Source organism: Roseburia sp. 499 (assembly GCF_001940225.2).
GTDB lineage: Bacteria > Bacillota > Clostridia > Lachnospirales > Lachnospiraceae > Petralouisia.
The window spans coordinates 1,845,487-1,903,157 of the sequence record NZ_CP135164.1; the positions used below are offsets into that span (position 1 = coordinate 1,845,487).

Annotated in this window: 59 protein-coding genes and 1 pseudogene (2 of these 60 only partly in view); 7 read left to right on the forward strand and 53 right to left on the reverse strand. The window is 38.1% G+C overall.

What is annotated here, in order from left to right; all coding sequences use genetic code 11:
- The 26 genes from BIV20_RS09160 to BIV20_RS09285 form a co-directional block, all read right to left on the reverse strand.
- Positions 1-161, reverse strand: the 5' portion of a protein-coding gene (locus tag BIV20_RS09160) for an RNA polymerase sigma factor (protein WP_075720287.1). The gene continues 1,495 nt to the left of window position 1, outside the view; 161 of the gene's 1,656 nt are visible here — the first part of the coding sequence; it begins with the start codon at positions 159-161; its stop codon lies off the left edge, out of view.
- Between the two features lie 122 nt (positions 162-283).
- Entirely contained in the window at positions 284-1,273 is a 990-nt protein-coding gene (locus BIV20_RS09165) for a peptidylprolyl isomerase (RefSeq protein ID WP_075720289.1), read from the reverse strand.
- Positions 1,274-1,291: 18 nt separating this feature from the next.
- On the reverse strand, positions 1,292-2,692 hold the full coding sequence (locus BIV20_RS09170) for an NAD(P)/FAD-dependent oxidoreductase (protein WP_075720291.1): 1,401 nt from the start codon (positions 2,690-2,692) through the stop codon (positions 1,292-1,294).
- 10 nt (positions 2,693-2,702) lie between these two features.
- Positions 2,703-2,966 carry a glyoxalase gene (locus BIV20_RS09175; protein WP_075720293.1) on the reverse strand — a complete coding sequence of 88 codons (264 nt, stop codon included), beginning with the start codon at positions 2,964-2,966 and terminating at the stop codon, positions 2,703-2,705.
- A gap of 63 nt (positions 2,967-3,029) precedes the next feature.
- Positions 3,030-3,620 (reverse strand): Maf family protein, encoded by a 591-nt coding sequence (locus BIV20_RS09180; protein WP_075720295.1) that lies wholly within the window; start codon positions 3,618-3,620, stop codon positions 3,030-3,032.
- Positions 3,621-3,646: 26 nt separating this feature from the next.
- Positions 3,647-7,231 carry a helicase-exonuclease AddAB subunit AddA gene (addA, locus tag BIV20_RS09185; protein WP_075720297.1) on the reverse strand — a complete coding sequence of 1,195 codons (3,585 nt, stop codon included), beginning with the start codon at positions 7,229-7,231 and terminating at the stop codon, positions 3,647-3,649.
- 1 nt (position 7,232) lies between these two features.
- Positions 7,233-10,592 (reverse strand): helicase-exonuclease AddAB subunit AddB, encoded by a 3,360-nt coding sequence (gene addB, locus BIV20_RS09190; protein ID WP_242939810.1) that lies wholly within the window; start codon positions 10,590-10,592, stop codon positions 7,233-7,235.
- A gap of 117 nt (positions 10,593-10,709) precedes the next feature.
- The gene (locus BIV20_RS09195; protein ID WP_075720301.1) at positions 10,710-11,000 is read right to left on the reverse strand and encodes a hypothetical protein; all 291 of its coding nucleotides are present in this window, start codon (positions 10,998-11,000) and stop codon (positions 10,710-10,712) included.
- 96 nt (positions 11,001-11,096) lie between these two features.
- The gene (locus BIV20_RS09200) at positions 11,097-12,059 is read right to left on the reverse strand and encodes a tRNA dihydrouridine synthase (protein WP_075720303.1); all 963 of its coding nucleotides are present in this window, start codon (positions 12,057-12,059) and stop codon (positions 11,097-11,099) included.
- 16 nt (positions 12,060-12,075) lie between these two features.
- A complete protein-coding gene (gene coaBC / locus BIV20_RS09205) occupies positions 12,076-13,263 on the reverse strand; it encodes a bifunctional phosphopantothenoylcysteine decarboxylase/phosphopantothenate--cysteine ligase CoaBC (protein WP_075720305.1) in 1,188 nt (395 codons plus the stop codon).
- A gap of 3 nt (positions 13,264-13,266) precedes the next feature.
- The gene (locus BIV20_RS09210) at positions 13,267-14,091 is read right to left on the reverse strand and encodes an ECF transporter S component (protein ID WP_075720307.1); all 825 of its coding nucleotides are present in this window, start codon (positions 14,089-14,091) and stop codon (positions 13,267-13,269) included.
- Positions 14,092-14,123: 32 nt separating this feature from the next.
- A complete protein-coding gene (locus BIV20_RS09215; RefSeq protein WP_083655158.1) occupies positions 14,124-14,897 on the reverse strand; it encodes a hypothetical protein in 774 nt (257 codons plus the stop codon).
- Positions 14,897-15,511: a class I SAM-dependent methyltransferase gene (locus tag BIV20_RS09220; protein ID WP_075720309.1), complete on the reverse strand. Its 615-nt coding sequence runs from the start codon at positions 15,509-15,511 to the stop codon at positions 14,897-14,899. Before BIV20_RS09220 ends, BIV20_RS09215 begins: the two co-directional genes overlap by 1 nt.
- A 25-nt stretch (positions 15,512-15,536) precedes the next feature.
- Positions 15,537-16,439: an NAD-dependent epimerase/dehydratase family protein gene (locus BIV20_RS09225; protein WP_075720311.1), complete on the reverse strand. Its 903-nt coding sequence runs from the start codon at positions 16,437-16,439 to the stop codon at positions 15,537-15,539.
- The gene (locus tag BIV20_RS09230) at positions 16,436-16,927 is read right to left on the reverse strand and encodes a pyridoxamine 5'-phosphate oxidase family protein (protein WP_075720313.1); all 492 of its coding nucleotides are present in this window, start codon (positions 16,925-16,927) and stop codon (positions 16,436-16,438) included. Before BIV20_RS09230 ends, BIV20_RS09225 begins: the two co-directional genes overlap by 4 nt.
- A 28-nt stretch (positions 16,928-16,955) precedes the next feature.
- Positions 16,956-17,669 (reverse strand): gamma-glutamyl-gamma-aminobutyrate hydrolase family protein, encoded by a 714-nt coding sequence (locus BIV20_RS09235; RefSeq protein WP_075720315.1) that lies wholly within the window; start codon positions 17,667-17,669, stop codon positions 16,956-16,958.
- Positions 17,670-17,799: 130 nt separating this feature from the next.
- The gene (locus tag BIV20_RS09240; RefSeq protein WP_075720317.1) at positions 17,800-18,201 is read right to left on the reverse strand and encodes a DUF1284 domain-containing protein; all 402 of its coding nucleotides are present in this window, start codon (positions 18,199-18,201) and stop codon (positions 17,800-17,802) included.
- Positions 18,186-18,740 carry a biotin transporter BioY gene (locus BIV20_RS09245; RefSeq protein WP_075720319.1) on the reverse strand — a complete coding sequence of 185 codons (555 nt, stop codon included), beginning with the start codon at positions 18,738-18,740 and terminating at the stop codon, positions 18,186-18,188. Before BIV20_RS09245 ends, BIV20_RS09240 begins: the two co-directional genes overlap by 16 nt.
- Before the next feature lie 90 nt (positions 18,741-18,830).
- A complete protein-coding gene (locus BIV20_RS09250; protein WP_075720321.1) occupies positions 18,831-19,691 on the reverse strand; it encodes a DegV family protein in 861 nt (286 codons plus the stop codon).
- A gap of 20 nt (positions 19,692-19,711) precedes the next feature.
- A complete protein-coding gene (locus tag BIV20_RS09255; RefSeq protein ID WP_075720323.1) occupies positions 19,712-20,215 on the reverse strand; it encodes a helix-turn-helix transcriptional regulator in 504 nt (167 codons plus the stop codon).
- 92 nt (positions 20,216-20,307) lie between these two features.
- On the reverse strand, positions 20,308-20,808 hold the full coding sequence (locus BIV20_RS09260) for an NUDIX hydrolase (protein WP_075720325.1): 501 nt from the start codon (positions 20,806-20,808) through the stop codon (positions 20,308-20,310).
- A gap of 96 nt (positions 20,809-20,904) precedes the next feature.
- Positions 20,905-21,570, reverse strand: coding sequence for a lysoplasmalogenase (locus BIV20_RS09265; RefSeq protein WP_075720327.1), 666 nt, complete (start codon positions 21,568-21,570; stop codon positions 20,905-20,907).
- A 187-nt stretch (positions 21,571-21,757) separates the two neighbouring features.
- A complete protein-coding gene (locus BIV20_RS09270; protein ID WP_075720329.1) occupies positions 21,758-23,068 on the reverse strand; it encodes an MATE family efflux transporter in 1,311 nt (436 codons plus the stop codon).
- Positions 23,069-23,154: 86 nt separating this feature from the next.
- Entirely contained in the window at positions 23,155-23,988 is an 834-nt protein-coding gene (locus tag BIV20_RS09275; RefSeq protein WP_075720331.1) for an AraC family transcriptional regulator, read from the reverse strand.
- A gap of 20 nt (positions 23,989-24,008) precedes the next feature.
- Positions 24,009-24,659 carry a hypothetical protein gene (locus tag BIV20_RS09280; protein ID WP_075720333.1) on the reverse strand — a complete coding sequence of 217 codons (651 nt, stop codon included), beginning with the start codon at positions 24,657-24,659 and terminating at the stop codon, positions 24,009-24,011.
- A gap of 501 nt (positions 24,660-25,160) precedes the next feature.
- Positions 25,161-25,826 carry an HAD family hydrolase gene (locus BIV20_RS09285; RefSeq protein ID WP_075720335.1) on the reverse strand — a complete coding sequence of 222 codons (666 nt, stop codon included), beginning with the start codon at positions 25,824-25,826 and terminating at the stop codon, positions 25,161-25,163.
- A gap of 255 nt (positions 25,827-26,081) precedes the next feature.
- Here BIV20_RS09285 and BIV20_RS09290 point away from each other — a divergent pair.
- Positions 26,082-27,477 (forward strand): annotated as a pseudogene (locus BIV20_RS09290) (transposase).
- Positions 27,478-27,650: 173 nt separating this feature from the next.
- On the opposite strand, the gene BIV20_RS09295 reads toward BIV20_RS09290, so the two are convergent.
- The 4 genes from BIV20_RS09295 to BIV20_RS09310 all read right to left on the reverse strand — a co-directional run bounded on the left by BIV20_RS09295 (position 27,651) and on the right by BIV20_RS09310 (position 31,136).
- On the reverse strand, positions 27,651-28,154 hold the full coding sequence (locus BIV20_RS09295) for a GNAT family N-acetyltransferase (protein ID WP_075720337.1): 504 nt from the start codon (positions 28,152-28,154) through the stop codon (positions 27,651-27,653).
- Positions 28,155-28,324: 170 nt separating this feature from the next.
- A complete protein-coding gene (locus BIV20_RS09300; protein WP_242939811.1) occupies positions 28,325-29,698 on the reverse strand; it encodes an IS1380 family transposase in 1,374 nt (457 codons plus the stop codon).
- 262 nt (positions 29,699-29,960) lie between these two features.
- Positions 29,961-30,899: a ketopantoate reductase family protein gene (locus tag BIV20_RS09305; RefSeq protein WP_075720341.1), complete on the reverse strand. Its 939-nt coding sequence runs from the start codon at positions 30,897-30,899 to the stop codon at positions 29,961-29,963.
- Positions 30,900-30,926: 27 nt separating this feature from the next.
- Complete coding sequence (locus BIV20_RS09310; RefSeq protein ID WP_075720343.1) at positions 30,927-31,136, reverse strand: hypothetical protein; 210 nt, start codon at positions 31,134-31,136, stop codon at positions 30,927-30,929.
- Positions 31,137-31,312: 176 nt separating this feature from the next.
- On the opposite strand from BIV20_RS09310, the gene BIV20_RS09315 reads away from it, so the two are divergent.
- A complete protein-coding gene (locus BIV20_RS09315) occupies positions 31,313-32,140 on the forward strand; it encodes a TrmH family RNA methyltransferase (protein ID WP_075720345.1) in 828 nt (275 codons plus the stop codon).
- Positions 32,141-32,150: 10 nt separating this feature from the next.
- On the opposite strand, the gene BIV20_RS09320 is transcribed toward BIV20_RS09315, so the two are convergent.
- Together BIV20_RS09320 and BIV20_RS09325 are read right to left on the reverse strand one after the other, a co-directional pair.
- Positions 32,151-32,603 (reverse strand): GNAT family N-acetyltransferase, encoded by a 453-nt coding sequence (locus tag BIV20_RS09320; protein WP_075720347.1) that lies wholly within the window; start codon positions 32,601-32,603, stop codon positions 32,151-32,153.
- 87 nt (positions 32,604-32,690) lie between these two features.
- On the reverse strand, positions 32,691-33,554 hold the full coding sequence (locus BIV20_RS09325) for a fumarylacetoacetate hydrolase family protein (protein ID WP_075720349.1): 864 nt from the start codon (positions 33,552-33,554) through the stop codon (positions 32,691-32,693).
- A 139-nt stretch (positions 33,555-33,693) separates the two neighbouring features.
- Here BIV20_RS09325 and BIV20_RS09330 point away from each other — a divergent pair, with 139 nt between their 5' ends.
- Complete coding sequence (locus BIV20_RS09330) at positions 33,694-34,389, forward strand: GntR family transcriptional regulator (protein ID WP_075720351.1); 696 nt, start codon at positions 33,694-33,696, stop codon at positions 34,387-34,389.
- A gap of 61 nt (positions 34,390-34,450) precedes the next feature.
- Here the strand turns inward: BIV20_RS09330 and BIV20_RS09335 are convergent, their stop codons facing one another.
- Positions 34,451-35,641 (reverse strand): aminotransferase-like domain-containing protein, encoded by a 1,191-nt coding sequence (locus tag BIV20_RS09335; RefSeq protein WP_242939812.1) that lies wholly within the window; start codon positions 35,639-35,641, stop codon positions 34,451-34,453.
- A gap of 147 nt (positions 35,642-35,788) precedes the next feature.
- Between BIV20_RS09335 and BIV20_RS09340 the strand changes: the two genes are divergently transcribed.
- A complete protein-coding gene (locus BIV20_RS09340) occupies positions 35,789-37,177 on the forward strand; it encodes an aminotransferase-like domain-containing protein (protein WP_075720355.1) in 1,389 nt (462 codons plus the stop codon).
- 15 nt (positions 37,178-37,192) lie between these two features.
- Here BIV20_RS09340 and BIV20_RS09345 read toward each other — a convergent pair whose 3' ends face one another.
- The 14 genes from BIV20_RS09345 to rho all read right to left on the reverse strand — a co-directional run bounded on the left by BIV20_RS09345 (position 37,193) and on the right by rho (position 49,516).
- Positions 37,193-37,531, reverse strand: a complete 339-nt coding sequence (locus BIV20_RS09345; RefSeq protein WP_075720357.1) for a hypothetical protein — start codon at positions 37,529-37,531, stop codon at positions 37,193-37,195.
- A 232-nt stretch (positions 37,532-37,763) separates the two neighbouring features.
- Positions 37,764-39,368, reverse strand: a complete 1,605-nt coding sequence (gene tnpC, locus BIV20_RS09350; RefSeq protein WP_075720359.1) for an IS66 family transposase — start codon at positions 39,366-39,368, stop codon at positions 37,764-37,766.
- Positions 39,369-39,648: 280 nt separating this feature from the next.
- Positions 39,649-40,011 carry an IS66 family insertion sequence element accessory protein TnpB gene (gene tnpB / locus BIV20_RS09355; protein ID WP_075720361.1) on the reverse strand — a complete coding sequence of 121 codons (363 nt, stop codon included), beginning with the start codon at positions 40,009-40,011 and terminating at the stop codon, positions 39,649-39,651.
- The gene (locus BIV20_RS09360; RefSeq protein WP_075718093.1) at positions 40,001-40,387 is read right to left on the reverse strand and encodes a hypothetical protein; all 387 of its coding nucleotides are present in this window, start codon (positions 40,385-40,387) and stop codon (positions 40,001-40,003) included. Before BIV20_RS09360 ends, tnpB begins: the two co-directional genes overlap by 11 nt.
- A gap of 147 nt (positions 40,388-40,534) precedes the next feature.
- The gene (locus BIV20_RS09365; protein ID WP_075720363.1) at positions 40,535-41,479 is read right to left on the reverse strand and encodes a phosphotransferase family protein; all 945 of its coding nucleotides are present in this window, start codon (positions 41,477-41,479) and stop codon (positions 40,535-40,537) included.
- 71 nt (positions 41,480-41,550) lie between these two features.
- Complete coding sequence (locus BIV20_RS09370; protein ID WP_075720365.1) at positions 41,551-42,366, reverse strand: GNAT family N-acetyltransferase; 816 nt, start codon at positions 42,364-42,366, stop codon at positions 41,551-41,553.
- A gap of 15 nt (positions 42,367-42,381) precedes the next feature.
- Positions 42,382-42,903: an NUDIX hydrolase gene (locus BIV20_RS09375; protein ID WP_075720367.1), complete on the reverse strand. Its 522-nt coding sequence runs from the start codon at positions 42,901-42,903 to the stop codon at positions 42,382-42,384.
- Between the two features lie 224 nt (positions 42,904-43,127).
- Positions 43,128-43,562: a VOC family protein gene (locus BIV20_RS09380; protein ID WP_075720369.1), complete on the reverse strand. Its 435-nt coding sequence runs from the start codon at positions 43,560-43,562 to the stop codon at positions 43,128-43,130.
- A gap of 188 nt (positions 43,563-43,750) precedes the next feature.
- Positions 43,751-44,380 carry a CatA-like O-acetyltransferase gene (locus BIV20_RS09385; RefSeq protein ID WP_075720371.1) on the reverse strand — a complete coding sequence of 210 codons (630 nt, stop codon included), beginning with the start codon at positions 44,378-44,380 and terminating at the stop codon, positions 43,751-43,753.
- A 406-nt stretch (positions 44,381-44,786) separates the two neighbouring features.
- On the reverse strand, positions 44,787-45,857 hold the full coding sequence (gene prfA / locus BIV20_RS09390; RefSeq protein ID WP_075720375.1) for a peptide chain release factor 1: 1,071 nt from the start codon (positions 45,855-45,857) through the stop codon (positions 44,787-44,789).
- A 15-nt stretch (positions 45,858-45,872) separates the two neighbouring features.
- On the reverse strand, positions 45,873-46,712 hold the full coding sequence (prmC, locus tag BIV20_RS09395; protein WP_075720377.1) for a peptide chain release factor N(5)-glutamine methyltransferase: 840 nt from the start codon (positions 46,710-46,712) through the stop codon (positions 45,873-45,875).
- A 35-nt stretch (positions 46,713-46,747) separates the two neighbouring features.
- A complete protein-coding gene (locus BIV20_RS09400; RefSeq protein ID WP_075720379.1) occupies positions 46,748-47,656 on the reverse strand; it encodes a DUF1385 domain-containing protein in 909 nt (302 codons plus the stop codon).
- A 71-nt stretch (positions 47,657-47,727) separates the two neighbouring features.
- Positions 47,728-47,934, reverse strand: a complete 207-nt coding sequence (gene rpmE / locus BIV20_RS09405; RefSeq protein ID WP_075720381.1) for a 50S ribosomal protein L31 — start codon at positions 47,932-47,934, stop codon at positions 47,728-47,730.
- Between the two features lie 130 nt (positions 47,935-48,064).
- Complete coding sequence (gene rho / locus BIV20_RS09410) at positions 48,065-49,516, reverse strand: transcription termination factor Rho (protein ID WP_075720383.1); 1,452 nt, start codon at positions 49,514-49,516, stop codon at positions 48,065-48,067.
- Positions 49,517-49,714: 198 nt separating this feature from the next.
- Between rho and BIV20_RS09415 the strand changes: the two genes are divergently transcribed.
- From BIV20_RS09415 to BIV20_RS09425, 3 genes are read left to right on the forward strand one after another with little or no spacing between them, the layout of a single operon-like run.
- Positions 49,715-50,869, forward strand: a complete 1,155-nt coding sequence (locus tag BIV20_RS09415) for an NAD(P)-dependent malic enzyme (protein ID WP_075720385.1) — start codon at positions 49,715-49,717, stop codon at positions 50,867-50,869.
- A 1-nt stretch (position 50,870) separates the two neighbouring features.
- The gene (locus BIV20_RS09420; RefSeq protein WP_075720387.1) at positions 50,871-51,794 is read left to right on the forward strand and encodes a TIGR01212 family radical SAM protein; all 924 of its coding nucleotides are present in this window, start codon (positions 50,871-50,873) and stop codon (positions 51,792-51,794) included.
- Positions 51,795-51,820: 26 nt separating this feature from the next.
- Positions 51,821-52,336: a DUF4364 family protein gene (locus tag BIV20_RS09425; protein ID WP_075720389.1), complete on the forward strand. Its 516-nt coding sequence runs from the start codon at positions 51,821-51,823 to the stop codon at positions 52,334-52,336.
- A gap of 92 nt (positions 52,337-52,428) precedes the next feature.
- Here BIV20_RS09425 and BIV20_RS09430 read toward each other — a convergent pair whose 3' ends face one another.
- From BIV20_RS09430 to ung, 6 genes are all read right to left on the reverse strand, one after another.
- Positions 52,429-52,836, reverse strand: coding sequence for a hypothetical protein (locus BIV20_RS09430; protein WP_075720391.1), 408 nt, complete (start codon positions 52,834-52,836; stop codon positions 52,429-52,431).
- A gap of 79 nt (positions 52,837-52,915) precedes the next feature.
- The gene (locus BIV20_RS09435; RefSeq protein WP_075720578.1) at positions 52,916-53,452 is read right to left on the reverse strand and encodes a flavin reductase family protein; all 537 of its coding nucleotides are present in this window, start codon (positions 53,450-53,452) and stop codon (positions 52,916-52,918) included.
- 119 nt (positions 53,453-53,571) lie between these two features.
- Positions 53,572-55,218: a putative manganese-dependent inorganic diphosphatase gene (locus BIV20_RS09440; RefSeq protein WP_075720393.1), complete on the reverse strand. Its 1,647-nt coding sequence runs from the start codon at positions 55,216-55,218 to the stop codon at positions 53,572-53,574.
- Positions 55,219-55,275: 57 nt separating this feature from the next.
- Complete coding sequence (locus tag BIV20_RS09445; protein WP_075720395.1) at positions 55,276-56,106, reverse strand: hypothetical protein; 831 nt, start codon at positions 56,104-56,106, stop codon at positions 55,276-55,278.
- 150 nt (positions 56,107-56,256) lie between these two features.
- Positions 56,257-57,036 (reverse strand): hypothetical protein, encoded by a 780-nt coding sequence (locus BIV20_RS09450; RefSeq protein ID WP_083655162.1) that lies wholly within the window; start codon positions 57,034-57,036, stop codon positions 56,257-56,259.
- Between the two features lie 354 nt (positions 57,037-57,390).
- On the reverse strand, positions 57,391-57,671 hold the 3' end of the coding sequence (ung, locus tag BIV20_RS09455) for a uracil-DNA glycosylase (protein WP_075720397.1). Its footprint extends 394 nt past the window's final position; only the last 281 of its 675 coding nucleotides appear in the window; its start codon lies beyond the right edge, outside the window; its stop codon occupies positions 57,391-57,393.

A 57,671-nucleotide genomic window follows, 5' to 3' on the forward strand; every position in this document is an offset into this window, starting at 1 on the left:
TCAATTTTGCTACCTCGTTGGATAGACTTCACCAGTTGTACCATAATCTCTGAGCACAAATCCTCTGCCTCATGATGATTCTGACATCTGGCATAGGAAAATCCATAGAGTTTTTCCAGTAATTCCTGATTTAACCTCTCTAATAATTCTTTCGTATGCATACTTTTTCTTCCTAAAAATATTTTTCACACTTATATAGTCGGTATTTTTTCCAATTGGTTAGGTGAAATATAAAAAAAGATGAAAAAATGTTTGCATCCTCGCATTTTTCCACCTTTTTTTACTACCAGTTGCAATATTTTTCGTAAGTTTTAAAGAAACTATCTGTGGTAATCTCTTTATCCGTTTCTATCTCTACTTCTTCCCAGACTTCTTCATTGAACTCAGCAGGAAGTTCCTCTAAAAACTCACTATAGACATCATCAAATGCTTCTTTTCTCCGCTGTTCCAAAATCACAGATTTATTAGCATCTGTCAATTCCTGATTATAGTTATTGATACATTTAATGAAATACCAACCATTATCTGCTGCAATTTTTCCGCTTATCTGTTCGTTTTCCAAGGAAAATACTACTTCTTCCACTTCCTTTGGCACATCATTTCTTCCGAAAGCGACTTCTATCTCAGAAGCCTCATTGTAAGTCCCCGCCAGAGACATAAAATCGACTCCACTATTAATCTGATTTTGAATTTCATTTGCCTTATTCTCATCTGTAACATAAATCCGGGCGGCTTCCATCACTCTCGCATCATCATCACTAACCTCTGCATTAACGTCTCCTGTCAGAAAAGTATACAGCTTATTTGCCAGACCATATCGACTATACAATTTTTCAATATCGCTTTCTGACACATGCATGTATTCCTTTTCGGTATCATTCAAAGAATCATAGTAAGCCTTCGCTGCTTCTTTTACTTTTGACTGCTCCTCTTCCGTTAAAGAAATCTCCTTTTCTGCTGCCAGAAAATCCATTGCCATAATCTGCGCAAGCTGGGATACTGTAATATCCTTTACATAGCTCTCTAACTCATTATTTTTAAACTTATGCTTCCAAAGGTTCACGCCATACATATTTGCATAAATATTCTGATAGTTTGCAAGAAATACTCTTGCCTCAGACAGCGTACACACTTCATCCTTTATCTTAAATACTTCATTTCCACTAAAACCGGAATTTACCACAACCTCAGTATTTCCCAGCTTACAACCGCTGACTGTCATACTCATAAGAAGTACTACCGCCAATGCTCTTGCTTTGTTCTTTCTTCTCATTCGCCTCTCCCGTTTCTTTTACTTTTCCATTTTTGCCAAAATACTTCTTGCCACACTGATTCCATTAGCAGATGCCTGCTGCAGACCTCTCGTAACAGAAGCTCCATCTCCAATGGCACGCAGTCCTTTTACATTTGTTTCAAAGTCTTTGTTTACCACTACTTTGTTTGAATAAAATTTCACTTCCACTCCATACAGCAAGGTCTCATCACTGGCAATTCCCGGTGTCACCTTATCCAGTGCCATAATCATCTCTTCAATATCTACCATAATACGATGTGGAAATACCAAAGATAAGTCTCCCGGTACTGCATCTTTCAATGTAGGAATTAAATTATTCCGGCAAAGACGTTCTTCTGTGGTTCTTCTTCCTCTTCGAAAATCTCCAAAAGTTTGCACCAGTATTTTTCCATCACAAAGCATGTTAGACAACTGTGCAATCTGTTTTCCATACTCAATCGGCGTCTTAAATGGTTTTGTAAAATTCTTGGATACCAATAATGCAAAATTGGTATTATTGGTCTTTAAATCCTGTGACTTGTACGCGTGACCATTTACCACTGCAAGACCGTTGTCATAATATTCAGTCGCCACCTCACCGGACGGATTCGTACAAAAGGTTCTAACTTTATCATCAAAAGTAGGCGTATGATAAACCAACTTGGCTTCATACAAATTCTTATTTAGAAATTCCATAATTTCATCACGGACTTCTACTCTTACTCCAATGTCCACCGTTCCTACCTTTGTTTCAATCTCATTTTCTTTACATACATGGCTGAACCAGTCAGCACCTTCTCGGCCTACCGCACAAATAACCTCGTTTGCAAAATAAGTTTCACCCTGTTCTGTAATAACGCCTTTTGCTTCTCCATTTTCAACTATTAGCCGCTGCACCATAGTACGAAACTTCATCTCTACTCCATGCTCTAACAAATATTCCTGTAAACGGCTGTATATTTTATAGCCCTCTTCTGTACCAAGATGACGAATAGGACATTCTATCAGTTTTAAATTCGCATTGATGGCTTTTCTACGGATTTCACGAATTTCCGTTTCCTTATCCACACCATAGACCTTAGCATCTGCACCAAACTTCAGATAAATATCGTCCGACTCATGAATCAAATCCACCGTTTCTTCATATCCTAAAATCTCAGGCAGATTTCCTCCCACATCCGGGGAAAGGGAAAGTTTTCCATCCGAAAATGCTCCTGCCCCAGCAAATCCTGTTGTAATAGAACACGGTTGACATCCCACGCATACCTTAGTCTTACGCTTCGGACATTGACGTTCTTCTATTCTTCTCCCCTTTTCTATCATCAAAACCTTTAAATCCGGTTTTTTATTCATGAGCTCATAAGCGCAGAAAATTCCGGACGGACCTGCACCTACAATAATAATGTCATATTCTCTCATAGCGATTCTCCTATCCTTCGACTACCAGAAATCTGCCATCCGGCAGAGCAAATACCTCCGCAGCTTCTTTCAGCTCCTCATTGCTCAGCTCTCCAATATCGGCTCCTTCATCTTCAAAAAAAGCTCTGACTTCCTTTATATTTTTACATACTACTGCCATGCAGTCTTCTAAAAACTCTTCTGCCTCTTCTATATCTTCCAAAATATTCTTTCCAAAAAGCTGTGATTGATGCTCAAAAAAATACGTTACACATTCTTTATCGTATTGGTTCATGAGAAAACCTCCTCTTAACATTCATTCTCAATTGCATTCGCTCATTCTATGATAGTATGAATTCTATAAAATTTCAATGCCTGATTTTACCAGATTCTGGTACACCAATGCTACCGGGAGTCCTACTACATTATTATAGTCTCCCGTAATCTTTTCTATATAAATGGCACACTTGCCCTGAATCCCATAGGCTCCTGCCTTATCCATAGGCTCTCCGGTTGCCACATATGCCTGAATCTGCTGTTCTGTCATTTGATACATCGTTACCTTTGTTTCTGCGAAAAAAGACTGTTTTTCACTTTTCCCGTTCCTTTTTATGATAAGTGTCACTCCGGTGAATACACTATGGGTATTACCGGAAAGCATCTGAAGCATTCTGACCGCATCTGCTTCATCCTTCGGCTTTCCAAGAATCTTATTTTCATATGCCACTACTGTATCTGCACCTAAAATCACAATCTCCGATTCTTCCTCATAATGCCCAGCCACTTCTTCCGCCTTTTGAGCAGAAAGCTCCATCACTACCTGCTCCGGTATAGTGCTTGTAATAACCTCTTCTCCCTTTGCCGGAAGTATTTCAAATTCTGCTCCAATCTGTTCTAATAATTCTTTTCTCCGGGGCGAACCGGAGGCTAAAATCAATCTGCTCTTCATCTGTTCAATCCTCTATACTTTATTTTTTATAACTCCACTACCTGATTGAGACAAAAAGAATATAACAACTGTTCCTTCACTCGTTTTCCGGTAGCTCTTTCTATAGCACACTTATATAACTCAATTTGTGCCCGATATCGTTCTGCCAGTTCTTGCCCTGTTTTGACTCTGTCTGTCTTATAATCCAGTAACACCATTTCACCATCTTCTTCAAAAAATACGTCGATGATTCCCTGAATCAGTACCATTTCTTCACTTTCAGAATGCTCTAGCACATCCTTTGCTGTTTCTCCCATAACAAAAGGCTTCTCCCGGTAAAGTTTCCCATTCTTTGCTGCCTGCTGCATCCGTTTTGCCAAAGTACTTTCCAAAAAGGTACGCAAGGTCTTTTTATTTACCAACTCTATCATTTCCGCCTCTACCAGTTTTTCCGCCTGCATCTGTTCCAACTGGTTCTCTAATTCTACGGATTCTTTCGTAAAATCATAGCACTCCAGAATTCTATGCATAGCGGTTCCTCGTTTTGCACCTTGATTTTCCTCTTGAATCCCTTCCATAAAAGCAGGTATATAATGCTCCATTTCTTGCTCTGTTATGTTTTTATGCTCAGTGTCCATGGTCTCTTCTGCCATAATTCTATCCAGTGCCCGGTGCTTAATCTCAGACACGGAAACCTTTGTCTTCATATCCTCCTCTTCTTCAAAGGGATACTGATAAGAAAGTCGTTTTTCTATCTGCTCTGCCTGAATCTCATCCCGCTGCTGCAACTTTGTCAATACTTCCAACTGACTTAAGGTTTCTTTTACTGTCTGCTGCTGTTCCTGCTGCTCTAATTCCTGTTGTTTTAAAATAGTGATGGGATATTTCTCCCCATAACACAGAAATGCCGGCAATAAAAAACCGAAAAAGGTATTTGTCCCAAGTCTGGTCAAAAAGCTTAAGAATCCATCCTCCATAACCGCTGGTATCATACCCGAAATCTTTTCTTCCGCCTTCTTCATGGTTCCGGTCAGTATCAGTTTTTCCTTGGCACGAGTCATTGCTACATAAAGAACACGCAGTTCTTCTCCGGTATTCTCCATTCCCGTCTTTCTTGCCAAGAACTGTCTTGTAATACCGGGTGTCTTCACTCTCCGCTCTACATCCAGATAATCCATGCCAATTCCAAGCTGCGGATGAAGCACTACCTTTTCCCTAATATCTTGTGTGTTGAACATTTTTCCCAAACCGGACACAAATACCACCGGGAATTCCAATCCTTTACTCTTATGAATACTCATAATCTGTACCATGTTTTCCTGCTCACTGGTATCTGCCAAAGCAAAATCCACATCATACTTCTGTAACTGTTCCATGTATCGAATAAAATGAAACAATCCCCGATAGCTGGTATTTTCATAAGCAATGGCTTTTTCAATTAACATCTCCAGATTCGCCTTTTTCACTTCTCCCCCTGGTAAAGCATAGACATATGCCATATATCCTGTTTCTTCTAATATCTGATAAAGAAGTTCATGGATAGGGGTATAACTGATTTTCCACCGATACTTTTCCATGATTTCCAGAAAATACGCCAATTTCTCCTGCTTTTCAATCGGAAACGCCGTCTGTTGTATCGCTTCCGTCTCATGATACTGTAACACTGCTTCATAGAACTTTTTGTCCGGAAATTCTGTTCGTATTATAGCCAACTCTTCTCCGGTAAGCCCTACAATCGGGGAGGTCAATACTGCTGCCATAGGAATATCCTGTCTTGGATTATCCAATACCCGCAATAAATTCAACGCTGTCTGTACTTCCATCGCGGAAAAATATCCTGTTCCGGTAGTTGCTTTTGCAGGAATTCCCATTTCTCCCAGTATTTTCACAAAAGTATCAGACCATCCCGTAAGACTACGCAGTAAAATTACCATATCGGAATACTTCGCCTTGCGTAAGTTTCCTGTTTCTTTATCTGTAACCAATTGATGCTCCAAAAACTGTTTTATTTTATTTCCAACTGCTTTTGCTTCCAGCTCCCGCTCTTTGATGTCCTGATTCTCTCCATCCGGTTCTACAACCAGAAGTTCGGTATCAAACATTCCATCTTCCGCCTCCGGAAACTCTGCTCCGGTATACAATGCCGCCTGCTTATCATATGTGATATTTCCAATATCTGTCTTCATAATTTTGTAGAATACGTCATTAACTGTTTCTAAGACCTGAGGACGGCTTCGGAAATTCATATGCAAGTCAATTTTCTGATTTTCACTATCTGTTGTCGTATATGTATTATACTTTTCCATGAAAAGCTCCGGTCTTGCCATACGAAATCGATAAATGCTCTGCTTTACGTCTCCTACCATAAACATGTTACTGCGGTTCTGTGCCTCTCCCGACACTGCCTTTAATATGGTCTCCTGCACATAATTGGAATCCTGATATTCGTCTATCATGATTTCCTCATAATTTTTTTGCAATTCTACTGCAGTTTTGCTGGGTTCCTTTGTCTCCTTATCTACCAGAATCTCCAATGCAAAATGCTCTAAATCATTAAAGTCCAGCATATTCTTTTCCCGCTTTTTTTCGGAAAAAGCCTTCTGAAAGGCAAGCGTCACTTCCACTAACATCGCTACAATAGGCGCATTTTTTTCAAGTTCTTCTATCATAATCTCCGGTGCCTGAAAGAAAAACTGTTCTGTAATTTTCTTTATAGACGCTTTTACTTCGTTTCGCAGTTTTTGCACCTGATCCTTTTTCATTGGATCACCGTCAAATTTTCTGGCCCCCGGAAGACGTCCAAAGGAAAATCCACGAATTGCTTCGTAATACTGCTCATAGGTACTGCATGATGCAATCTGCCCCATTGCCGCCGCTTCCTGCTCCAACAAAGAAGTATACATCTGTGGACCATCTATTTCCATACTGATATTTCTGCACTTCTCCATCTGATATTTCCACTGGTTAGACAGTTCACTTAAGTAAGCTTCCAACTCCTTTGCCATCGGAAGCTCTTCAAATTCTGTAAAATTTTTCACCTGATAAGGCGCCTTACAATCCTCTAACCACTGCTCTACCCATGGATAACTCATGGCAAATTCATAGAGTTTTAAAATAGCTTCTTTTAAGGGTTCGTCTGTTTTTCCTGTGGCAATGGTTTCGGAAAGTGCCAAAAATTCCGGCTGTGCCTTTTCATAATATTCTTCTAATACACCATCTAATACATCACTTTTTAAAAGTTTGAGTTCTCCTTCCTCTGCCACCCGAAAGTCCGGGTCCAACTCAATCCGATGAAAATAGTTGCGGATAACATAAAGACAAAAGCTGTGAATCGTAGTAATCTGGGCATTGTGAAGCAATGTCTGCTGCTTTTGCAGATGTACATTTTCCGGTTCCTGCTCTAATGCTTTTTCAATGGCTGCTCCAATACGTTCCCGCATTTCTGCTGCGGCTGCATTGGTAAAGGTCACAATTAAAAGACGATCAATATCAACCGGATGATTTTTATCCATAATTTTCTGAATAATTCGTTCCACCAATACAGCGGTCTTACCGGAACCTGCTGCCGCAGATACAAGAAGATTTCTGTCTCTTAAGTCAATGACCTGTTGCTGTTCTGTTGTCCACTTCATCTTATATCTCCTCTCGCATTCGTTCTAAAATCTCATCCTGATCCTTGATATTCTCAAGCTTTCGGTATTCCCTTCCCGGCATGCCTGCTTCAAATCCACATACACCGGAATAAGGACAGTAATCACATCCTGTCTTATCTCCTAACTGATATGGATTCGTCTCAATATTACCGTCAAAAATCTTCTGTCCAATATCGCGTATTTTGTGATTCACAAAGTTAGAAAGCACCTGAAATTCTTCCTTTTCCGCCTTCTGTGACTTCTTGCTGACACTATCGTCTGCCTCTTCTGTAGTAACCCCTTTTAGCTTCAACTCTTCTAAAATCTTTTCCTTAATTTCTTCCTCGGTCTGGTTGTGGTTTCCCTCTACCACCGGATCATCCACATGATAATAATACATACCTCCCGGAACTACTTCCTTATCGGGATATTTCTTTTTCAGCAACTCTAACGCTGAATTCATATATACTACCAACTGTAACTGCAAACCATGATATAGGGATAACAACTGAAAATCCCGGTTTCCTGACTTATAATCCACTACCTTTACATAGACCTGATTGTCTGTCTTTTTCGTATCGATACGGTCAATTCTTCCCCGAAGCCGCATCTTTTCCTCTTCATTTAGAGAAAAGTTCACTGCCTGTAAATCCTCTGCAAAGGAAAAGGAAATCTCATATCCTTCCGGTGAGAAATGACTGGTCTCAATCTGATTTGCAATGGTCTCTATGGTTCGTTTTAGTATTCTTCGAATCCGTTCCACCAAATACGCAGTTCTGGCATCATTTAATAACACAGTATCAGCTACCACACTAAGTGTTTCCTCTACTGCCTGTTGTATGAGTGTTTCCTGCTCTTTCTTTGGCACATCAAACCAATGGTAACCTGCCTTTTCCATGGCAACCGAATACCGCTGTAATGCTTCGTGGAACATACTTCCCATGTCCACTGCCGCAAATTCACCCAAGTTTCGTTCCTCTAGTTTCAAACCATATTGCAAAAAATGACTATACGCACAAGTACTAAATTGCTCCAGTCTTGTGACACTGTTTTCTAAGACCTTGCCATACAAAGCGCGTGTAATGTCCTTTCCCATGAAAACCGGTCGATACTGATAAAATGCTGCAGTCAAAAAATCTGCAGTCTTATGATTCCATCCTTCTCTGGCAGCGTACCACTGATACAGTTCCTTCCACTCCGGCAAAACGTCACCATTCTTTGCCAAGCGAAGTCCCTCTACAAAAAAGTCAATGCTACTCTCTGGTGTTACAATCTGCTCCATTCCGGTGGTCTCTTCCACCTTTACCGGTGCTACCTTTGGAAACATCTTTCTTAAAATTCCTACCAGATAGGACTTTCTGGTCTCTTTTCCCTCTTGGCTCACCCGAAACCACGTAATATACAACTTCTTTGAAGGCTTCGTCAGATTCAGATACAAATAAAACTTCTGAATAAAGCTGCGTTCCCGGTCTGTAGGTGCCAATTCCATTTCATTCTGTGCAAACCATTCCCGGTCGGACTGTGAGATAATTCCACCATGCTCAGATGCCTTAGGTATCATTCCGTCATTTACTCCTGCCAAAAACAGTACCTTCACATCAGACAAACGGCTTCTTTCGATATCACCAAATATCACCCTGTCATAGCCCGGTGGTATGATTCCTACTGCTGCTGCTTCCAGTCCTGCTTCCAGAATCTCACGATACTCCCGCAAGGATAACTGTTCTTCTCCCAACAGTTCTACCATCTTATCCAACAAATCCATGACAATACGATAAATCTGTACATATTCCTTTGCCAGCGCTGTTTCGCCTTCTTCTTCAAAACGTTTGCTGTAATCCTGTAATTGTTCCTCTATCTGAAGATTTACCATAAACTGATAAAATGCTTTTGACTTCTCTGTTACATCTGATTTTTTTAAAAATACTTCTCGCATAGGCGCAAACTGCCCTACCAGACGTTCCCGCAAAGCATTTACCTGCTCCAATTCCTCCTCATTATTGGTACCTGCCCGACGTACCCATTTTCGCTGCCACTTGCTGAATCCGCGAATACCGCCTGCCAACAGATAGTTTTCCGATAAATCGGTCTCTTCCAATGTAAAACCGGACAATCCACTCCTTAAATATCCAATGACAGCTTCATAGGAAAAGTCTTGTTCCATAACCAGCAATGCTCGCTTTAAGAACTCTGTCATAGGATGAAATACAATATTTTTCTTGGTATCTAAGAATACAGGAATATCATATTTATCAAAAATCTCCCGTACATAGTTCCCATACATCTCCACATCACCGCAGACTACAGCAATATCCTTATAGCGGTATCCATCTTCTCGCACCAACCGCTTGATTTCTCTTGCAATAAATTGAAGCTCCTGTCTTGGATTCAACAATGAAAACATGGAAATATCAGTTGTCTCTTTGACATAGGACACAGGCTTCTGCCGGAACAGATTCTGCTCTAACCACAGCAATGCCTCAGAATCCCCAAATCTGGTCTTTTTCCCATGATGTGTCCAATAGGGCTCCAAAACCTCTGTATGCGTCCGTTCTGCAATCTTCATCAACGTCTCTACTGTCTTTTTTGTCATATAAAATAAATCCTGAATTCCATCACACTGATAAGGATTCTCCCGTTCATCCAAGGATGCTGTCACCAGAATCTCATCGGTTATTTTCATCAATTCTTCCAGCAAATAATACTGCACCGGAGTGAATCCGGTAAATCCATCTAGCACCATAACAGAGTTTTTCAGAATCTTGGATCTATGTGCCTCTTCTGCCAATACTTCCAACAATTCTTCTGCTGTAATAAATCTATCCTTCAAAAAATCCTGAAATCCCTGATACATGGTCTGAATATCTGCAATTTTGTACCGAAATAACGGAGATTGCCGCTCGTCATCCACAAAAACATCCAAACGCTCCGGCAAAACCCGATATTGCGTCAGTTCGGAAATAACAGACTTCACCTCTGTGATATACCCGGTCTTTTTCATACTTGCCTTAATCAGCTTCAAATGTTCTTGCTGTTCCTCTGCCACACGGCGCAATACCAGATTCTTTCCGGTCTCTTCTAACACCTTCATGCTGCCCAGACCAAGTTCATCAAAAATTCGATACGCCAGACGATTAAAACTTACCACATCCACGTTCATAATACTGTGATTCTCTTGACGTTTTACTAATTCACGTTGCGTTTGCATAGTAAACTGCTCCGGAACAACTACAAAAAACATCCTATCCGGCTCATTTTTCGCCTGCGCCAATACTCTCTCATATACATAACTGGACTTTCCACTACCGGAACCTCCAAAAATCATCTGCAATGCCATTGAGTTCAACCTCTTTCTGCTCATATACTAGCTCTTAGTATAACATAATCTTGCTTTTCTTGCATAGAGCATCCACGCAAACAAAAAAGTAGAAAATACGATTCTATCGCATTTTCTACTTTTTTTCCTAATCACACTCTTCTACAATTTCTGAAATCGTTCTGCGAACTTATCTGAACCACACACATGGCGTTCGTCATCTCTCTCTGTGATAACGTAGTCCCCTTCTCTAATAAAAATAAGACCCCGGCGATTCTGAACAAACGGGCATACCACCACACCATCTTCCCGTTCTACTTTCACTAGTTTATCCGTTACAATCCAGCCGTTGGTAACAATAGATGACCATGGCATAAACCCATCCTCAATTCCTTTGCCGAGTTCATATTGCACAGCCTCTACTTCGAAGGAACTTCTCTGATATTTTCCCATAAAAAACACCTGCCTTCCTGTATGCATAATATTCTAGTACTATATACTATAATATACCGCAAAATACAAAAAAACACAATGTATTTTTAAACAATTTCAAAAGTATTTGTATCCTTTTCCGTCTATTATCTCTTTTTCCGCAAAAAATTCATCTACAATGATATGATACTGGGATACACTCTGACATTTCTTTATCTCTTTCCTGTATTTTTCATCCTCTTCGAATATCTGTCCTATATAAAACCATAGCTCTTTCATTTTGAAAAGAACATTTCGATCTCCGGAAAGTATCTCTTCGTACCCACTGCATACTTCATCGTGAAACGCCTTTATTCTTTCCTTATCTGCCTTCGTATCACCAGACCGAAGCATGTCGATTAACTGTGGATTAGCAATCACACCTCTTCCCAACATCACTGCTTCTGTATCCGGAAATTCCTTTAACAACTCTTCATAATCTGAGATTGTAAAAATATCCCCATTATAGCATAGCGGATTCTTACTCTCTTTTACTGCATGTCCATACGCTTTCCAATTCGGCTTATTTTTGTAAAAATCTGTCTGAATTCTAGGATGAATAATCAATTCTTCCAAGGGATATTGATTGTAGATTGCAAGCAGACGTTCCCATTCCTCTGCATCCTCTTTTCCGATTCTGGTCTTAATAGAAATCTTCATATCCAGCTTTTCAAAGACCTCAGAAAGAAATGCATCAAGCTCCTCCGGATATGCCAAAAAACCGGAACCACGTCCCTTCGATACTACTGTTCCGGAAGGACACCCCAGATTCAGATTTATCTCGTCATACCCATACTCCTGAAGTGTCCTTCCAATTTTCACAAAATCCTCTGCCCGATTGGTTAATACCTGCGGTATCACTTTCATTCCCTGATTATGTTCCGGGAGAATATCATTCTTCTCCCTGCTATTGAGACAGCGCTTAGTATGAGGCGTAATAAATGGTGTAAAATATTTATCCACATTGTGAAAATACTTTTCATAGGCATTTCGGTAAATATAACCGGTAATTCCCTCTAAAGGTGCTAAGTAAAATTTCATTTTCTTTCCTCACACCTTATAGTTTATTTAAAATCCTGTCAAAAATTGCACCTGCGACTTCCTCTTTCTTCATAATTGGAAGTTCTTCACAGGACTCTTCTGTAATAACCGTAACAATATTCGTATCAGTTCCAAACCCTGCTCCGGCTACTTTTAGATTATTCGCTACAATCATATCCAGATTCTTCTTTTTCAGCTTTGCCTTGGAATTCTCAAGCATGTTCTCTGTTTCCATGGAAAATCCACAAATAAACTGCTTTGTTTTCTTATGTGCAAACGTTCCAAGAATGTCTTTGGTACGTTCTAAGGAAATACTCATCTGTCCATCGGACTTTTTAATCTTATTTTCTGCCACTACTTCCGGACGATAATCAGCTACAGCTGCTGCCATAACTATAATATCCTGCGAATCAAACTCTTTTTCCACTGCTTGGTACATCTCTTCAGCACTTGTTACATCAATTGTTCTTACAAACCGTGGTTTTGCAATCTGCACCGGACCAGAAACTAAGGTAACTTCAGCTCCGCGCCTTGCCGCATTTTCCGCAATCGCATATCCCATTTTTCCGGTAGAATGATTGGTAATATAACGTACCGGGTCTATGGCTTCTCTGGTAGGTCCCGCAGTAACCAAAACCTTCTTTCCTGTCATATCCTTTTCACAGGCAATTTCTTGTAAAATACAATCCAATAACACTTCCGGCTCCGGCATTTTTCCCTTTCCGGTATCTCCACATGCCAGATATCCGGATGCCGGCTCAATTAACTGATATCCAAGACTTTTTAACTTTTCCATATTCTCCTGTGTTACCTGATTCTCATACATATGAGTATTCATGGCAGGAGATAACAAAATCGGTGAAGTGCATGCCAACATCGTAGAGGTCAACATATCATCTGCAATTCCATGTGCCAGTTTAGCAATTACATTGGCGGTAGCCGGAGCAATCAACACTACATCTGCCTCTGCTGCCATGGCAATATGTGCCACATGATAACCACTGTTCCGTTCAAAAGTATCATCAATAACCTTATTTCCTGTTAATGTTTCAAAAGTAACCGGAGATATGAACTGCTCTGCATTTTTCGTCATAATTACATGCACATCTGCATTTAACTTCACCAGCATACTTGCTAAATTTGCTATCTTATATGCTGCGATACTTCCCGTTACTCCCAGTAAAACATGTTTGCCCTTTAACATCACTTACCTCCTACTTATTTTACCAAGTACCATTCCGATTGCTGCCACCAGAATTGCTGCTACCACTGCTTCTATAATTCCGTTAAAGCTGATAACACCCAGAATAACACCCATAACAGCATTTGCACCAACCCCTAGCGCTCTTGCATAATCTTCTTTATAAAAAATATAAATCATTGGCATTACCAGAAGTGTATTTGTTAACGCTCCGGTCACTCCGGCATAAATATATCCTAAGAATGCACCTTCCTTTGCCTTAATTCCAACTTCTGCCACTACAAAGAATATAACTGCCACTATTGCTCCCGCAATCCATCCTATCATGTCTGCATTTTTTATCTCAATACCCTCTGCAAAAAATACATGTACTGCTACTAAAAGCAATACACTAATTGCCAGATTACAGACTACCTTTCCAAGCTTTGCTCTTTCCCCGGAAACCAACTTTCTAATTCCCTTGTATACAAAATACGGAATAATTCCTACTAAGATTCTTGGTACAAAACAGATAATGGTACTCTTGATAATACCGGAACGGCCCACAAAACTGCTTGCCAAAACCGGTGAAAAAACAAATGCCGACAAGGAAGTTGGCATCAGTGTATTTTTAATAAAACTGGTTAATCCAAATACGAAGCCTAAAAATGCTCCCTTTTTTGGTCCACAAAAAATTGCGCCTAAAATAACCGGAATATGTATAATTGTCGCATTGATAACTACTAATGGGATATATCCCAATGGTGTAAATGCCATAATGATAATAATGGCAGTAAACAGTGCTGTCAAAACCAGCTCATAAGATTTTGTTCTACTTTGTGTTTTACTCATAATTTTCCTCTTCTTTCCGTTGATAACCTCCACTAGGGGTAGATTTCAACTTTGTTTTTATATAAAAGATGCAACGTACAATAACCTTTCTCTTGCGCTATAATTCCCGCATCTTTATATCCATTTTTCAAAAAGAATTCCATATTTCCATTGGGAAATACACTCTTTTCATCTGAAATGACTTGAATCTTTTCGTACTTTGTAAATAAATATTTTTCTAATTCTTGTAATGGTGCCGACTTATAATCATATTCTGAATCGGAACCGTATACACAAGTAAGAAACGCTGTCTTCTCGTTCTTGGGAATCCCATAGGGAACAACCATAGATGGCAGATATTCTGCACCACCCAGCATCTGCCCCTCTTCGTCTACATTCATATATCCCCATATAGACTGTTTCTGTCGATTATAAAATTCTTTCTTTTTACAACAATCCTCTATATTCTTTTGCCCAATACAAGTACATGCTGTCAAACAATTACTTTCTGTATTTTTTTCTAAAATAACACTTTTTTCTTGTTTTCCAAGCTGCGGTATGTATGGCATCTCTTTGGGCATTTTTCCTTCGCACAATGTTTCCAAAAAACTTCTACGCAATGGGCTGAAATACCGTTTTGTTTGATTTACCACAAGCAAAGTAGGGTAAAACATATTCATTTCTTCCGCTTTCCTACTATTCCGCTCTATATCATAGCATGTAATATCCAATTTGTCTTTATATTCTTGCAATAAATTTAACATTGTATTGTTCAAAGGACATTGATAAGACCAATAGTAAAAGTCTAATTTCATTTTCTCTGACATTATAAAGCCTCTTTTCTTGCTACAACATAAAAAATATGCCAGTGCTTTGGTACCGGTTCTCCATTTTCTCCATAACACCGTCCATCAAATTCCTCTTCTTCCAACATCTCCATCTGAAATCCAGAAAATAATTGCTCTATCTCTTCTCTACTATGGAACGTTCTTGTGTCTGCAAATTCTGTTTTCCACTCATCTCGATTGCCAAAAAAAGTGCCGGAAAATCTTCCACCCTCCCGGATACTTTCTCTTATTACTTTCCACATTTTTTCAAATTTTTCCGGTATGCAAAAAGGCAAACTAAAAGACGCATTGATACAATCCGCTTCAGGAAGTTCCAATTCTTCAAACATCATCTTCTGCACGTTCAAACGTTGCTTCTTCTCTTGCGGCATGAATTTTCTTACTCCTTCGAAATAGTCTGTCTCTGCATCTACTGCCAGCACCCGCCATCCTCTTTCCAGAAAATGTATACTGTCTACTCCTGCGCCACAGCCTAAATCTACCATAAGTCCCCTTTTCTCGTCAAACAACTGCAAGGCAAACTCTGCGGTCTTAGATGGTGGATTTTGGGCAGTATCCTTTTGATAACTGTTCCATTCATTGTCATTTTTCATAATCTCTTCTCTCCACCTTTCAAACCTATTTTATGTTTTCTGCAATATATTCGAAATATGGCTTTGTCCGTACCTTATCCTGATTTTGCATATACCATTCAAAGGACTCTCGTAATCCCTCTTCTAATGGCTTTGTATTTTTTAACAGCTTATTCTGTCTTGAAACATCCAGCACATAACCATAATCGTGAAAACAGAAATAACTACGCTGTGAGCGTGAATCATCTACTGATATGAACTCCGGTATTTTTCCAGCTACCTGATAGCACAACTGAACCCATTCTTTTATGTCTACTATCTCTGAATTTCCTACATTAAAAATGCGTTCTTTCGGTTTCTGCTCTATTAATATCTCCAAAAATCTACATAAATCCTCTACATGGAAAAACTGCAGTGGCATCTTTCCTTCCTTCGGCAAATAAAAGGGACGTTCTTGAACCGCACAATCGAAAACGAATCCCTCCCGGTAAAGATTTTGCATTGGACCATACAAATATGGTGGTCTGACAATATAATACTGTTCTACTTGTTCCTGTAAATACTGCTCTGCTTCATATTTGTTGATTCCATAATCTCCCCAGATAGAATTATATCCGCCTTCCTGCTCTTCTCGAAATGGCTGTGGTAATGTCTCCGGATAAATGGCACTAGAACTAATAAAAATATACTGTTTTATCTCTCCTAGTGCCTCTACTAAATCCTGCACATCACTTTTCGTATATCCTGTAATATCCAGAATTACATCAAAATCATATTTTTTCAGCCGATTATTCAGACAATGTCTGTCCTCCTCAATCAACGTAACTCCTTCTACCTGTGGATAGTGATTCCTATTTAAAACATACACGTCCTCTCCCTTTTTTACGAAGTAAGATGCTACATATTGACTTACAAAAACGGTTCCTCCCGTAATGAGTATTTTTTTCATAAATTCTGCATTCCTTCCGGCATTGGTCTTCTCTTTGCTGTAAATTCTGTTACATGTATCTTTATTACATTTACAATAGAAACTAGTTGTTCATTAAACTCAAAGTCTTTTCCTGTCTGAGTTTTCATAAGAATGGACATATCTCTTATCTTTTCTTCCACATCTTCTACAATTTCTGCTGTTCCTTTTCCCATGATGCTGGAATAAACCATGCCATACTGACAAGCTATCCTTCCTTCAAATGGCATTACATCACATTCCATTTCAAAACAAACCTTAGGATTTGCTTTGATTAAATCATATTTGTAGCCCTTAGTTGCTCCATGAAGATACAAGGTCAGTTCTCCATTTTCATAGGTGTAACCATAATTCATGGGCACAATATAAGGTTGATCCTTATCCACCAAACCGATATGTACTACTTTACATTTGTCTAAAATCGCAAGAATCTCCTGAATATCTGTTACCTCACGTTCTCTTTTGGTCATTTTTAACCAACTCCTTTTATCGTTATTTTTATTGTTTTGCCGCCTCTAAAAATGCTTTTAAAATCTTACGACTATACTCGCTTTTTTCATAGGAAAACTCCGGATGCCACTGAATTCCCCAGACAAATTTTTTATCAGGCATATAAATTCCTTCTATTAAGCCATCCGTTGAAACTGCCATTTTTTCAAATCCTTCTGCAACTTTCTTCACTGCCTGATGATGATAACTATTTACCGGTATTTTTTCTTCCTTCAACACCTGATAAATAGGCGTATTCTTCACCAATTCAACCTCATGCGCAGTCCGGTCATAAGGCGGCGACATATGATGTTCCACATCACTTTCAAATTCACTCGGCAAATCCTGATACAAGGTTCCACCTGATACAGCATTCATAATCTGAATACCGCGGCAGATTCCAAGTACTGCCTTATCTGCTTCTATTGCCTTCTTAAAAATATAAGCATCCATACTGTCCCGCGATGAGGAGGTTTCTCCACACACGGATTTTTTCTCTTCTCCGTAAATCTCCGGTGTAACATCCTGTCCACCGGTGAGAAGAAAACCATCACATATTTCCAGAAAATAATCAAGTTCTTCTGACTGGGTTGTCAATGGAAGCATCATAGGGATTGCACCAGCTTCTTCCAAAGACTTCATATATCCCGGAAGCATCCAGTAGCTATCCTTTTCGCTATCATACAACGGCATGATGCCGATAATTGGTCTATCTTTGAACATAATTTCACCTATCTTTCGTAAAAAATATTATCCTTATTTTATCTCATTTTCTTTCACACATCAATTATACTTTCAGGTAAGTATACAAATTAATACAAAATAAAGAGTCCGCTTGCCGGACTCTTTCGCGTTACACTGTCTTCTTTGCTAAAATATTCTTTTTACAGGAACTAATGGAATACCATTTGCATCCCTGGCAAATATCATCCATTCGTTCCGGTGTCATCTGATTATCAATTTCCTGAATGATTTCCTGATAGATATATGTTTTTTCTTCGATATTGAAGTATTCTGCCGTTTTACGGTCAAAAGATTTTACTTTTTCCTGAGTACTGCACAAGTCTGTTCCTTCCATGCTTGGACAATGGGCACAAAGATCATCTGTAGAATACACAATGGTTACTTCTGTTGCTTCTTCTGTACGAAGTCTTCTTACAACTTCATTCATGTTTTCCACAAATTCATTACTATAACCTTTACCGGAATAACCCTGAGTACATAATAAATGATGTGGCCTTAGTTTGATTGACATACTGCTCTCCTTACTGTATATCTTACTGGCAAACCAACAATAACTGCAAGTACCGCCTTAAGAATAGCTGTTGGGATAAATGGAGCTACACATGCATCAAATCCCACCCAAAAACTACTTTTCGCAACAAAACAAAACCACAGGATTCCGCCAATATAATTTACCACAGTTCCAACAAGAATTCCAACAATTAGCCATGCCTTATTCTTTTTATAAAAATCTGCACCAAGACCTATAAGCAATGCCATAATTGGAAATGTCATCAAAAATCCTCCGGTTGGACCAACCACTATACCTGCTCCTCCTTTAAGATTAGCATATACCGGAATGCCAATAGCTCCAAGCAATACATAAATCAAGGTTGCAAGTGCACTATTCTTTGCTCCTAACACAATCGCTATCAAGGTAATTGCAAATGTCTGCATAGTCAATGGAACACCTGCAGGCATTGGAATAGAAATCTGCGCCATAATTGCAATAATTGCAGTGGATGCGCCAATCATACACATATCCTGTACAGATAATTTTGATTTTTTCATATGTATCTCCTCCTTTTATATGGTTGTAGTATAAAAGAAAGAGTTCAGATTGTCAACCTCTTTTTTATTTTTAGTTAACAATCATTCATCCTACTCTCTTGCCTCTTCTGTTGCAAATAAAATTCCCAGTGTTCCCGGTCCACAATGGCTGGATATCGTACAACTTGCCTTGGTAACATAAATATGCTCAAAACTCATGGTTTCCTCAATAGTCTGACGTACCAATTCAATATATTTCTCATCAATTCCAGAGTGAGTAATAAAAATTTTATCCCTGACAATATCCGGATACTGTGTTAGTTTATCTTTTACATATTGCTTTAACACCTTGTCCTGTTTTCCACGATACTTTTTGCCAACATTCATTCCACCAGAGGTATTATCCACCTCGATGCTGACCTTAATATTCAGTAAATTAGCACTAAAAGCTGTTATAGCAGAGCATCTTCCACCGGCTTTTAAGAATTCATAGGTGTCAATTACAAAGCTTCCATGATATTTCTGCTGATTATGTGAAAAATATTCGTAGATTTCTTCCGGTGCCATACCTTCATCTATTTTTTTCCTACAATCTAAAATCTGAAGTCCCGTAGCGGATGATAAATTACAGGAATCAATTACATAAACATTTTCCAATTCTTCTGCTGCAATACAACAATTCTGATAAGAGCTTGTCAATGCACTTCCAAGACAAAAATGAATAACTGCATATCCTTGGCTTGTCCACTGTTCAAAATAGTTTTTATATTCAAATGCATTGATTGCAGATGTTTTTGGCAACACTTTTCTATCCCAAAATGCCTGATACAACTCTTCCGGTGTAATGTCTACGTTGTCTGTATAATCCTTTCCTTCCAGACTGATATGATAAGGAATTGTCTCTACACCGTATGTTTCTCTAAGCTCATCTGTCAAGTCACATGTTCTGTCTGCACTCAATATAACCTTCATTTTTGCATTTTCCTCCTCAATTATCCTTTTCCGTCGTATGCTTGTCGTTCAATATAAGCCATCATTCTATTATATGATACCACGGGAAATACCACTGTTGCAATCATTCCTGCCACACATAAATATCTTTCCCCTACAATAATACCAAGCACCAACAGCGCTATACTTCCTATTATAGCGAATGCACTTACCAACCAATGCTCCTTAATCCATTTCTTTCGAAAAAATACAATTCTTTCTTGTAGTGAAAAACTGCTTTTACTTAATGTAGTTTTTAAGTTTTCCTCTGCCCGCTCTCTGTACGCTTCTGAATCTAACCGTTCTCCGCTTAAAATTTCGTTGATACTGACAGAATAATGCTTGCTTAGTAACTGAAGCATTTCCACCGGTGGTAAATAATTACCATTCTCCCATCTGGAAATTGTTTTATTCGATACTCCCAGAATCTCCCCCAGTTTTTCCTGTGTCTCATTATGCTCATGCCGCAACTCTGACAGAAAACATCCTATTTTCTTTAAATCCATAATCTTTCAACCTCGCTTTTATCTATTATACCGAAATGATAACACAATAGATAAAATAATGTCTTTCCCATAAATGGCGAATGAACCGGACATTACCTTTCATCTGTCACAATATGCTTTACTGTTTCTGGAATATCTAAAAGTTCCTCTGCAAAAAAAGATGGAAACGCCTTATATTTTTTTAATTCACAAATTGGCAACCAATGCATATTTTCTTTAAACGTTCCCATAGAGTTCGTTGTATAACTATCACTTTTTAATTCTTTCGTACCTCTCGACTTCATCAAATAGTAAAATGCAATTTCATGACATTCATAACCTGCAAGACTTCCTGAACCCGTAAAAAAGTTCTCATGCAAAAATAACAATCTGTCTATTTCATAAGGTACTCCTGTTTCTTCAAATACCTCCCGCAGTACAGCGTCCTCTGCTTTCTCTCCCAGATGCACTCCTCCGCCGACAGAATAATAGTAATCATCTGCCTCGTTTTCATTTTTTACAAATAAAACACAACCATCCTCTATAATAACGGCTGCTGCTCGGTAACGAAACCATTGATTTCCACATGTAAAACAACAATCTTCCTTTGTCATATTTCCTGTATTCCCTTTCTCAAATGTAACATTTATTAATATCTCACCTGCCTGTACACTAAAATATACCAGATTACTATCGCATAAACAACTATTCTAATTTTCATTTAATGCATGCGCTTGAAACATCTGCGCCAAATAATACATAATCCAGTTTGCGGACTGCATTTCCTTCGGTATCCCTACCCCAAACATCCAGAAAAACAATAATAAATCTGAAACAAGAAAAGCTACTCCACCCGCCATCATCAATCCTGTTACACGTTCTCTGCCCTGTCTGCATCGCCAAAGAGACAGTGCCTTGGCCACCATGAATGAAATAACTGCTGCATAGCCTATTACAACCGGGAACAATCCCTGGAAATCAAAGGTTCCTACGCACATAATAACAAGCAGTACTCCCAATATCATTCCTGTCACCGCAAAATCTCTTTTTTGAATCTTACACATCTTACAAAATGCAATGGAAAACATGACATGTGCTGCAGCAAAGCTGGCTACCCCCAGAATAAACATGATTCCTTTCTCTGTATCCAACGCCAGAAAAACATCCCCAGCCATAGAACAGCAAAGTGCCAGTAAAATATACAAAGAAACTTTTCTGTTTCCTTTTGACTTCCGATATCCACATAAACCTGCCAATACAAAGAAAAGACTTGCTGCAGATTTTAATATAATCACCCATTCGCTAAGACCACTCTCAAATACTGCAATCAGGCCACCCAATGAAATGAGCATTAACGCTTCCATAATAAGATACATCTATTTCTCCTCCTTCTATTCACTTTATAGAAATTACAGCGCAACTTCCTACAAATTAAAAAACCTTCCCTATACCTCTCTTGGTCTGGGAAGGCTTTTGCCTCTTCTAATTTCTCAACCGCTCTGTTGCGATTCCCTTTTTCATTATATCAAAAAATTCTAACATTACAATAACATTTTGTTCCGCTTACCTCTTATCTTTCCAAATAAACATAATACTTAACAGGATTGTAACTCCCTCTGTCACAGGCGCTACCAACCATACTCCCTGCATTCCCCAAAATAGAGGTAAGGTAAAAATGCAGATTAAAAGAATAACCCATCCCCTGGAAGATGATATGATTGCTGACTCTTTTGCCTTTCCGATAGACGTAAAATAAAATGAGGTAATTGTATTAATTCCTGAAAATAGAAAAGAACTCATATATATTATCATCCCGGACTTTATCATACTTTTCACCAGACTATCATCTACAAAAAGACCACTATACACATCAGAAACTATTGTCATAATGAGTATTACAACAATTCCGGCTCCCAATACAAACTGATTCGTATTCTTGCGAATCTTTCTGGCAAGTTCATGTTCCTCTCCTCCATAAACAAAACTGATAAGTGGACTTGCCCCCTGTCCAAAGCCAACGATAATCATACTGAACACATAAGACACATATCCCACAATAGTAAATGCCGTCACTCCATCCACGCCAACATTCCTCATAATTACCAGATTATACGCAAACATGGAAATGCTCATGGACATCTCACCAATAAACTCAGAACTTCCATTCAATATAGTACTTTTTAATACTTCTTTATCAAAAGAAAATTTGTGAAACCTATACACTTTTGCTCTTCTAATAAAAAAGTAAATAATGTATGTTAAGGTAACTACTGCTGATAACAAGGAAGCTACTGCAATTCCTGCCACGCCCCAGTGCAACCACCTGGAAAAGAAATAGTCCAACACGACATTTAGTAAAACATTTAATATATTTGTTTTCATAAAAAACTGTGGATTTCCTTCTCCCCGAATAAACATTCCAAAAGATGAATTAACCACCATAATCGGAAGTTCCAATAGCATAATTAAATAATATTCTTTAAAATATACTGCAATCTGCCCATCTGCATGCAGAACCCGAAGCATCGGCTGGAAACATAAAAATACTATAACACTTATTATAAACGAAACCACAATGGTTGTTAAAATTGTTTGATTAAAAACATCATTGCATTTCTTTCTATCTCCGGCACCAAATGCCATACCTGCAATAGCAACCCCACCTACTGATATCATTAATCCGATTGCTAAATACAGATATACAATAGGCAATCCCAAATTTACGGCTGCCATTCCCGCTTTTCCAACATAGTTTCCGATAAAAAATCCATCTACAACTGTAATCATCGAAGTGAGTACCATTGCAATAATAGAAGGGATTGAAAACTGCAAAATCATCTTCACCCTGTTTTCTCTAATCTTCTCTAAATCCATCAAAAATTCCTCCTTATAGTAAATACATTCCAGTGGCAGTATTCATTATAAAGAGGAATCTAAATATAAACTTCTGAATTCTTGCTCTATCTAATCGGTATACACAAATCCATTATCATATACATATTCTCACAATCAGCGCTATGATAAATCTCAAAGCCATAACGCTCATCAATTTCATAATGACTTTGTGGGAACCACACATTAAACATATTTTGGTAAGCCGCATAAATTTCATTTGCAAATCCTTTAAAATGATATACGGCAAACTTACCGCCCTGTATTATACAAGTATTTTCCAAAGTACATTCTTTATCAACACTCATACAAATATCATAAAGACAACTATCCACATCAGTTATAGACGGATCATCAAATGTCCGCTCCAAGAGCAATGTTTCTTCCGTCATATACTCTTGATACTTATCCAGGAACATTCCCCAATCTTGACTCAGATTATGGTAATTTCCAATTCGTCTTTCATAGATAACGTAATAATCCTCAAGTGTTTCAATAGAAATTTTCTGATTACACTCCGCAAAGGTCTCCCATTTATTGTCTTCCTGACAAAAAAGTGGATTCTCTAATGACTTCCTACAAATATTTCTACGAAAATTTGCCGGTGTAACCTGATGATGCTGTTTAAATACTGTACTGTAATTCGATGGACTATATCCATATTCATAGCCAACATCTGTTATAGTTCTTTTCCTCTCCACTTTTAATCGAAACGCACTCTGTTCCATTTTTACCCGTTTTATAAATGAATAAATACTTTCTCCTGTTTCCGCCTTAAAAATTCTACAAAAATAAAACTTTGAAAAATGACAATGCTCAGCAATTTCCTCTACCGAAAGTTCTCGCCCAATATTCTTCATTATGTAATCAATTGCCTGGTTGACTGCTTCATTTGTAATCATAATCTTTCTTCATCTCACTTTTAATTTACAATATCTACACGTTCTTCTAATTCTAAAAAATAAATCGTTCCCTGATACATTCCCTGTCTGCAAAGACACAACAGAATTCCAGCCATTCTCTCATCCAATTTATGATAACAGCGACTGATTTCCCATGGAAGTCCTTCTATGTATTCTCTCTGTCCAGGCTCAAGAGCTTGTAAGATTTTATCATATTGCTTGGCGTCTTGATAGTAAATTTTTCCAAAATCACAAGACATATATGCACCAGCGTTCCCATTTCTTGAAAACTTATCTTCGAGATATTCTATAAGCTCCTCTCGCTCTTCTGCCTGAAACTGTTTTGTTTTCCAACTAATTATCTTTCCATTATCCTCAGTCACCTTAACTCTGCGAAAACTAGTAGTTCCATATTTGTTCTGTTCTTTTACAAATCGATACTGTTCATTTTTCTTTCCCGTACCCGGTTCTTCCAAGAGAATCACCGATGTTTCTACATAATGCTTCCAGACCGTCTGCTGCACCTTTGCATATGGCGTAGGGAAATCTAACTTATCCGCAATTTTACGAACGGTATAACCCAGATCTGCCAAATGGCAGATAGTTCCTCCGCTGGCAACATCATGCACAAAATTAGAAAGTGCATTTTTGAAATAGTCCTGTTCTGCCATTTGTTTCTCCTTATAAGTTTTATGTGATAATGTCTTTGTCAATAAGATAGTAAAAAACCTTCCTTGTACTTAGTCAATTCAGGAAGGATGCAACTTTTTACCATTTGCAATTTAAATTTTGTTTTTTCGAACTTGTGTTCTTGTTTTGTTTATGATAGAATATATATAGTAGCTTCACAGCTACCGGTAATCGTGTTACAGGGTGGTTGACCTTCATTCTACATAGAATGGAGGTGATGCTTATGAAGAATAAATTCGACTTTAAAGACCTTATGTCTTTCGCAATGTTCCTCTTGGCACTACTGACATTCATTTATTTGATTTGTCAATAAGACAGTAAAAAACCTTCCCTGTACTTTGCCTGAGTCTCGGAAGGTTTCTTACTTCATATTCTTGGTCAACCACTCTGTGGCGATTACCTTTTGTAATTATATTATATCAAAAATCTTGGTATTTACAACCCTAAACTTAATCTTTGCAAATTGTAATTCCATCTCACTTCTATTTAAAATAGTCAGTATCATATACTTCTAATAAATTTCTAACTGAACTAACCCCATCCGGAACCTCTCTATCACTACGATTGATCCATACAGCATTTATTCCCACAGATGAAGCTCCCTTAATATCACTACTCATCGAGTCTCCAATATGTACAACTTGTTCAGCGGACAATCCCGTACTCCTCAATGCAAATTCAAATAATTCTTTTCTTGGCTTATATGACTTCGCATCTTCACTTGTGAATACTCCCATAGGCCTTAATCCGTGAAACTCTATAGCTTTCAATATATCATCCCTATCAATATTAGATACTATATAAACAGGTACTGGGCACATCTCAAAAAATTGTTTTGACTCTTCAAAAATAGGCGGTTTTATCCAATGCTCAAACATCTTGTTACTCAATATCTTTGCATCAGCAGTTGAGTTAAAATATTGTAGGGTTTTATCCAATGATTGATATTCTAATTCTCTTTGTGTCTCAAAATTATCTCCATATGCAGACAAAAATGCTGTCTGGAACTCATTCCACCAATATGCTCCTATTTCAGATCTATCCCTTACTTTTCCAGTATCAAATATTTCTTGTGATATTTTTCGAATAACTTCACCATCTTCATGCACAACTGTACCATAAAAATCTATAAAAACCGCTTGTACCATTCTGTATTCATCCTTTCAAACTAGGATTTATCAATCAATAAAAAAGCAAATAATCATTTCTTAACAATCCCCAAATAGTAATATCAATTAGTTCTCCTCTGCATCTTTCGTATTGATAGGCGTTTGCGAAACGCCAAAAGCCGCATAAATACAGCATTTTTTTGTTGCCAAAATAAAATATCTCCTCAAGGTTTATGGTAAAATAGAATTGTCGAGAAACTAATCAACCATCCACCTGAAAGGAGATATACTCATATGATAACACATAAGCAGCTCACTTTGGCAGAAGTTTTTGAAGATTGTCAAAATAAATTTGACAATGACAAATATCAGTTTCTAATACTTCTTGATGAAGCCATTAACCTTGATGAAATTGTTCCTGTTTCTTTTGTGTCTCATTTTCACGCTCGTACCGGAAGACCTCGCAAACATCAGCTTTATCCTATGCTCAAAGCTCTTCTGATCCAGCGTATCTTCTCAATCCCGACTGATATGCTTCTGATTGTCTTTCTCAAATACTCTCAGGAATTGCGTGATTTCTGTGGATTTGATGTTGTTCCCGATGCCTCAAAATTCACTCGTTTTAAACAGGATTTCTTACTGGACTTACAATCTATGTTCGACCACTTGGTTGATCTGACCGAACCGATCTGCCAAAAGATTGATTCTGCTCTTGCATCCATGACCATCTTCGATACCTCCGGTATAGAAGCCTGGGTCGCTGAAAATAATCCCAAATATGCTAACCGTATTATCAAACAGCTGAAAGCCTTTAAAAAATCCCATAACCTTGATGATTCTTACGACCCTTATAAGGCTGCCTATGGTTCCATGCCTTCCCATGCTGCTTCTAATCAGGCTATCCAACAAATGTACATTAATGGACATTTCTGTTACGCTTACAAGTTTGGCATTATTACAAATGGGCTTGGCATTGTTCGTGATATCACTTTCTATAACAAAGACTTTCTGAATGCTCATCCTGATATCGTTGTGGAGAAAAAATCGGATTCTCCGGACGAAGATAAGTCACTCGCCGACTCAAAAGCATTACTTCCTGTTTTGATTGATTTCTTCCAGAAACATCCGCTTATTGAGCCAAAGACTTTTCTGGGCGATGCAGCCTTTGATACGATTGAAATCTACAAATCTCTTTTTGAAGAAATCGGATTTCAAAAAGCTTTCATTCCCCTTAGAGTAAAACTCTCCATGGAAGAAAACGGCTGCACATTCAACGAGAACGGCATTCCCTGTTGCCCTCACGATCCTTCACTCCCAATGAAAAGAGAAGGAAGTAAATCTCATTTAAAAAGCAAGATTCCAACCATGAAGTTTGTATGCCCCAAAATGAAATGGGAATACAATCCGGCAGATAAATCCAAACGTCGCGTCTGCCACTGCGATAACCCCTGTACAACTTCTTCCTGCGGACGAATGATCTACATCTATCCGGAGAAAAACCTCCGCGCGTATCCGGGTGTCGAACGCGGTTCCGCCGAATGGGATGAAACTTACAAAATCCGAGTCAATGTAGAGAAATCTATCAATCACTTTAAAGATAGTTTCTGTATTGCCGGACGTAAAACTCAAAATGAGAAAACGCTCCATGCAGATCTTCTTCTCGCCGGTATTACCCAGCTTGTTACTGTGATGGTTGCTGATAAAATACATAAACACCAGTATCTTAGAAGTTTGAAACCTCTCATCGCATAGGGCTTACCAATTCCATAAATCCATGGGATTTATTTCGTGTGCCAAAAAATACCTGGTATCCACTTTTCATACCAAGAATCCTGCATTGCAGGATTCTATCCTTGTATTCAATCAGGATTGCGAACTTGTTTCGCAATTACCTATTTCGTATTGACGAAGCAAACCTTCTTTAGTGAATTTTAAGGTTTCTAATAATTTCATAGACGCTATATTCTGAGGCTCAACATACGCTTCTATTCTGTTGATTTTTGTTTGCGAAAAAATAAACTCTATTATAAGACGAAGTGCTTCGCTCATAATTCCACTATTCCAATAATTACGATTTAATTCATATCCCATCTCAGCCTTCATACTATCTTCTGAAAATGCAAAGAATCCACAAGTTCCGATTATTTTTTTGTTTTCTTTTAATTCAATTCCCCATCTTATCATACTTTTATCTTCAAAACTCTTACGAAAAATATCGACTTGTGCAATTGCGTCCTCTATAGAATTAAACGGCAATAAATCATAATATTTCATTACCTCTTTATCTGAAAAAATCTCAAATATATCTTCAACATCTGACTTATGGATAGGTCTTAATGTAAAACGTTCACTATCTATTACCTGAATCCGTGAAACTTAGTTGTTTTTTTACAGGAACTGCCCAGAATCAATGTTATTCATTGCTTTACACCGAATTTTAGTACACAATTCCTGTTTGTTGCGAGATTTATATCTATTTGCAGCTTATAAGGTGCAAAAATGACGCACCTTAACAAGCCTTTTTCTGTTTTGTATTCTTAGGCCAGAGCAAAACGCTTATAAACATCCATAAATGCATGACGCCATACATTACTGCAACCAATTGCCAAGACAATCCGTCGTCCATGAGTTGTTACATGTCCGGCGATTTGAATCAGATTCCCTATCACGGTTCTGATACGTCTTCTTTTAACAGGGTGTTTTGTTTTAGGAGCTCGCCTGCTTTTTAACGACTCCTGACCTATTAATCGCAAAATATTATACGCAAGCACAGTTAATTCAAGGACCAGCTCATTTGTATCAAATTTGCCGGATGGAAGTCTTTCAACATCCATATCCGTCTTGATTTCACTGTGAAACTGTTCGCATTCGCCGTGAGCATGATAGCCATTTATGATATCATCATCGCTCCAGCCGAGATTGGTCCATATCGTATTGCACTCGATATCCGGAACCAGAAGGAACTGTCCGTTTTTATCGGTTGTTCGTTCAATCACCTCATATACAATGCGCATGGTAATGGTTTTTGATTCTCCTTCGGAATCTGTATACGCTACATCTTTCCACGAAGAACCTATGTAAACAGTTTTTCCATCACGAGGATTACGGATGTCCTTACAGCATTCCTTTACTTTGGCAATCCAATCTTCTTTGGATTCACCTCTTCGAAGATTTCTTTTTACAATAAACCAGGAACCGTCTTCGATTAGAATGCCTAAGTTTTCAGCAGCATCATTCCCTGCGTCCATACGAACCAACAGTTGCTTGTCTGTCAGTTGATGTCCAAGCCGAAGTGTCTGCTTTAAAAATGCGGGTGTATTGCACTGGCAATGCTGACTTCCTTCCCGTAGCTCCGTATTTGCAAGAAAGCCTTCTGTGCCAATGTATGCCATCATTGGTGCATAACCATCAAATCCTTTGTATGTGTGTGCAACTCCTTCCTTATGTGTTTTTGAATTATCCATAGGAGTGACGTCAAGATCCAAAGGAACTAACCCGGATTCTAATGCGGAAGGCTGAACATGGAAGGTATGAAACATGGCAACATTTGCATTTAGGATTTCTTCCCTCAATGAAGACCCTATATCATCCATACGCTGACGTAAGGTCTCAGCAGATGGAATCGCCCTTGTGATACCAAGAGCAAGCTTGTAATACTCAGGATCATCAGACATCTCATTGATAGCATCATAAGAAGTCTTGCCCTGACAAAGAAGTCCGATATAAGAAAGAAGAATATCTCCGTTTTTGATTTGGCTCTGGGAACGTTTGCCATCAACCTTCATGTTATTGCACTTTTTAATGAAGCTGCTTTTGCCAAGCATCTGTCCCACAAGAGATAATCCGCTGGGAGTAATTAGTCTTTCATTGGAAAATTCGATTACGAGTTTTTTCATAAATATCCACCTCATATATTGATACTTATATTTTACTATATGAGGTGCTAAAAACACAGAGGAAATATGAGAAAGTCATATGTTTTTATCTTCACCCATTGGGTGAAAACAAAAACTAGAAATGAAACCGTGTTACACCCAGTATTTATCGGGTATACGCCCGAAATAAGGTTATCAAGTTTCACGGATTAAGGTATTAGCAAGTTTTTATTAAATAAGTCTTTAATCATATTTTCTCCCTTACTATCACAAAATAATTTATACTATTAATTCAACTCTATATTGTACTTTCTGCTGATTCGTATTCAAACTTCCCATCATTCTTCTCTTCTAATGCCTTAATCAAATGATAGGTATATTCACAATACGGAACATCAATTCCGTACTCTTTTCCCATGCGTATCATCTCACCTGCAAGCATCTCAATCTCTGTGTGTCGTCCTGCATCCAAATCCTGTAATGTTGAAAATCTGGCATCCGGCTTTACTCCTTGGAATAACAAAAATTTCTCCGTTAGCGGAATCCCTTTGGCATTTGCCACCTTATCAACCTCTTTCCAGAGGCGTTCTGCAATATTATGCATATGTACACTATCCTTATATGCTTGAAATCCCACACCCAGTATTGCCTGTGGAAGATTTTGTGCAATATTCCCAGCGTATTTCATCCACATATCGATAATAATATCTTCCATAAAATGATAGTGAATTCCCGTATCCTGAAAGAGTTCTTCTACTGCCAGCACTCTTTCGGTAGGTTCCCTTCTATCCTTTTCTCCAAAATAAATTCCGGCTGTGTTTTCCGGTGAAAATGTAATCTGATTTCCTTCCCTTACGGAAGCAATACGCATAACCGCATACATCATATGTTCCATACCAATTGCATTTCCGATGATTTCTTCCGATGTGACACCATTCAATAAACTGATTACAATTGTATTTTTTCCAACTATTTTTCTTATATCTTCTATTGCATCTGCCAGTGCATCCTGTTTGCTTGATACCAAAAGCAAATCCACATTTTCCACTTCTTCCGGCTCTTTCACAAGTAATGCATATTGCTTTCCATTAATGATAAGACCATCTTTTTCCAATCGCTTTTTTCGCTCACCCTTGGCTACAACACAAAACTTTTCACCAAGACATTCGGAAAGTCCCCATATAAAATATGCACCTACTGCACCAGCACCTAAAAGTGCTACTTTTTCTATCTTCATTCTAGTCCCTCGCCTCTGATTTACCTATTACTTTGCCACCTTTTTGAGATAGTAATTTTTAAGTTCATTTTCTTCTTTTAGTTTCTCATTCTCGCCCTTAAGATACTGCATATATTCTCTGCACAGTTTTACTCCACCACGAACAGCAATATCCTTGTGTTGTTCCATTTCCGCTAACCATTGTAAAAGTGATTTTTCACGGATATCATTGTATGTATTATCTTCTTTTATAAACATATATCTCCATTCCTTTCTCTGCTTGACATTTACAAGACTAAATTCATATTTCCAATTATATAATAATCTAATATTTTCCTCAACCGACTTCTTTTCCTATGTTTGCCCTTTCTCCCATTTGACACCACCTTACATCCCCTTTATAATATCTGTAGTATAACTACAAGGAGACAATCATGCCAAACATTATAGAAATAACTGATTTTAATGCCCCGGAACTTGACATCTATGCCCGTCTTACTGAAAATCAATTACTTAACCGCCACGAACCGGAAAAAGGACTCTTTATTGCAGAAAGTCCTAAAGTAATTGACCGCGCCCTAGACGCGGGATGTATTCCAGTTTCTCTATTATTGGAAAAAAAGCATATCGAAGGACAAGCGAAGGATATCATCACCCGCTGTGAAAATATTCCTGTCTACACTGCAGAATTTGATATCCTTACTCAGCTTACCGGCTTTGAATTGACTCGTGGTGCACTTTGCGCTATGTATCGTCCAAAGTTACCATCCGTAGAAGATGTTTGTAAAAATGCAAGACGAATTGCTATCTTAGAAAATGTTATGAACCCAACAAATGTGGGGGCAATCTTTCGCAGTGCTGCAGCTCTGAACATTGACGCGGTATTGCTTACTCCTGCCTGCAGTAACCCACTATACCGTCGTTCTATTCGTGTAAGTATGGGAACTGTATTCCAGATTCCCTGGACATTTATCGGTGATAAATCTGAAAATTGGGCAACACAGGGAATTGCGCGGCTTCGTAATCTCGGCTTCAAAACTGCCGCAATGGCACTGTGTGAGGAATCTGTCAACATCGATGACCCAAACCTTATGTCAGAGGACAAGTTGGCTATTATCTTAGGAACAGAGGGAGATGGACTGGCAACCTCTACTATTGCAGATTGTGACTATACCGTCTGCATTCCAATGTCGCATGGTGTGGACTCACTAAATGTTGCTGCCGCAAGTGCAGTTGCGTTTTGGCAGTTGGGAAATCGGTGATATCACATTATTATGCCGAAATAATCTTATTGTAGTAAACCTCGTTTTCATCCCGGCTAATCTCACGATAACCAAATTTTTCATAAAGATGTTGATTTCCAACACTGAATACCGGTGTCGACAATACCCATTTTTTTATGTTTGGATACAACTTTTCTACCATACAAAGAACCTTGTATCCATACCCTTTTCCCTGCATTGATGGTCGAATAACAAAATCTTCGAAATGCATTATTTCCTCGCCTTCCGGAATCAGAAATAATCCTCCGATAATTTCATCATCAAGCATTATCTTATACGCAATAAATCTATTTATAATATCAATTTCTGATTCAACACTGTCATATCCTGGAGGTCCACCATTTCTTCCTAAATATGTATTGATTTCCTGATTAAATGCGGCAATTTTAATCCCAGTAATTGTCTCTGCATCTTTCAGTTGAGCTCTTTCAATAACTAGCATATATCCCTATCCTTTCTCCTCATATCTAAATTACTTTCAGTAGCAAATACTCTTCTTAATTATACACTATTTGAATTACTTTTCAATTTAGCAAAGCGTATTTGATAATGTTCCAAGCTTTTCAATGGTAATGGTAACCTGATCACCGGATTTCAGCCATTGTTGCTTTTCTTCTGGTTCCCCTAAAATAACACCTTCCGGAGTTCCAGTAAAAATAATATCTCCTGGTTTTAAGGTGATATATGTAGAAAGATAGCTGATGATAGCAGCACAGTTAAAAATCATATTTTGTGTATTTGAATGTTGGCGCATAATACCATTTACTTCACACTTTATATCTAAATGATTAGGATTTACCTCATTTGCAGTAACAATATATGGGCCAAGCGGTGCAAACTCATCGCAAGCTTTTCCTAAAAGCCACTGTCCATTCAACATCTGCAAATCTCGAGCGCTAAAATCATTACCAACAGAATAACCAAAGACATACGAAAGAGCCTCGGCCTGCGAAACATTATGCGCCTTTTTTCCTATAATAATTACAAGTTCCGCTTCATAATCAAACTTTATCGCATTTGGTGGCAAGTGAATTGATGAATTATGCCCAGTCAAACAAGTATTATATTTACTAAATATAGTAGGTTCTTTCGGATGTTCTAATTTAACTTCCTTAATGTGGGAATCATAATTAAGTCCGATACACAGGATTTTTTCAGGATTTGGAACACTTGGTGCAAATGTAATATTTTCTATTTGAGAGAATACGGGTGATAAATTCAAATACTGGTCTAAAAACAGCAAATTGTTTTCTGTTTGCATCAATATATCATTCCATGTTGTAGGAAGTTCACTATTGTTTGCAGCTACGGTTTTAGCAATATTTATAATACCTTTTTGTGTCCAAATTCCAAGATAAAGCTTCCTGTTTTCGTAAAAATGTAATAATCTCATAATTTATCCTCCTTCTGTATAATTGATTCTATTATAAATAATCGATTATGTCAATAAAAATAGATTTATGTAGACTTATTCTCAGAATTATATTATAATATTCTCAAATATTTTTAACAGAAAGTGTAGGTATAGACGTATGGCAAGGACAAAAAAGTCGTTGAGTCTTACAGACGAAATTTACGATAAATTATATAACGCTATTATGAATGGAGAAATACCGTCAGGAGCAAATTTGAATATAAGTAGTCTGAAAGAAAAATTCGGAGTTTCGCTTGCAGTGATACGAGAAGCGCTTTTAAAACTTACTGCTCAGGGACTTGTGGAACAAAAACCGAATTGTGGGTTTGATGTAGTTGAATTGAACAGTGAAAGATTAGAACATGTAATAGACGCACGTAAAATAAATGAAGGTATTGCTTTAAAATTAGCTTTAAAAAATGGCGATATTCAGTGGCAAAGTAATATTATTGCAAAGGCATATGAATTAGAGCATACTCCGGTTTATCTAGATGATGAAAAAAAAGACATTAATCCAGAATGGAATGATAGACATAAAGCTTTTCATTATGCACTAATAGAAGGTTGCGGAAATGAAGTGCTTCTTTCCATTTGCAATTATTTATGGAATATTAGTCAAATTTATCGTAAACAAAGTTTATTATTGAAGGACGAAAACCGAAATTTTCAAGAAGAACATAAACACCTAATGGATGCTGTTTTGAAAAGAGATGAAAAAGAAGCCTTAGAACTATTTGAAACACATATTGAAAATACTAAGATGCAAATGCTTTTAAAAGAATCAGAAATGATGATTCACAATAGCCGTATTTAGGCTATTTGAATCATTTTCTCATATTATTCACTGAATTGGATAATATTTGTGTAAGAATTAATCAGACATCACATAACTCTTTCATTGATTTACTCAGCCGTTTTATGCCCTCTACAATTATTTCTTCATCAGAATTAGTGTAATTTAATCTCATTGTATTGGCATTTCTTCCATCGACATAGAATGGATTACCCGGTACAAACACTACGTTTTTCTCTTTTGTAATTTCAAATAAATCCATTGCTACTACGTTTTCTGGCAGAGTAACCCAAATAAACATTCCGCCTTCAGGTCGTGTGAATTTTGTATTCTCACGGAAAAATGTTTCCATGGAGGAAAGCATTGTATTGCACTGCTTCTGATATAACATTCGTATTCTGGAAATATGCTTTGAAATATCATTATTTGTTAAATAATCCCAAAGGATATACTGTGAAAAAATGTTGGAGTGAAGATCCGCAGCCTCTTTGGCGGTATTTATTCTAAGCCTAAGTTCGGCATCTCTAATTACCATATATCCAATTCGCATTCCGGGTGTCACTGTCTTTGAGAATGTTCCAAGCAAAATACTACCTGCGTAATCTGTTTTACTAATATATCCATAAGGATTACCTTCAAACTTTAAATCACCGTATGGATCATCCTCAACCAGAATACAATTATATTTTTGGACCAATGCCATCAGATTATCTCTTTTTTCTTGTGAATAGGTTAATCCGCTAGGATTTTGAAAATTAGGAACAACATAAATAAACTTTGCATTGGATGTCTTGAGTTTGCTTTCAAGCTTATTCATATCCATGCCATCATTCTCAAGAGAAATAGCGCACATATCAGGTTTGTACTGACTGAAGGCCTGAATAGCTCCAAGATATCCTGGCTCTTCAAGGATTATGGTATCGCCTGGATCAATAAGAACTTTTCCAATCAAATCTAACGCCTGCTGAGAACCAGTTGTAATGATAATATCTTCGTATGTAACCTTCATTCCCTGCGTTTTTGATAAATGATTTGCAATATACTCTCGTAATTCAACTAACCCCGCAGTTTGAGAATACTGAAAAACTTTACTTCCATAATTGTCGATTACTCTATTGGTAGACTCTTTCAATTCTTTTTTAGGAAAAGAAATAGGATTTGGCAATCCTCCCGCAAACGAAATTATGTCTTTGCTTTCTGTGGCTTTTAATATTGCACGAATAAATGATGGTGATGTTGAAAGGCTTAATTCAGATATTTTTTCTTCAAACATTTTCATTCCTCCTCTACTTTTTCAATAATTTAACATTGAAAAAATGTGAATACAATATTAAAATTGTCTTCAAGACAATATTGTTCTATGTGCATAGATATAAATGATATATACTAAAATAATGAAATAATGAAAAGAGAGGAAAATATGCCAGTAAATTCTTTTGATAATTATCCAATGAGTTGGAAACCAGCCATAGATAGAAATTGTGGGACACCACTTTATATTGCCCTTGCCGACACTTTAAAAAAAGATATTCTTGAAGGACGTTTGGCGCCTGGAACTAAACTTCCCCCCCAGCGTGAATTGGCTGATTTCTTAGATATTCATTTGAGCACAATTACTCGTGCATTTAAGCTATGTGAACAAAGGGGATTAGTTTGTAGCGTGGTTGGTAGAGGGACATTTATCTCTTCTGATGCAGCAGTGCAAGGTATGCTCACCATTCATAATGCCTCTGCAAAAATAATTGAGATGGGTGCAATATTACCAAAGCCTGACGTTAACGAAATAATTACTGATTATTTAAAAGAAATCGTTGAAGAACCAGATTTTTACAAGCTTATGCAATATGCTACAGTGAAATATGATAAGCTGCAGACAAAAGCGGCTGTTCGATGGTTTGAATATTTTGGCTTAAAAACCAGTGCATATAACGTACTCTTCTCTTCTGGCAGTCAAAATGGTATTTATGCCATTCTTTCTGCACTTTTCGAATCTGGTGATAAAATTGCAACTACTCCAGTGACATATCCAGGACTAAAGGTTGCCGCAAATTCCCTTGGAATTCAGGTGGTACCTTTGCCAATGTTTGATAATATGATTACTGTTGAATCCTTGGAATATGTTGTTAAAAATCATAATATAAAAGGATTTTACTTCATTCCAGATTTCAATAATCCATCTGGCGAAATGATGAATATTAAAGCCAGAAAAGCAATTGCAGATTATTGTAATACTAGAAAATTACCTTTTATTGAAGATAGCATATACTCTTTATTTTTACCTAATCCACTGCCACCAATTTCTTCATATTCACCAGAATATGGCATAATGATTGCCAGTGTATCAAAAATTGTGTCACCAGGACTTCGTCTTGCGGTTTTGCATATACCAAATCAGTATTATACAAAGGTTGCAACCACACTATATTCAATAATTATCACACCACCAGCACTCATGATGCAGTTATTTACTAGGTTAATCAATCTGGGGAAATTCGATAAAATACGTGAGCTTCGTATCGCGGATGTGATAGAAAGAAACAAACTGTTTGACAGTGTATGTTTAAATATTAAGTCCTCGGGATATATATATTGTCCTCTTAGATGGGCTTTTATTCCAGATGGAAAAGAAATTAATCCTTCTATGGTAGAAAAGGAATTACTAGAAAAGGGAATTCAATTATACTCTGCAGAGCGCTTTGTTGTAGGCAACTCTGAAGTGCCTCAAGCAGTTCGTATTTCCCTTATTTCCGAACATAATCTGGATGAGTATATAAATGGATTAGAAATCATAAATAAGTATTTTGAATAGAGGTGGTTTAAAATTTTACTTAACCTTATATTTTTTAATCAATCTATGGTGATACCATATCATAACGACAATAGGCACAAGTAATCCAATAGCAACGGGAACTAATACCCAAATGCTATCTCCTATTATGAGACCGCAAACCCATGTCAAAACTATAATCACTCCATAGGCAACCCACATTGTACCGTGTTTCTTATTCCACATACGTACATCTGATATTTCATCTTCACTGGGTGCTTTTTCTCCAGTATAAAATCCGACTGGTTTTTCACTCCTTAATTGCGATACACCTATTCCTATCATAATCAATGCACATATTCCAAATATCACTCCTGAAATAATTGCCTCACCCATTTTTTCATACCTCCGCTTATAAAACAACAATAACTGAACTATAATTCCTATATTTATCTAAAACCGCCATCCACTCATGCAAATCTGTTTCGTCTTTCTATTACTCATTATATCGTGCCCCAACTATTTCTGCAACAGCACTTTTTAGCTACTTTCGCTCCCTCTCCGTAAACGCCTCATAGTGGGTACTCCCACATAGGTAGCCGCTCCGAAGAGCGGCGTTATTTAAAAATTATTTTCTGCATTCCTCTGGCAGTTTTTCTGACCATGGAAGCAGATTTTCACAGAAACTTACATCACGGTCATCCATGTGTTTTGGGATTTCTGTCAAAAGATATTCAAAATAATTATAAGGCTTCAGGTTATTGGCCTTGGCCGTTTCAGCGATACTATAGATAATTGCGCTGGATTCCGCTCCGGCGATTGTATCAATCATTACCCAGTTTTTCTTGCCAACGCAGAACGGACGGATTGTCTGTTCTGCAGCATTGTTATCTAGTGGAACTTCACCATCCTCCAGGAAATATCTAAGGTACTTTTCCTGATTGAGGGAATAAGCAAACCCATTTGCAGTCTTGCTCTTGGCCGGAACCTTTAACAGGTTTTGGCTAATCCACGCAAAATAGGCATCAACCAGTGGCTTAACTGTCAGCTGGCGATGTTGTTGACGTTCCTCAGGACTTCTGTCCTTTAACGTGTTGTCCTCGCGATAAATCGCTTGAATCTGCTTGAGTGCCAGATATGCAAGTGATGATTTCTGGTTCGCTTTCGGTAAAGCTTTTACAGCCTCATCGAATCGTCGCCTTGCATGTGCCCAACACCCGGCAATCCGTAGGTCTTCTCGTTCCTTTTCAATCGTGTGATAGACCTGATAGCCATCCGTTACACACACTCCTTTAAAGTTCTTTAAGAACTCCCTGGGATGGCTTGCATTACGGGTGGGCTGATACTCGTATAGGACGATTTGTTTCCCAGGATATGTAGCTCCTGTACGGTACACCCACATATAATGTCTGGAGCCTTCGGTTCGGTTTTCTTTTGTGACCCGTACCGGTGTTTCATCTGCCTGAAGCACATGATAATCATAAAGTTTCTCATGCAGATAATCATACAGGATAGAGAGATATCTCTCAGCACATTGGATGGTCCACCGGGCCATATCTGTCCGGTCAATGGCAAGTCCCATCCTTTGAAATTCCTGTTCCTGACGGTACAGAGGTGCCGCATTTACATACTTTGCATTCCAGATGCCGGCAAGTAAGGATGGAGACACCAGACTATTTCTTAACAGATAAGCAGGATGATCCGCCTTTTTGAAATGATTATCCTTTTTTGATTTATATACACCGACATGATGTTGTTCAAGCTCCACCTTCATAGGTGTGAAACGATAGCGGTTGTAGATTTCATCATCCAGCTGATACCATCCGTCCTCGCCAAACTCGGCAACCAGTTCTTCCACGGTCATCTTATGTTCAATAGGAATGACAGGAAGGTTCCTTATATCAGCAGTACGTTTTCCTTTGGTCTTTTTTGAACGCAACTTTTCCGGAACATCTTCATCATCCAGAGCCTCTTCACCAAGTGAAGCAACCGCTTCTGCTTCGTTGAAGTAGATGATATTTCCATCGACTTCCATAAACCGGATCTGATTTTCTGTATCCAGCTTTTCGGAAGATCTGCCGAAGCGGTTGCTGTTTAATACAGCGACCTGCTCCAATAGCAACTGTAGCTTCTGATCAATGTCTTTCAGCTGCGACTGCTGTACAAGGAATAGCTGAACAAGCGTAGCCTTATCAAAGTTATTCAGTTGTTCTTCTGTATATTCCATCGCCATATTGAACCTCTTTTCTGATGGCTCTATTATAGCAGATATGGACAAAACATGCGAATATCTCTCATTTCAACTTCCGTCATAATGCCTATAGTTACAAGACTTTGTAAGACGGATATAAGGACTTATAATTCTGGCCTTTTGAAATGATTGATATAAATAACAACTGCATAGAGACAATTATGCGTGCTTATAATGCAGTTTATTGGACTTACAGATAGTGCAGATTCAGAGATTTTATGGAGTAAAACCGGCTCAAAAATTTCAGCCTTTTGCACAAATATCATGCCATGAATTCCGGTGGTTCAACCGGACGGACAGACTTCTTGGGTTCCGTTGTCAGGCCTTCCATAAGCCAGCGGAACTGCTGGGGAGTCAAAGCTTTTACTTCAGCTTCGTTCCGAGGCCAGATAAACCTGCCTTGTTCCAGGCGTTTGTACAGGAGAAGGAATCCATCCTTTTCCCATACAAGTCCTTTGATGCGATCAGATTTGCGTCCGCAGAAAAGATACAGGGTATCAGGGACATATGGATTGTTTCCCGTTTTCTGATCAATTATGGAAGCCAGTGTATCTATACCGGATCTCAGGTCGGTGTAGCCACAAACGATATACACTTGTTTGAAACAGGTAGCGTCATTTAACATGAGCAACCACCCCAAGGACTTTCGCCAGAAGAGCTGTAGATGTTTCTTCGGTTATTCTAATTGTAACTCCATTGATTTCAAGTTCTAATGCTGATGTTTCTTTGGAATTATCGGGGATAGATGGATTACCATCCGGAGCCATTACTTCCATAGGAACAGGTACGATAGCCTGTTGGGCAATGCTTTCAGGAATAACTTCAAGACAGGCCTTTCGTACAGCCCGCATACGATAATAATAATCACATTTAGTAATCGAATGATTATCACACCACTCGCCAACTGTCATTCCTGCCGGTCTGGCATTGCACTCTTGTACCATTGATGCCCATTCCTTTAATCGGACGTTGCGTGCGATGAGCGAAGTTTGAGAATTCATAGACAATACCTCCAATCAAGTATAAAAAGTTGAGCCTCAACTTTTTATACAAAAGTAAATTTGTTATGTCTATTTTCTCAAATTTGTTGGTCAAGTTCTATGTACTGACTATGAGGCGCTTACCCCTCTCCGTAATTCTCGTTCCACTCACGAGCTATGAGTGCCCATGCAACATTCACCTCGTATTTTAGCATGGGAATCACATCTTGCTGCATAATAATCTTTCAAATACCATGTCGGTATCGATTGTTTCATATAATCAAACCAAACAAGCACATTTTTATTCAATCGAATGATGTTATTAAGTTCCGATGGTGCAAAATATTTTGCCCAGACAATTGAAGTAATAGCACTAGCAGAAAAATACAAAGCAAACAGCTTCCAAAACTCTTCTGGAATCTTTCCATCAAAGTAGCCATCAATTTGTCCAGAAGCAAATGCAGGATACTCCACCCCTACACGGTTAAACTCATACCATGGATCTCCAATATTATCGAAATCAACTGTGTGCCAATCAATTACAAAAACTGCTCCATCCTTAGTAATCAGATTGCCCATATGATAATCTCCATGGTGTCCACACTGTTCTCTTTGCTTTAAAAGATATTTATTTTCTTCAATGAAATTCAATATTGAGTCCGCCCCTTCGAAAGGTATCCCCTCCGTACGGTAAGCCTCTAATCTTGGTTCAATCACTTCAAAATACCTATCATACCAATTACTAGGTTTTTCTTCGAGAGTTGCTGCTTCATGAATCTTTGCAAGAATTTTTCCTGCCTTGATTCCCATTTCATACTGTTCACTCTCATTCAAGCGTGGTAATATCTTTTCCACTTCCTCACCATCTATCCATGAAAGAAGCGTATAAACGGAGTCTTTTTCCTTCTTAAATTCTACACACTTCGGAATAGGCAGATTTGATTTGTTTAATCTCTCTAAAAAATCATACTCTTTTAATTTTCTATCATATTCTTTTAAATCAGATAATCGCAAAAGGAACCGGTTTCCATCTCTGTCAATACACTTATATTTTTTATCCCCTGACATTCCTTTCGATATCTCAATCACTTCGTCAAATTGTTCCAATAACACAGCCTCACATCCTTAGTTTTCTACATCTTTTGTCCATCTTCTTGCCCTTCAAACCCAAAGCATGACTCGCTCTAAAGAGCTCGGTCAGTTCTAATTTGCATTTTGTAAGTACAATTTTCTTGTTTCAAAAAATAGCCTAATATGTTAGCTATATGCTCAGAAGTAGGATTTGCACAATCCCACCAAGGATATAACTTTATTTTTTGACATTCCAACACAAACTTTGCTCCGATAGAGCGAGCTAAATGTTTTCCCCTATGAGCTGGATGAATGGCAATCTGTACTTCTACATTATCCTCATATCTTGCACAACTTGATATTCCTCCAACTATTTCCTCATTAAACAACACAAAATATCCTAAACCATTATTAATAAAATCTTCTGCATTACTAAATCCATGTACAAATTGGGCAAGATATTTATCATTAAGTACCTTTTCATATAATTTTTCATCTATCTCTAATAATTGATATTCTGCTGGAAATTCATTTATAAATGATTCTAGCTTTATAGTATCAAGCGCCTCCATGTCAATATCCATAAGATTTCTTTTAGTTTTCTCATAGGTATATTCAGTTCCCATTTTAGATTTAGCAAAGGCTTGATTAATTGAATCTTTTACAATACCATTTTGAAATATTATTTGATATCTTTCCTTTCTGTGCTTTTTCATCCAATCATAAATACTATTTATTATATCTTCTTGAACAATAGAACCATCTACATAAGCAGATGATTCGGTAAACGCTACAATATTCTTTGGATTAGTATTATCATCACACCATATTTCACATATGCCTTGTTCCAAAGCTGACATTAGGATTACACTTGAAGGTGACCTAAAAAAACGATTTGCTATATTTTCAAAAGAAACTGTATGATTCATGTTTTTAATCTCCTGTTAATCACATAGTGCATCTTTAATCATCTGCAACACTTTTGTTTCTCTATTTATCATTATCTCATTAAAATAATCTTCACTTTTATATGCCAAATTAACGCTAATTGCCTCATCCAAATCTACAAATCTAAGAATAAATCCTGCCTCCGCTTCATAATTATCTAAATTTTGTTCTACAATCTGATTTTTTGTTTTACATGTGAAGTAAAAATTCTCCTGCTCAAAGATAGTATATGGTGATATATTACTTTTCTGACGACGCATTACACTTCCAAATTCACATATAGATTCAGGAATAACGATTAGTCCTACCTCTTCCCTAACTTCTCTGATAAGGGCTTCTTTTTTATCTTCATCCTTATGAATTCCTCCACCTGGAAATTTATAATATTTTTCGTTTTTACTATAAACAAGGGCTATCTTATTATCATCCTTGAAAATAATTCCTCTTGCAGATGGTCTACTAATTACTCTATCGCTATCTTCATAATCTCGTAAATCTATTTCAAATAATTGTCTCATCGTTATCTCCATAATTATCCTTCAAATACCATGTCAGTATCGATTGTTTCATATATGCAATCCAAACAATTATTACATTTTTCGAGCATCTCTACGCATCATGTGGTATCTAAACCCAACGCCTCGATTACTACAAATGTAACCATTCCTATCAATACTATAATAGTTAAGCAAAATAATCTCATCTTTAATTTGTTGAGTTCTTAGCCTAGATAATATCCATTTTACTCTTTATGTCCTCCTGTAATTTCAATAGGATTACCATCAGGATCCATAAATGTAAAATACCAATAAGGTGAAAAAACATTTAAATATCTTATCGGTGTTAAATTAATTCCGATTCCCAAATCGTAAATACGCTGATACTCCTTATCTAAATCTTCTACCCCTAAATTAATAAATACTTTCCTTGAATTAGTAGAATTAGCAATAACGCTCATATTATCGTATTCTGGAAATAAAGGTCCTTTCACTTCTTTCTGCTCCGGATATTGTTCATCATAATATCCGTTCATTAGACAAATATTTACCCCCTCATTATTGAACATTGCAAATCTTTTTCCATTTGTAGCGCTTACTTTCATATCTAAAATCTTTTCATAGAAATCTAATGATTTATCAAAATCTTTTACTACCAAATATATTGATCCATATCTCATATAACCACCTCCATAATTCATTAAATTGGGAGTTGCGCGTTTCTACGAGCGGTGCGAAGATGCACCGAATTGGCTGACGGGAGCTTGCTCACAGGCAGACATATTCGAGTGCAGCTGCATAGCGCGACAGCGCGACATGAGCATGAAGCGCAGTGAAATGCGAATGGCACCGCTCGATAACCTGGGATTTAGCACTCGTTCAGAAATTTTTGTAATTGTTCTACAAACTGTCCTATATGCAATCCATCCACAAAAGAATGATGTGCCTGTACAGAAATTGGAATCATAACTTTTCCATCTTTTTCATAGTATTTTCCCCAATCAAAAAGAGGTGTTGCATTATCTTTTTTTCCAGAGTTTGTATGTGATATATGAGTGTATGTAACCCAAGGCATAGGCGAACATTGGAAAACATCATTTCCTAATGGTCCTGTAAAATATTCTTTCTGTTCATCTGCTGTTTTTGATGCCAATTCACAATATTCCTTCAAATCATCTATCATTGGAACATTTACTACCTTAAATAAATTGGTTTCCTTATTCAAATAAGTAAAGGCGGTATCTATTCTATCATAAAGAACCACTTGTCCGTCTACAAAACGATAACGAAAGGCTTCTATTTTGTTTGCACACTTGCAAACTGCATATACCATAGCCAATGTAAACGATAATCCATGTTCCTTGACCATACGCTTAAAATTTGTAATATCTGCTTCGAATGTTACACAAAAAGCAGGTTCAACACTGTTTCTAAAAACCATGCAGTGCATTGCCCTTTCCAATATTTTTTCATCTATTATCTGATACGAATTAGCCATATTTTTATCCCTCTACAAATTCTAATTTTTCTAAATCTTTCTCCCATCTTCTTGCCCTTCGGACAAGAAGCATCCCTAGCTCTAAAGAGCTCGGTCAATTCTAATTTATATTGCTCATTATACCGTGTCCCAACTATTTCCACAACTGTATTTTTAGCTAGTTTCACTCCTGCTCCCACCAAACTCACCTTTAATCTCCACGCAAAATTGCACGCAACCGATCACCTCGATTCCGCTTCGCATTCTTCCAAATTTATCTACTCCACTCATAGCACGAACGCCCACTCGAAAATGCTTCGCATTTCCTCGTGGTTCGTTTAACTCACATAGATTAAAATAAGGAGCCACAAGCCCAGCAAGCTGTCTGTGTCTCCTTATATTTAATCTACGTTCGTGCTATTCGTTCCTATTCGTTCATCTTTGCCAGTTTCGCAGTTTGGTCTGCCGCAATCAAAGCATCCAGAATCTCCTGAATATCTCCGTTCATAATCTTATCCAGCTTATACAGTGTAAGATTGATTCTGTGGTCTGTCACACGTCCCTGTGGGAAGTTATAGGTTCTAATCTTCTCAGAACGGTCTCCGGTACCAATCTGACTTCTTCTTGCCTCTGCTTCTGCATCCTTTGCCTTCTGGCACTCTATGTCATACAACTTTGCACGAAGCAATGCAAACGCCTTATCCTTATTCTGAAGCTGTGACTTCTCAGTCTGACTATAAATAACAATTCCGGTCGGATAATGGGTCAAACGAACTGCGGAGTCTGTGGTGTTGACACACTGTCCACCGTTTCCGGATGCACGCATAACGTCGATACGAATATCCTTTTCATCAATCTGAATGTCTACTTCTTCTGCCTCTGGCATTACAGCAACAGTAATGGTTGATGTATGGATACGTCCACCGGATTCTGTTTCCGGTACACGCTGTACACGATGTACACCGGATTCATATTTCATTACGGAATATGCTCCCTGTCCGGTAATCATGAAAGTAACATTTTTCATACCACCGATACCGATTTCTTCGCATTCCATGGTCTCTACTTTCCAGTTACGACCTTCCGCATAATGTACATACATACGGTAGATTTCTGCTGCAAACAATGCCGCTTCGTCTCCACCGGCACCTGCACGAATTTCCACAATAACGTTCTTATCATCGTTAGGGTCCTTTGGAAGTAATAAAATCTTTAACTTATTCTCCAGCTCTTCTACCTTTTCCTTAGACTCATTCAATTCTTCCTTAGCAAGCTCACGCATCTCTTCATCGCTTTCCTCTTCCAACATTGCAAGAGAATCCTCGATGTTCTGCTTTGCCTGTTTATATTCCTTATAAGCCTCCACAATCGGAGCTAAATCACTCTGTTCTTTCATCAATTTACGAAACCGATTGGTATCATTTGCCACATCCGGTTCACTTAACTGATTCATAATTTCCTCATAACGAAGAAGTATATCATCTAACTTATCAAACATCTTTCTCTTCCTTTCTTACTGTACCGCAGGCAAATTTCCTAATACCACACGGTCATTTCCCGCAAGATCCTTTACCACTCTTACATTCCGATAGCCATTTTCCTCCATGATAGCAGCCACTCTGCCACCCTGGTCATGACCGATTTCAAAATACAAATATCCGTTAGAATTTAAGAACTTTCCTGCCTCACTGGCAATTTCCCGATAAAAATAAAGTCCGTCTTCCTTTCCGTCTAACGCCTCCATCGGTTCAAAGTTCTTTACCTCCGGCATCAAGCCTGCAATCACATCCGTCGGAATATACGGTGGATTGGATATTATCATATCAAAGTTTCCTGTAATACTCTTAAACAAATCACTGCTGACAAACTCTACTTCTACCTGATTCTGCTTTGCATTTTCCTTCGCTACCAAAATCGCCTGTTTCGAAATATCACTTGCCATTCCAGTCAGCCCTTCTTTGTGCTTCATCAGACTGACAACAATGCAACCGGAACCGGTACACATATCTAATACACTCATGCCAGGCTCTAATACCTTAAGTGCCTCTTCAACCAACGTTTCTGTGTCCTGTCTCGGAATCAGCACTTGGGAATTTACTTTGAACTCCAGTCCCATAAACTCCTGACTTCCGGTAATATACTGTAATGGAATATGCTCTGCTCTCTTCTTCAAGAGAACTTCATATTCCTGCCACTTTTCCGGTTCTATTTCTTCCTTACTCTTAAGATAATACTGGCTCTTCTCCATCTTGCAGACATACTCCATAAGATACCATGCATCCAGTTCATAATCTGCAATTTCCGCCGCCTTAAGAATTTCTTTTCCTTTATTTAATGCTTCTTCTAATGTCATAACTATCCTCCTGTTTTTTTCTTTTCTGAGAACAGCTATCTCTCATCTTCCTTAAGGGTCTTAATATATTCCTTCCAGTCAAATACAGCCTCGACCGAAGCAATTCCTACCTCTATCATTTCTTCATCCGGTTCTGCTGTAGTTAATCTTTGCATCCAAAGCCCCGGCTTACTCAAGAGATTAATAATAATATTCTCACTTCTTCCTGCAAGTCTCAGTATCTCATAAGAAATTCCTGCAACTACCGGAATAATAGCAAGCCGTAATACCATTCTAAGTATTCTGGAGTCCACTCTGATAAATAAGGTAAGTATAATAGTAATAATTAATACAAAAAATAGAAAACTAGTCCCACAACGCTTATGCTCCTTGGAACTCTTTTTTACATTTTCTACATTCAATTCCAATCCATGCTCAATACAATTAATGCATTTATGCTCTGCTCCGTGATACATAAATACACGATGAATATCCTCCATTCTGGATATCAATAGAACATAGCCTATAAAAATTGCTATTCGCAACACACTTTCAATTAAAATAATTACAGTTTCCGACTTTATAAATCGCTGAAAAAACAAAGACGCATAAAAAGGAATCATCATGAAAACAGCCACTGCTATCAATACAGAAATTGCAATGGTAATCCCCATCTCCGCCTTTTCCTTCTTCTCTGATTTCACTTTCTGCTCCTCTTCTTCCTCAAAAAAAGATGCAGAAAAAGTTAAAGTTGACATTCCAAGCACCAGTGAATCAATAAAGTTAATCACTCCACGAACAAACGGTATTTTCTTTATGGTTTTATTCGGACAAATTCCCTTATATTCTTTTTTCTCAACCACTATCTCATGGTTCGTTTTTCGCACAGCCACTGCATAGTGATCCTGATTTTTCATCATGACCCCTTCCATAACAGCCTGTCCGCCAATTCCGGAATACGCCATATCTTACACCTCGCGTAAATTTAAAAATAGAGGATGTCCAAATAAAAAGACATCCTCTTTTTGTGTGGTTCTTACTGATTGTTCATGCCATACTTCTTGTTAAACTTATCAATACGTCCACGAGCCTGAGCAGCCTTCTGCTGTCCAGTGTAGAACGGATGGCATTTGGAACAGATTTCAACGTGGATATCCTCTTTTGTTGAACCTGTAACAAAAGTATTTCCACAGTTGCATGTTACAGTTGCCTGATAATAATCTGGATGGATTCCTTCTCTCATGATTTCACCTCTTCATACTATATTTTAAATCTCGTTAATCGATTTTTTCAAAATTATACTGCTGCCTATGCAACAGCTTTATTAGTGTAGCACATATTTTGACGATATGCAAGTTTTTTTTCAAAATTACCTAAATAAGTTTTGTCTTCTTCACCATCTGACAGAACTCATGATTGTTCTGTGTACGCACAAACATATTCAATATATTTTCTACTGCTTCGTCTGCCTTCATGCCATTAATTGCCTTACGCATAATGTCTACCGCTTCCTGTTCTTCCTGATTCAACAGTAAATCTTCTCTTCTGGTTCCTGACTTAACAATATCTACAGCCGGGAAGATTCTTCGCTCGGAAAGTTTCCGGTCCAAAATCATTTCCATATTACCGGTTCCCTTAAATTCCTCATAGACCACATCATCCATACGGCTTCCGGTCTCTACCAATGCAGTAGCAAGGATTGTAATACTTCCGCCCTCTCTCATATTTCTTGCCGCACCAAAGAAACGCTTTGGCATATGTAGTGCAGCCGGGTCGATACCACCGGATAATGTTCTTCCGCTTGGTGGTACAATCAAGTTATACGCTCTTGCCAAACGAGTAATACTGTCCAAAAGAATCATAACATCCTTTTTCTGTTCTACCAGACGTCTTGCGCGCTCAATTACCATTTCCGATACACGTTTATGATGTTCCGGAAGCTCATCAAACGTAGAATAAATAACTTCTACATTTTTTCCTTCTATTGCTTCCTTAATGTCAGTTACTTCCTCCGGACGTTCATCAATCAAAAGAATGATTAAATGCATTTCCGGGTTATTCTTCGTTACAGAACGTGCCACCTGTTTTAACAATGTAGTCTTTCCTGCTTTTGGCGGAGATACAATCATACCACGCTGCCCTTTTCCTATCGGGGATACTAAATCCATAATACGCATTGCAACGCTACCCTTATCCGTCTCCAAACGAATTCTTTCATTCGGGAAAATTGGTGTAAGATCTTCAAAATTAGGACGTTTGATAATAACGGAAGGATGACATCCATTGATACTCTTGATATAAAGCAGAGCACTGAACTTCTCCTGCTGCGTCTTTATTCTTGTATTTCCACATATAATATCACCTGTCTTTAAACCAAATCTACGAATCTGTGAAGGTGATACATATACATCATTCTCACCCGGCATATAGTTCTCACTTCGAATGAATCCAAAACCATCTCCCATTACTTCCAGAATCCCCTTAGCACTAATTCCACTATCCAATTCCGGATTCTCTATCTCAATTCCATCCTGTGTTACTACCTTTGTGGACTTCTGTTCTCTTCTATCTTCTTTTTTATATTCCTTTTTCTCTTCTCTTCTGTCTTCTGTTTTTTCTTTTATTGTCTTCTCTTTTATAGTCTTTTCCTGACTTTCTTCCTTGGCAGCCTTCTGTTTTTCCTCTTCCTTGGCAGTTTTCTCATCTTCCTGAAGCATTAACTCCACCAATTCACTTTTCTTCAACCCAGAAAGATTCTTAAGCCCCCTAGCTTTTGCTACCTCTCTCAACGTTGTTACTGATAAACTTTCATATTTTTCTCTCATACCTAATCTCCTTTGGCTGTTATTACGGGAATAATTCGTCAGATGCGACACCGATTTAAACCATTTCTTAGACAAGTGGTATTATACACTATCTTTTTCCAAATAGGAAGTCCTTTTTCTTGATTTGTTTTTTTTTTCATGGTATGCTTATTAAAGTTTGATTACATATTTAAAATAGAAATAAAGGAGCGAATACACATGACAACGAATGAAAAAGCTGTACTTTTGCATAAAGAATGGAACGGTAAACTAGAAACCGTTTCCAAAGCACCGGTAAAATCCCGTGAAGACTTATCTATCGCCTATACACCAGGTGTTGCAGAACCTTGTAAACTGATTGCAGAGAATCCTGAAGATGCCTATGTATATACTATGAAAGCCAACACCGTAGCTGTTGTTTCTGACGGAAGTGCTGTCTTAGGACTTGGAAACATCGGCCCTTATGCCGCTATGCCGGTTATGGAAGGAAAATGTGTCCTTTTCAAAGAATTCGGTAGTGTAAATGCTGTGCCAATCTGTCTGGATACTCAAGACACAGAAGAAATCATTAAGGCTGTAACTTACTTGGCACCAGGCTTTGGTGGTATTAATCTGGAAGATATCTCTGCTCCACGTTGCTTCGAAATTGAAGAACGTCTGAAAGAAAAACTATCTATACCGGTATTCCATGATGACCAGCACGGTACTGCAATCGTAGTTCTTGCCGGAATCATCAATGCTTTAAGAGTAACCGGAAAAGTAAAAGAAGATTGTAAAGTAGTCGTAAACGGTGCCGGTTCTGCCGGAGTTGCTATTACAAAATTACTTCTCACCTACGGTTTTAAGCACGTTACTATGTGTGACCGTCTTGGTATTATTAATAAGGACTATCCTGATTTAAACTGGATGCAAAAGAAAATGACCGAGGTAACTAACCTTGAAAATAAAACCGGAAGCCTTGCAGATGCTCTAAAAGGTGCTGACATCTTTGTCGGTGTTTCTGCCCCTAACATTGTATCTCCGGAAATGGTAAGTTCTATGAACAAGGATGCTATCCTCTTTGCTATGGCAAATCCGGTTCCTGAAATCATGCCGGATGTAGCAAAAGCTGCCGGGGCCAAGGTTGTCGGAACAGGAAGAAGTGACTTCCCGAACCAGATTAATAACGTAATTGCTTTCCCTGGTATCTTTAAGGGAGCCTTAGAAGGTCGTGCTTCCCAGATTACAGAAGAAATGAAACTGGCAGCAGCCAATGCTCTTGCCGGCCTGGTATCTGACGAAGAATTAAATGAAGATTTTATTATGCCGGAAGCTTTTGACCCACGTGTTGCTCAGGTAGTTAGTGAGGCTGTAAAATCTCACATTAAAAAGTAATATGTTTTGGGATGACAAACGGTACTATTCCGTAGATTATTATTTGAAGCATACCTTTGGTGAAAAGGTCTACCGCCTTTCTTTGAACGGCGGTATGACCTGTCCTAACCGCGACGGAACACTAGACACCAGAGGCTGTATTTTCTGTAGCGCTGCCGGCAGCGGAGATTTTGCACAAAATGCTCAAGAATCTATTTCAAAGCAATTATCTGATGCAAAGACACAAATACGCTCCAAACGTGGCTGTAATAAATTTATTGCCTATTTTCAGGCATATACGAATACTTATGCCCCGATAGAATATCTGAGGGCTCTTTTTATAGAAGCAATTCAGGACCCCGAAGTAGTAATTTTATCTATTGCTACCCGCCCGGATTGTCTTTCTCAAGAGGTTTTAGACCTCTTAGATGAATTGAATAAAATAAAACCTGTCTGGATTGAACTGGGTCTCCAAACGATTCATGCGGAAACCAGCCGCTTTATCCGCAGTGGTTTTACCCTTTCCTGCTTTCAGGAAGCAGTAGAGCATTTGACTGCGCTCTCTATTCCGGTTATTGTCCATGTAATTCTAGGACTCCCCGGAGAAACCAGAGAGCAAATGTTAGAGACCGTTTCCCATGTCGGAGCTCTCCACGTGTTTGGAATCAAGTTGCAACTGCTTCATGTATTATCCGACACAGACTTGGGTACCTTATACAAGGAACATCCTTTTCCTTTATTTACACAAGATGAATATTGTCAAATGGTCTGTGATTGTCTGGCAATTTTACCTCCGGATATTACCATCCATCGACTTACAGGCGATGGTCCAAAGGACCTTCTCATTGGTCCTCTCTGGAGTAGCGCGAAACGCTCTGTATTGAATCAGATTCACAAAACATTAAAGGATCAGGATATTTGGCAGGGGAAATATTATCAACCATAACATCAGAATTTCAAGGAGAAGATAATATGGCAGAAGCTTTAACACAATATAAATTGATTGTTTTATATATGCTAGATCATGTGGACTTTCCACTGACCAACACTCAGATTTCCAACTTTGTATTAGAAAAAGAATATACCACCTATTTTACGATACAGCAGGCAATTAGCGAACTTATTAGTGCAGAATTAATTCGCACAGAATCTACACATAATAATACACACTATTATATTACACCTGCCGGAAGAGAAACACTGTCCTACTTTCCAGATAAAATCTCTTCTGCAATCAAGGATGATGTACTATCCTATTTTGCAGAAAATAAAATGGAATTAAAACAGGAAATCTCTGTCATTGCCGATTACTACAAAACTACCGGCCAAGAATTCGCTGTTCGTTGTCAAATTAAAGAAAAAGAACGCTCTCTGATAGATTTGACTATTGCAGCCAAATCCCGTGAACAGGCAGAAGCCATCTGTGCTAACTGGCAAAAACAGGATGAGGAAGTCTATGGCTATCTCATGGACTTGTTGTTGCAATAAACTATTTTCAATATAAACCATAAAAAGCTTATGAAATGAATAGAACACAATTCTTCCATTCACTTCATAAGCTTTTGTTAGTAATCCCTACTCTAGGATTCATTAAAGAATCTCATCTTATGCGAATCTGTACCTTCCTTCAGCGGTGCATATCCAACTCTTGTATTATATTTTTCTTTATAACACTTCTGGCACAGATTCCCAAAGCTGATAGGTTCCCCACATTTTGAACAATGGAGGTTCCTAATCTTACTTTCATGTTGCTCCTTATACTCAATTCTTCCTTCTTCAATCCAATGTTTTACCTTTCGATGAGGAATCTTGAAATGCTCTGCAACCTGATATTCTGTTACATCTTTTGAACGGATATACTCCTTCACCTGGTGAAATAACTCATTATCAATACACCCTGGGCACATCTCTTTATCGTAATTAAGGGGTAATGGTCTTCGGCATACCGAACAAAACTTTAAATTGTCAAATAATGATAGTTGTTCCATGTTAACCGCTCCCTTCTTCTCCTCTTATTAATACTATTGTATCATTTCAGAAGGAACGCGTCTACTATAATCTGACACTTTATTTATTTTTCTTAATACTATAGCCAAAAGTCCCTAATTGATGTTTTAAATCAAAATACGTTCCATGGGAATATACGATCGGTTCTGCCTTTTCTAACTGAAACTTGCCAGTCTCATTCAAATAACTTTCATCTACATGTACTGCTACCACTTCTGCAAGAAACATATGATGTGACCCTAGTTCCTTACATTCTGTAACCTTACATTCAATATTTACCGGACTTTCTCCAATCATTGGCGGTGCCACCTTAGAACTCTTCTGTTTGGTAAGCTTAAGTTCCTTAAACTTGTCCACATCTCTTCCTGACTTTACCCCACAGAAATCTGTTGCATACGCCAGTTCACGAGTTGTCAGATTGATTACAAACTCTCCGGTTTCCTGTATCATATGATAGGAATACCGTTCCGGTCTTACCGATATATATGCCATGGGCGGGTTCGTACAAATCGTTCCCGTCCATGCTACTGTAATAATATTATCGTTTCCTTGACAGTCTGTCACCGTAACCATAACAGCCGGAACAGGATAAATCATATTGCCTGGTTTCCACTCCTGTTTCTTCCTTTCAGAAATAACTTTCCTTTCCGGTCTCTTCTCTGGATTTCTAGCGGCTACTTTTTTATTTTTCTTTTTCCTGTCCATCTATCTTTTTCCTATAATGCTGCCATAAACGCAGGAATTACCTGTTTCTTACGAGACACAACTCCTTTAAGCCACAAAGAATCCTCTCTTGCTTCAAAATGACCATGGAATGCACTTTCTGCAATTTCTCTTGCTTCTGTACCCACATAAATCAATTCTGAGCTTTCTTCTAAAATGTTGGTTAACATAATATATATCATGTCCAAATTACGTTCCTCTAATACCTGTGGCATATAAGGCATTAACTTTTCTTTCACTTCCTGAAGTTCTTCATCGCTCATAGCACTCAACTGGCCAACACCGAATTCCTTATCTCCTGCATTAAATGCTTTGAAATCTTGATAAAAGATTTCTTCTGCAGATTTGGATGCAAAGTTACTACCTGCTTTAAACATGTTTTTGGCATGTTCTTCTATGGAAATTCCTGCACGCTCTGCCAATGCTTCTGCTGCTTTTTTATCTACTTCCGTACAGGTTGGAGAACGGAACATCAAGGTATCTGATATGATAGCAGAACACAGCAAACCTGCAATTTTTCTGTTGATATCAATACCATATTCCTGATACATCTGATATACAATGGTTCCGGTACATCCTACCGGCTGATTACGGAAAAATACCGGTGCAATTGTCTCAATATCACCAAGCTTATGATGATCTATTATCTCTAATATCTCAGCACTTTCAATTCCATTTACTGCCTGTGATTTCTCGTTATGATCCACTAATGCCAGCTGTTTTCTTCTCATATCTAACAGATTACGACGGGAAATCATACCTACATATTTTCCTTCCTCATCGATAACAGGGAAATCGCGATGGCGTTCTTTAGACATCACTTTCTGTACATCCTCTACCAATTCCTCTGTTTCAAATGTAATTAGATTTTCTTTCCGCATAAAGTGCTTGATTGGCATACTCTGGTTGATAAGACGTGATGCTGTATAAGAGTCATATGGAGTTGTAACAATTACACATCCTTTTTCAGACGCCATCTCCTGAATGTTCTCAGAAACCTTGGAATCTGAAACCACAATCAAACAGCTTGCATTCATTTCAAGTGCGCATTTCTGTGCCTCAGGACGATCTCCCAAAATCACAAGATCATCATCCTCAATGTATTCTTTCATCAAATCAGGACTTCCTGCTGCTACAACTACTTTACCTTTTACAAAGTATCCATGCTCATTTCCAACAATGACTTCTCCTTCCAGAGTCTGTGCAATACTTCGATACTGTGTTCTTGCAGTAGCCAGAATTTTGCTGTCATATACATCCATATAAGATGTAGCAATATCACCGGTGGTAATCAATCCCTGTAATGTTCCATTGTCTCTTACGATTGGAAGTGTTCCTACGTTCTGAGCCTTCATCATTTCCCATGCTGTTTTTAAGGAAATCTGACAACTAACTCCCGGTGTCTCACGAATTTCAATGTCCTTTACCTGTGCACCAACATCACTTACATATCCCGGTGCATCTACCTTAAAGTGCTCTAAAACATATTTTGTCTCTTCATTCGGCTGTCCAGCACATTTTGCCTCGTACTTTCTTCCTCCAATTTTGTTCCTTAATTCTGCATAAGCAATTGCAGAACAAATAGAATCCGTGTCCGGATTCTTATGTCCAATTACCCATACCTTTTTTTCCTGTTCCATTTCAACTACCTCTACTACTTATTTCATATTATTACTTTTTGCAAACATCTTCTAGTCTTAAAGCAATCCTGCTACAAAAGCCAGAACTCCGGCAATCCCTATGATATTAACTACCGTAAGTATAATCATTGCTCGCATATATCCCTTAATAGTCTTCATACTCTGCTCGCCAATTTCTGTTTTCTCCAGTTTCTTCTCTAATTCTTCCACCAGAGTCTGGATATTACGATAACACTTCACATCTTCGCTGTGGATTTTCTCAAAAACCTCACCTTTCATGCTATCCAGTTTATCCGAAATGGCCTTGTCCACTTCTGTGAGCTTATCTGAAACCTCTGTTTTTACGGATTCCAATTTACCGGAAACTTCTTCCAACGTTTCCTTTACCGCCACTGTCTGAGCTTCTGACTGCTTCTCCATAAATTCAGTTGCAATCTCAAACTTTTTATCAATCTCTGCAAGCTGCTGTCTTGCACTATCATTGATTTCAGCTACCTGCTCTGAAATACGTTCATCCAGAGTGTCCATTTCGGAACTAAAGGTCTCATCTACCACCTTAATCTGGGCATCCATACGTGAAACAGCGGCATTAATCGTCATTTCCACACTTTTGACCAGCTTGTCCGCCTCCTGCTGTCTCTCAGTCAAAATCGTCTGGAGCTGTTTTGCCTTCTCTTCCCGTTCTTCCACAATCTCCTGAAGTTCCTCTACTTTATCTTCCCTGGAACTTAACAAACCCTGAAGCTGCTTCGCCTTCTCTTTGAATTCGTCAATTTGTTTCAGTAAAAAATCTTCTTTCTGCACCTTATCTCTTGTCCTTTCTGTCTCAGATTCCTGCTTTCCGGGCCTGTATCTCCATTTATTCATTTTTTGAAAAAATTTTCCCACAATTCGGCCCCCTTTATTTAATCGCAGTAGCGCATTATTTTTTATTGTAGCATTTCAACATACTTTTTGCAACCATGAATGATATAAAAAAAGAATCAAAAAAGGAATCCGAATTCTTTTATAATCCGGATTCTCCTATCTTTTTCCAACTTAAATGTAATTACTGTAGTTGCTACCATAAATGTAATTATAGTTATAGTAACCACTATTGCTATATGTATTTGCCTTCGAAGCTTCATTCTGTGCATAATAATCTATCATGGATGCCTTTACCCCTACATTATAAGCATAGGAACCAGTTCCATTGAAAAGACTCTTTACACTGTCCATATCCGCTCCCATAAAAGTATCTTTGTCAATGCTTAATGTATCATCACTGTTCACTGTAATCCCAATCTTACCCAACTGCTTTTCATAGGCATTGGTCAAAGTTATCATCTGAGCAGACGTGCGGGCAATTCTTGCAGTGTTGCTTTCTTCCGTCTCCTTAATCAAAGTATTATAATCCTCTACAAATGCACTAACCCGTTTATAAATCTCGTCTGTCTTATACTTTGTAGTTGTGGTTCCATCTTGGTTTTTTATCGTTTCCTGCCTAAATACATTCTTAGTTCCCTGTGTAATAAGGGCATCTGTGGACTCTTTCAATGCCTCTCCCGCACTCTCCATGCGTGCCAACTGTTTGGTGGAATCCTTAGATGTTGCAGTAGAGGTCGTAGAATTCTTCACTGCATCTGTGACCGCTTCCTTATCCTTATTGTAATAAGCCTTTAACAGCTTATGATAACTACCGCTGCGAATACTTGCATAATCAGCTAAAATACTGTTTCCCGCACTGGCATTCACACTTCCACTCTTAGATGTACTTCCACCTAAACCCGAAAACAATGTATTCACCGAATTCACATCTGATAATCCAAAATATGACATTTTATCACTCCTTTGATTCATTGCGACTTCCCTGTCTGTGTTACCTTTTCTTGATTTTTATTATAACACCACCCTCATCATTTTGCAACGCTCATGGTTTTTATGTATTTTTACCAAATATCGACATTTTTTTTACATCTTTTTATGTATTTTACAATATTTTTATGTTTTATTCACACTTTATTCATATTTAATTGTTACAATAAATACAGTTAAAAAAGCACGTAACTTGATTTCATGTTTTTTTACAGATAAATTTTTCATAATAGCCCCAGTGTCGCGAGATACTGGGGCACTCCTCAATTAATGAAAGAAAAAACTGGAATCTCCTTAATGTATGAGATTCCAGTTTTCTTATCTGTCTTCTATTTGCCAATCTATTGGTTCTATACCGTTTTCTTTCAAAAAAGTATTTGCCTGACTAAAATGCTTACATCCAAAAAAACCACGATATGCTGACAGTGGACTCGGATGCGGAGCCTTTAAAATCAAGTGTTTCGGATTTGTCAGCATGGGAATCTTGCTTTGCGCAGGTCTTCCCCACAACATGTAAACAATAGGTCGATCTTGTGCATTTACTGCATTAATAATAGCATCTGTGAACTGTTCCCAACCTCTGCCTTGATGAGAATTTG

Bases quoted from the DNA above. Each gene is read 5' to 3' on its own strand.
- BIV20_RS09210 (WP_075720307.1), bottom strand. From the start codon at position 14,091: ATGAGTAAAACACAAAGTAGAACAAAATCTTATGAGCTGGTTTTGACA.
- BIV20_RS09230 (WP_075720313.1), bottom strand. From the start codon at position 16,927: ATGACCAAAAGAGAACGTGAGGTAACAGATATTCAGGAGATTCTTGCG.
- BIV20_RS09440 (WP_075720393.1), bottom strand. From the start codon at position 55,218: ATGGAACAGGAAAAAAAGGTATGGGTAATTGGACATAAGAATCCGGAC.
- BIV20_RS09260 (WP_075720325.1), bottom strand. From the start codon at position 20,808: ATGACAAAGGAAGATTGTTGTTTTACATGTGGAAATCAATGGTTTCGT.
- BIV20_RS09415 (WP_075720385.1), top strand. From the start codon at position 49,715: ATGACAACGAATGAAAAAGCTGTACTTTTGCATAAAGAATGGAACGGT.
- BIV20_RS09335 (WP_242939812.1), bottom strand. From the start codon at position 35,641: ATGTTTGAAGAAAAAATATCTGAATTAAGCCTTTCAACATCACCATCA.
- BIV20_RS09370 (WP_075720365.1), bottom strand. From the start codon at position 42,366: ATGAATCATACAGTTTCTTTTGAAAATATAGCAAATCGTTTTTTTAGG.
- BIV20_RS09340 (WP_075720355.1), top strand. From the start codon at position 35,789: ATGCCAGTAAATTCTTTTGATAATTATCCAATGAGTTGGAAACCAGCC.
- BIV20_RS09255 (WP_075720323.1), bottom strand. From the start codon at position 20,215: ATGGATTTAAAGAAAATAGGATGTTTTCTGTCAGAGTTGCGGCATGAG.
- BIV20_RS09285 (WP_075720335.1), bottom strand. From the start codon at position 25,826: ATGGTACAAGCGGTTTTTATAGATTTTTATGGTACAGTTGTGCATGAA.
- prfA (WP_075720375.1), bottom strand. From the start codon at position 45,857: ATGTTTGATAAGTTAGATGATATACTTCTTCGTTATGAGGAAATTATG.
- BIV20_RS09175 (WP_075720293.1), bottom strand. From the start codon at position 2,966: ATGAACCAATACGATAAAGAATGTGTAACGTATTTTTTTGAGCATCAA.
- addA (WP_075720297.1), bottom strand. From the start codon at position 7,231: ATGAAGTGGACAACAGAACAGCAACAGGTCATTGACTTAAGAGACAGA.
- BIV20_RS09280 (WP_075720333.1), bottom strand. From the start codon at position 24,659: ATGGCAGAACAGGACTATTTCAAAAATGCACTTTCTAATTTTGTGCAT.
- BIV20_RS09315 (WP_075720345.1), top strand. From the start codon at position 31,313: ATGCCAAACATTATAGAAATAACTGATTTTAATGCCCCGGAACTTGAC.
- BIV20_RS09275 (WP_075720331.1), bottom strand. From the start codon at position 23,988: ATGATTACAAATGAAGCAGTCAACCAGGCAATTGATTACATAATGAAG.
- BIV20_RS09305 (WP_075720341.1), bottom strand. From the start codon at position 30,899: ATGAAGATAGAAAAAGTAGCACTTTTAGGTGCTGGTGCAGTAGGTGCA.
- BIV20_RS09375 (WP_075720367.1), bottom strand. From the start codon at position 42,903: ATGAGACAATTATTTGAAATAGATTTACGAGATTATGAAGATAGCGAT.
- BIV20_RS09385 (WP_075720371.1), bottom strand. From the start codon at position 44,380: ATGGCTAATTCGTATCAGATAATAGATGAAAAAATATTGGAAAGGGCA.
- BIV20_RS09300 (WP_242939811.1), bottom strand. From the start codon at position 29,698: ATGAGGTGGATATTTATGAAAAAACTCGTAATCGAATTTTCCAATGAA.
- rpmE (WP_075720381.1), bottom strand. From the start codon at position 47,934: ATGAGAGAAGGAATCCATCCAGATTATTATCAGGCAACTGTAACATGC.
- BIV20_RS09250 (WP_075720321.1), bottom strand. From the start codon at position 19,691: ATGAAGGTTATATTGAGTGCAGACAGAACATGTGACTTGACAGATGAG.
- BIV20_RS09325 (WP_075720349.1), bottom strand. From the start codon at position 33,554: ATGAGATTATTACATTTTTACGAAAACAGGAAGCTTTATCTTGGAATT.
- BIV20_RS09345 (WP_075720357.1), bottom strand. From the start codon at position 37,531: ATGGGTGAGGCAATTATTTCAGGAGTGATATTTGGAATATGTGCATTG.
- tnpC (WP_075720359.1), bottom strand. From the start codon at position 39,368: ATGGCGATGGAATATACAGAAGAACAACTGAATAACTTTGATAAGGCT.
- BIV20_RS09225 (WP_075720311.1), bottom strand. From the start codon at position 16,439: ATGAAAAAAATACTCATTACGGGAGGAACCGTTTTTGTAAGTCAATAT.
- coaBC (WP_075720305.1), bottom strand. From the start codon at position 13,263: ATGTTAAAGGGCAAACATGTTTTACTGGGAGTAACGGGAAGTATCGCA.
- BIV20_RS09380 (WP_075720369.1), bottom strand. From the start codon at position 43,562: ATGAGATATGGATCAATATATTTGGTAGTAAAAGATTTTGATAAATCA.
- BIV20_RS09330 (WP_075720351.1), top strand. From the start codon at position 33,694: ATGGCAAGGACAAAAAAGTCGTTGAGTCTTACAGACGAAATTTACGAT.
- BIV20_RS09265 (WP_075720327.1), bottom strand. From the start codon at position 21,570: ATGTATCTTATTATGGAAGCGTTAATGCTCATTTCATTGGGTGGCCTG.
- BIV20_RS09195 (WP_075720301.1), bottom strand. From the start codon at position 11,000: ATGGGAAAATATCAGAGAAGTTCCTTCGAAGTAGAGGCTGTGCAATAT.
- prmC (WP_075720377.1), bottom strand. From the start codon at position 46,712: ATGACATTAGAAGAAGCATTAAATAAAGGAAAAGAAATTCTTAAGGCG.
- BIV20_RS09220 (WP_075720309.1), bottom strand. From the start codon at position 15,511: ATGAAAAATGACAATGAATGGAACAGTTATCAAAAGGATACTGCCCAA.
- tnpB (WP_075720361.1), bottom strand. From the start codon at position 40,011: ATGTTAAATGACGCTACCTGTTTCAAACAAGTGTATATCGTTTGTGGC.
- BIV20_RS09400 (WP_075720379.1), bottom strand. From the start codon at position 47,656: ATGGCGTATTCCGGAATTGGCGGACAGGCTGTTATGGAAGGGGTCATG.
- BIV20_RS09420 (WP_075720387.1), top strand. From the start codon at position 50,871: ATGTTTTGGGATGACAAACGGTACTATTCCGTAGATTATTATTTGAAG.
- BIV20_RS09320 (WP_075720347.1), bottom strand. From the start codon at position 32,603: ATGCTAGTTATTGAAAGAGCTCAACTGAAAGATGCAGAGACAATTACT.
- BIV20_RS09245 (WP_075720319.1), bottom strand. From the start codon at position 18,740: ATGAAAAAATCAAAATTATCTGTACAGGATATGTGTATGATTGGCGCA.
- BIV20_RS09240 (WP_075720317.1), bottom strand. From the start codon at position 18,201: ATGTCAATCAAACTAAGGCCACATCATTTATTATGTACTCAGGGTTAT.
- BIV20_RS09310 (WP_075720343.1), bottom strand. From the start codon at position 31,136: ATGTTTATAAAAGAAGATAATACATACAATGATATCCGTGAAAAATCA.
- rho (WP_075720383.1), bottom strand. From the start codon at position 49,516: ATGAGAGAAAAATATGAAAGTTTATCAGTAACAACGTTGAGAGAGGTA.
- BIV20_RS09165 (WP_075720289.1), bottom strand. From the start codon at position 1,273: ATGAGAAGAAAGAACAAAGCAAGAGCATTGGCGGTAGTACTTCTTATG.
- BIV20_RS09215 (WP_083655158.1), bottom strand. From the start codon at position 14,897: ATGTCAGAGAAAATGAAATTAGACTTTTACTATTGGTCTTATCAATGT.
- BIV20_RS09180 (WP_075720295.1), bottom strand. From the start codon at position 3,620: ATGAAGAGCAGATTGATTTTAGCCTCCGGTTCGCCCCGGAGAAAAGAA.
- BIV20_RS09450 (WP_083655162.1), bottom strand. From the start codon at position 57,036: ATGTCATATTTTGGATTATCAGATGTGAATTCGGTGAATACATTGTTT.
- BIV20_RS09425 (WP_075720389.1), top strand. From the start codon at position 51,821: ATGGCAGAAGCTTTAACACAATATAAATTGATTGTTTTATATATGCTA.
- BIV20_RS09270 (WP_075720329.1), bottom strand. From the start codon at position 23,068: ATGGATTTAGAGAAGATTAGAGAAAACAGGGTGAAGATGATTTTGCAG.
- BIV20_RS09200 (WP_075720303.1), bottom strand. From the start codon at position 12,059: ATGAAATTTTACTTAGCACCTTTAGAGGGAATTACCGGTTATATTTAC.
- BIV20_RS09170 (WP_075720291.1), bottom strand. From the start codon at position 2,692: ATGAGAGAATATGACATTATTATTGTAGGTGCAGGTCCGTCCGGAATT.
- BIV20_RS09435 (WP_075720578.1), bottom strand. From the start codon at position 53,452: ATGATTTATCCTGTTCCGGCTGTTATGGTTACGGTGACAGACTGTCAA.
- BIV20_RS09430 (WP_075720391.1), bottom strand. From the start codon at position 52,836: ATGGAACAACTATCATTATTTGACAATTTAAAGTTTTGTTCGGTATGC.
- BIV20_RS09235 (WP_075720315.1), bottom strand. From the start codon at position 17,669: ATGTTCAAAGATAGACCAATTATCGGCATCATGCCGTTGTATGATAGC.
- BIV20_RS09360 (WP_075718093.1), bottom strand. From the start codon at position 40,387: ATGAATTCTCAAACTTCGCTCATCGCACGCAACGTCCGATTAAAGGAA.
- addB (WP_242939810.1), bottom strand. From the start codon at position 10,592: ATGAGCAGAAAGAGGTTGAACTCAATGGCATTGCAGATGATTTTTGGA.